40 protein-coding genes and 1 tRNA gene are annotated in these 51331 nt (G+C 46.9%); 22 read left to right on the top strand and 19 right to left on the bottom strand.

Features of this window, described 5'->3' with window-relative positions; all coding sequences use genetic code 11:
• Window positions 1-188: 188 nt before the first annotated feature.
• On the top strand, window positions 189-1031 hold the full coding sequence (locus tag PJF56_RS03090) for a lysophospholipid acyltransferase family protein (protein ID WP_283761177.1): 843 nt from the start codon (window positions 189-191) through the stop codon (window positions 1029-1031).
• A 143-nt stretch (window positions 1032-1174) separates the two neighbouring features.
• On the top strand, window positions 1175-2191 hold the full coding sequence (locus PJF56_RS03085; RefSeq protein ID WP_283761176.1) for a ribose-phosphate pyrophosphokinase: 1017 nt from the start codon (window positions 1175-1177) through the stop codon (window positions 2189-2191).
• 47 nt (window positions 2192-2238) lie between these two features.
• Here the strand turns inward: PJF56_RS03085 and PJF56_RS03080 are convergent, their stop codons facing one another.
• Window positions 2239-2439 carry an NUDIX hydrolase gene (locus PJF56_RS03080; protein WP_283761175.1) on the bottom strand — a complete coding sequence of 67 codons (201 nt, stop codon included), beginning with the start codon at window positions 2437-2439 and terminating at the stop codon, window positions 2239-2241.
• Between the two features lie 71 nt (window positions 2440-2510).
• Between PJF56_RS03080 and PJF56_RS03075 the strand changes: the two genes are divergently transcribed.
• A complete protein-coding gene (locus PJF56_RS03075) occupies window positions 2511-3161 on the top strand; it encodes a Uma2 family endonuclease (RefSeq protein WP_283761174.1) in 651 nt (216 codons plus the stop codon).
• Window positions 3162-3170: 9 nt separating this feature from the next.
• On the opposite strand, the gene PJF56_RS03070 is transcribed toward PJF56_RS03075, so the two are convergent.
• The 4 genes from PJF56_RS03070 to PJF56_RS03055 all read right to left on the bottom strand — a co-directional run bounded on the left by PJF56_RS03070 (window position 3171) and on the right by PJF56_RS03055 (window position 7070).
• Window positions 3171-3602, bottom strand: a complete 432-nt coding sequence (locus PJF56_RS03070; protein ID WP_283761173.1) for an NUDIX hydrolase — start codon at window positions 3600-3602, stop codon at window positions 3171-3173.
• Between the two features lie 5 nt (window positions 3603-3607).
• Window positions 3608-4051 carry a DUF3531 family protein gene (locus PJF56_RS03065; protein ID WP_283761172.1) on the bottom strand — a complete coding sequence of 148 codons (444 nt, stop codon included), beginning with the start codon at window positions 4049-4051 and terminating at the stop codon, window positions 3608-3610.
• A 36-nt stretch (window positions 4052-4087) separates the two neighbouring features.
• Window positions 4088-5644 carry a signal recognition particle-docking protein FtsY gene (gene ftsY, locus PJF56_RS03060; RefSeq protein ID WP_283761171.1) on the bottom strand — a complete coding sequence of 519 codons (1557 nt, stop codon included), beginning with the start codon at window positions 5642-5644 and terminating at the stop codon, window positions 4088-4090.
• A 139-nt stretch (window positions 5645-5783) separates the two neighbouring features.
• Complete coding sequence (locus PJF56_RS03055) at window positions 5784-7070, bottom strand: ABC transporter substrate-binding protein (RefSeq protein WP_347179428.1); 1287 nt, start codon at window positions 7068-7070, stop codon at window positions 5784-5786.
• 174 nt (window positions 7071-7244) lie between these two features.
• Here PJF56_RS03055 and pilM point away from each other — a divergent pair, with 174 nt between their 5' ends.
• The 5 genes from pilM (at window position 7245) to treY (ending at window position 14718) form a co-directional block, all read left to right on the top strand.
• Window positions 7245-8354 carry a type IV pilus assembly protein PilM gene (pilM, locus tag PJF56_RS03050; protein WP_430540868.1) on the top strand — a complete coding sequence of 370 codons (1110 nt, stop codon included), beginning with the start codon at window positions 7245-7247 and terminating at the stop codon, window positions 8352-8354.
• 12 nt (window positions 8355-8366) lie between these two features.
• Entirely contained in the window at window positions 8367-9167 is an 801-nt protein-coding gene (locus tag PJF56_RS03045) for a PilN domain-containing protein (protein ID WP_283761168.1), read from the top strand.
• Window positions 9167-9877, top strand: a complete 711-nt coding sequence (locus PJF56_RS03040; RefSeq protein WP_283761167.1) for a hypothetical protein — start codon at window positions 9167-9169, stop codon at window positions 9875-9877. The genes PJF56_RS03045 and PJF56_RS03040 overlap by 1 nt, the downstream gene beginning before the upstream one ends.
• Window positions 9878-9969: 92 nt before the next feature.
• Complete coding sequence (treZ, locus tag PJF56_RS03035) at window positions 9970-11793, top strand: malto-oligosyltrehalose trehalohydrolase (RefSeq protein WP_283761166.1); 1824 nt, start codon at window positions 9970-9972, stop codon at window positions 11791-11793.
• Window positions 11794-11874: 81 nt separating this feature from the next.
• The gene (treY, locus tag PJF56_RS03030; RefSeq protein ID WP_283761165.1) at window positions 11875-14718 is read left to right on the top strand and encodes a malto-oligosyltrehalose synthase; all 2844 of its coding nucleotides are present in this window, start codon (window positions 11875-11877) and stop codon (window positions 14716-14718) included.
• Between the two features lie 35 nt (window positions 14719-14753).
• On the opposite strand, the gene PJF56_RS03025 is transcribed toward treY, so the two are convergent.
• Window positions 14754-15047 carry a hypothetical protein gene (locus tag PJF56_RS03025; RefSeq protein WP_283761164.1) on the bottom strand — a complete coding sequence of 98 codons (294 nt, stop codon included), beginning with the start codon at window positions 15045-15047 and terminating at the stop codon, window positions 14754-14756.
• Window positions 15048-15329: 282 nt separating this feature from the next.
• On the opposite strand from PJF56_RS03025, the gene PJF56_RS03020 reads away from it, so the two are divergent.
• Window positions 15330-17402: a sensor histidine kinase gene (locus PJF56_RS03020; protein WP_283761163.1), complete on the top strand. Its 2073-nt coding sequence runs from the start codon at window positions 15330-15332 to the stop codon at window positions 17400-17402.
• A 645-nt stretch (window positions 17403-18047) separates the two neighbouring features.
• Complete coding sequence (gene phnD / locus PJF56_RS03015; protein WP_283761162.1) at window positions 18048-19085, top strand: phosphate/phosphite/phosphonate ABC transporter substrate-binding protein; 1038 nt, start codon at window positions 18048-18050, stop codon at window positions 19083-19085.
• A gap of 172 nt (window positions 19086-19257) precedes the next feature.
• Here phnD and PJF56_RS03010 read toward each other — a convergent pair whose 3' ends face one another.
• The 3 genes from PJF56_RS03010 to PJF56_RS03000 all read right to left on the bottom strand — a co-directional run bounded on the left by PJF56_RS03010 (window position 19258) and on the right by PJF56_RS03000 (window position 24601).
• Window positions 19258-19566 (bottom strand): DUF433 domain-containing protein, encoded by a 309-nt coding sequence (locus PJF56_RS03010; RefSeq protein WP_283761161.1) that lies wholly within the window; start codon window positions 19564-19566, stop codon window positions 19258-19260.
• Between the two features lie 76 nt (window positions 19567-19642).
• Entirely contained in the window at window positions 19643-23296 is a 3654-nt protein-coding gene (locus PJF56_RS03005; RefSeq protein WP_283761160.1) for a Calx-beta domain-containing protein, read from the bottom strand.
• A 189-nt stretch (window positions 23297-23485) separates the two neighbouring features.
• The gene (locus PJF56_RS03000; RefSeq protein WP_283761159.1) at window positions 23486-24601 is read right to left on the bottom strand and encodes a TIGR03032 family protein; all 1116 of its coding nucleotides are present in this window, start codon (window positions 24599-24601) and stop codon (window positions 23486-23488) included.
• 108 nt (window positions 24602-24709) lie between these two features.
• On the opposite strand from PJF56_RS03000, the gene PJF56_RS02995 reads away from it, so the two are divergent.
• The 4 genes from PJF56_RS02995 (at window position 24710) to PJF56_RS02980 (ending at window position 30637) form a co-directional block, all read left to right on the top strand.
• Window positions 24710-26293, top strand: coding sequence for a B12-binding domain-containing radical SAM protein (locus PJF56_RS02995; protein ID WP_283761158.1), 1584 nt, complete (start codon window positions 24710-24712; stop codon window positions 26291-26293).
• 130 nt (window positions 26294-26423) lie between these two features.
• A complete protein-coding gene (locus tag PJF56_RS02990; RefSeq protein WP_283761157.1) occupies window positions 26424-27380 on the top strand; it encodes a phosphoribulokinase in 957 nt (318 codons plus the stop codon).
• A 132-nt stretch (window positions 27381-27512) separates the two neighbouring features.
• Entirely contained in the window at window positions 27513-28241 is a 729-nt protein-coding gene (radC, locus tag PJF56_RS02985) for a RadC family protein (RefSeq protein WP_283761156.1), read from the top strand.
• Window positions 28242-28486: 245 nt separating this feature from the next.
• Window positions 28487-30637: a Tex family protein gene (locus PJF56_RS02980; RefSeq protein ID WP_283761155.1), complete on the top strand. Its 2151-nt coding sequence runs from the start codon at window positions 28487-28489 to the stop codon at window positions 30635-30637.
• 89 nt (window positions 30638-30726) lie between these two features.
• Here PJF56_RS02980 and PJF56_RS02975 read toward each other — a convergent pair whose 3' ends face one another.
• The 3 genes from PJF56_RS02975 to PJF56_RS02965 all read right to left on the bottom strand — a co-directional run bounded on the left by PJF56_RS02975 (window position 30727) and on the right by PJF56_RS02965 (window position 35276).
• On the bottom strand, window positions 30727-32445 hold the full coding sequence (locus tag PJF56_RS02975; RefSeq protein ID WP_283761154.1) for an alpha/beta hydrolase: 1719 nt from the start codon (window positions 32443-32445) through the stop codon (window positions 30727-30729).
• 385 nt (window positions 32446-32830) lie between these two features.
• A complete protein-coding gene (gene dxr / locus PJF56_RS02970) occupies window positions 32831-34021 on the bottom strand; it encodes a 1-deoxy-D-xylulose-5-phosphate reductoisomerase (protein ID WP_283761153.1) in 1191 nt (396 codons plus the stop codon).
• A 103-nt stretch (window positions 34022-34124) separates the two neighbouring features.
• Complete coding sequence (locus PJF56_RS02965) at window positions 34125-35276, bottom strand: pyridoxal-phosphate-dependent aminotransferase family protein (protein WP_283761152.1); 1152 nt, start codon at window positions 35274-35276, stop codon at window positions 34125-34127.
• 205 nt (window positions 35277-35481) lie between these two features.
• Between PJF56_RS02965 and PJF56_RS02960 the strand changes: the two genes are divergently transcribed.
• Both PJF56_RS02960 and PJF56_RS02955 read left to right on the top strand, forming a co-directional pair.
• Complete coding sequence (locus PJF56_RS02960; protein WP_347179427.1) at window positions 35482-36642, top strand: histidine kinase; 1161 nt, start codon at window positions 35482-35484, stop codon at window positions 36640-36642.
• 84 nt (window positions 36643-36726) lie between these two features.
• Window positions 36727-36798: transfer RNA gene (locus PJF56_RS02955), tRNA-Lys, on the top strand.
• Between the two features lie 78 nt (window positions 36799-36876).
• On the opposite strand, the gene PJF56_RS02950 is transcribed toward PJF56_RS02955, so the two are convergent.
• Window positions 36877-37839 carry an aldo/keto reductase gene (locus tag PJF56_RS02950; protein WP_283761150.1) on the bottom strand — a complete coding sequence of 321 codons (963 nt, stop codon included), beginning with the start codon at window positions 37837-37839 and terminating at the stop codon, window positions 36877-36879.
• A gap of 143 nt (window positions 37840-37982) precedes the next feature.
• On the opposite strand from PJF56_RS02950, the gene PJF56_RS02945 reads away from it, so the two are divergent.
• Complete coding sequence (locus PJF56_RS02945; RefSeq protein ID WP_283761149.1) at window positions 37983-38456, top strand: single-stranded DNA-binding protein; 474 nt, start codon at window positions 37983-37985, stop codon at window positions 38454-38456.
• A 158-nt stretch (window positions 38457-38614) separates the two neighbouring features.
• Here the strand turns inward: PJF56_RS02945 and lipB are convergent, their stop codons facing one another.
• Window positions 38615-39271, bottom strand: a complete 657-nt coding sequence (gene lipB / locus PJF56_RS02940) for a lipoyl(octanoyl) transferase LipB (RefSeq protein WP_347179426.1) — start codon at window positions 39269-39271, stop codon at window positions 38615-38617.
• Between the two features lie 557 nt (window positions 39272-39828).
• Between lipB and hpf the strand changes: the two genes are divergently transcribed.
• On the top strand, window positions 39829-40485 hold the full coding sequence (gene hpf, locus PJF56_RS02935; RefSeq protein WP_283761147.1) for a ribosome hibernation-promoting factor, HPF/YfiA family: 657 nt from the start codon (window positions 39829-39831) through the stop codon (window positions 40483-40485).
• Between the two features lie 216 nt (window positions 40486-40701).
• On the opposite strand, the gene PJF56_RS02930 is transcribed toward hpf, so the two are convergent.
• From PJF56_RS02930 to PJF56_RS02915, 4 genes are all read right to left on the bottom strand, one after another.
• Window positions 40702-42891 (bottom strand): WD40 repeat domain-containing protein, encoded by a 2190-nt coding sequence (locus PJF56_RS02930; RefSeq protein WP_283761146.1) that lies wholly within the window; start codon window positions 42889-42891, stop codon window positions 40702-40704.
• A 179-nt stretch (window positions 42892-43070) separates the two neighbouring features.
• Window positions 43071-44159: an RNA-guided endonuclease InsQ/TnpB family protein gene (locus PJF56_RS02925; protein WP_283761145.1), complete on the bottom strand. Its 1089-nt coding sequence runs from the start codon at window positions 44157-44159 to the stop codon at window positions 43071-43073.
• A complete protein-coding gene (locus PJF56_RS02920; RefSeq protein WP_283761144.1) occupies window positions 44159-44800 on the bottom strand; it encodes an IS607 family transposase in 642 nt (213 codons plus the stop codon). Before PJF56_RS02920 ends, PJF56_RS02925 begins: the two co-directional genes overlap by 1 nt.
• A 287-nt stretch (window positions 44801-45087) precedes the next feature.
• The gene (locus PJF56_RS02915; protein WP_283761143.1) at window positions 45088-46212 is read right to left on the bottom strand and encodes a DUF2325 domain-containing protein; all 1125 of its coding nucleotides are present in this window, start codon (window positions 46210-46212) and stop codon (window positions 45088-45090) included.
• A gap of 189 nt (window positions 46213-46401) precedes the next feature.
• On the opposite strand from PJF56_RS02915, the gene PJF56_RS02910 reads away from it, so the two are divergent.
• The 4 genes from PJF56_RS02910 to PJF56_RS02895 all read left to right on the top strand — a co-directional run bounded on the left by PJF56_RS02910 (window position 46402) and on the right by PJF56_RS02895 (window position 51182).
• Window positions 46402-47583 (top strand): aldo/keto reductase, encoded by a 1182-nt coding sequence (locus PJF56_RS02910; protein ID WP_283761142.1) that lies wholly within the window; start codon window positions 46402-46404, stop codon window positions 47581-47583.
• 127 nt (window positions 47584-47710) lie between these two features.
• Window positions 47711-48832 (top strand): recombinase RecA, encoded by a 1122-nt coding sequence (gene recA / locus PJF56_RS02905; RefSeq protein WP_283761141.1) that lies wholly within the window; start codon window positions 47711-47713, stop codon window positions 48830-48832.
• Between the two features lie 80 nt (window positions 48833-48912).
• Entirely contained in the window at window positions 48913-49947 is a 1035-nt protein-coding gene (proX, locus tag PJF56_RS02900; RefSeq protein WP_283761140.1) for a glycine betaine/L-proline ABC transporter substrate-binding protein ProX, read from the top strand.
• Window positions 49948-50354: 407 nt separating this feature from the next.
• Window positions 50355-51182 (top strand): 3D domain-containing protein, encoded by an 828-nt coding sequence (locus PJF56_RS02895; protein ID WP_283761139.1) that lies wholly within the window; start codon window positions 50355-50357, stop codon window positions 51180-51182.
• Here the strand turns inward: PJF56_RS02895 and PJF56_RS02890 are convergent.
• The coding region (locus tag PJF56_RS02890) for a hypothetical protein (RefSeq protein WP_283761138.1) at window positions 51146-51331 on the bottom strand (186 nt) is incomplete at its 5' end. The two genes, PJF56_RS02895 and PJF56_RS02890, sit on opposite strands and share 37 nt — an antisense overlap.

Raw genomic sequence — 51331 nt, 5'->3', positions numbered from 1 at the left:
AAATCGGTAGTTAAATGCTCTTTCCATGTGGGATTCAAAGGAGTTCTCACATTGTAGCACCTAAGATGTAATTGTGGTAGCCTATGGTTAGTAAAGCCGCCCTGGAAGGGCGGGGTTTCAGACCCAATTTTTCTGATGAAGATTTGACCCGCACCCACTAGGATGCGATCGCCGATCCGAAGCCACCCATGACCAACAATCTGCATCAAAAACCAGGAGATGGATGGTCTCTAGACGAACGGAACCCCGAAGTGATTCAATCCTGGATGTCAATTTGGGGCTGGTTTTATCAATACTATTTTCGGGTACAAACCGACGGTTGGTATCATATTCCCAAGGATGAACCAGTCCTGATTGTGGGTTCCCATAACGGCGGTTTAGCCTCTCCAGACATGGTAATGATGATTTATGACTGGTTTCGTCATTTTGGCACGCAGCGCCTGGTTTATGGCCTAACCCACCCCCATATTTGGACGATCAACCCCCGTGTAGCCCAGGAAGTGGTGGCAATTGGAGCCATTCGAGCGAATCCCAAAATGGCGATCGCCGCCTTCCAAAAAGGAGCCAGCGTCCTCGTCTATCCCGGAGGAGCGCAAGACGTTTTCCGGCCCCATTCCCAACGCCATAAAATCGAATTGGCCGGCCGTAAAGGCTTCATTAAACTCGCCCTGCGGCAAAACGTGCCCATCGTCCCCGCCATTTCCTACGGGGCCCACGATACCCTCATGGTTCTCGGCGATATCTATCCCCTGATGAAACAGCTCCATGAATGGGGACTCCCTTGGGTTTATAACCTCGATCCCGAAGTCTTCCCCATCTATCTGGGACTGCCCTGGGGCATTGCCTTTGGCCCCTTACCCCACATTCCCCTACCCACTCAGATTCATACTCGCATGTGTGCCCCCATTCGGTTTGAACGGTACGGACGCAAAGCAGCCAGCGATCGCCATTATGTCGAGCAATGTTATCAGGTTGTACGAACGACGATGCAAGCCGAACTCGATCGACTGATCGCCAGCATCAATCCTTAACCGAGCAACAACCCCAAATATTCCCTTTTTTAACCCCATAATCGGGTTTTTGGGCTATTTCTATCTCCTCCTTAATCCCTCAATCATAAACTTTTCATAAAAAATACATAATAATAACCCAATTTCTAGTGATAAGATCGCCAATGAGTGCGCTTCGAGGGTTTGTCGTGATCCGTTCTGCGACTTTGGCGATTCAGCCAACGCTACCATCCGTCAATGAAAATAACCGCCTTCGGTTATTTGCTGGCTCTGCTAACTTACTCTTGGCTCAAGAAGTCGCCCGCTATCTGGGGGTGGATTTAGGGCCAATGGTTCGTAAACGGTTCGCTGATGGCGAACTTTATGTTCAAATTCAAGAGTCTATTCGCGGTTGCGATGTTTATTTAATTCAACCGTCTAGCTCCCCGGTCAACGACCATTTAATGGAACTGTTGATCATGATAGACGCTTGTCGTCGAGCATCTGCCCGCCAGATTACAGCCGTTATTCCCTACTATGGTTACGCTAGGGCCGACCGTAAAACTGCTGGTCGTGAATCGATTACCGCTAAATTAGTGGCGAATTTGATTACCGAAGCTGGAGCCAGTCGCGTCCTAGCCATGGATTTACATTCTGCCCAGATCCAAGGCTATTTTGATATCCCCTGTGACCATGTTTATGGTTCTCCCGTTTTAATTGATTATCTTTTAAACAAGCAATTACCCGATCTGGTCGTAGTTTCTCCGGATGTCGGTGGAGTCGCTAGAGCTAGAGCATTTGCCAAAAAACTCAATGATGCGCCCTTAGCCATTATTGATAAACGCCGTCAAGCTCATAATGTGGCTGAAGTTCTCAATCTGATTGGAGATGTGGAAGGCAAAACCGCCGTATTGGTCGATGATATGATTGATACCGCCGGAACCATTTCTGAAGGGGCGAGAATGCTGCGTCAAAAAGGCGCAAGACAGGTTTATGCTTGTGCTACCCATGCCGTTTTTTCCCATCCAGCCGTTGAGCGACTCTCTAGTGGTGTATTTGAAGAGGTGATTGTGACGAATACGATTCAATTACCTGAAGATAAATATTTCCCCCAATTGCGAGTGCTTTCTGTGGCTAATTTGGTTGGGGAAACCATTTGGCGTATCCATGAAGATAGTTCGGTTAGTAGTATGTTCCGATAAGTCTCGTAGGGGCGAAAAGTTTTTTGCCTCTACCAGTTTTGACAACACTAGAAATAGACTAAAAATTCTAGGGGAACGACTAGAAGTTTTCCCGATTTCCAGTCCTCAATATTGACCCAGAGGGCAGTTTTCTTGTGAGTGTTTTCGTGGAAAGTAAAGCAAGTTTGTTGATAAAAAGTAGGGTCTACAAATTGGGCGCGATAGAAAGTTTGGTCTCGATCTTGATCATAGCCTTCTGAGGGGAACAAGCGATCGCGGGCGTTTCCCCAATACTATTAAAATAAGAAGGTTATGCTCAATCCATTTGAGGAACTCCACCATGTATGCGGTTATTTCTAGTGACGAAATTCAACTGCCACCAGGTAGTGTGGTGCGGCTACCGGGAACCTGGCAAGAGTATCAAACCTTATGCGATCGCCGGGGGGACGGTTCCATTCCCCGCATTAAATATCATTCTGGAGAAGTCTTCCTCATGTCTCCCTTGGCAAAACATGGACGAGATGCCAGTCTTATCGCAGACCTGATCAAAGTGTTGCTGGATTGGACAGGGCGCGAATATGATGCCTTTACCCCAGTGACGATGCAACTGCCAGAAGAAAGTGGCATTGAGCCGGACTATTGTTTTTATATTGACCATTGGCAAGCTGTTTCAGGTAAGGAACGGATTGATTGGCTCCATGATCCCCCGCCAGATTTGGTATTGGAAATTGATGTCACCAGTTATTCAGATGCCCAGGATTATCTGCCCTATCGAGTGCCAGAAGTTTGGTTATTTCGTAACCAAAAACTCTTGATTTACCAACTTCAAGGGGATGAGTATAGTGTTCAATCCCAAAGCCAATATTTCCCAGAGGTAAACCTTGCGGATGTCGTTGCCCAATGTTTGACCCTTGCTTATCAGCGAAACACCAGCGCAGCAATTCGTAACCTGAAGCAGCAGTTGGTTGACACAGATCAAAAGAGCAGTTAAAGATCGAGACTAGAGATAGGCTAAAAATTCTGGGGGGACGACTCGCACTTCCCCCGATTTACACGCCTCAATATTCACCCAGAGGGCGGTTTTGCTGCGCTTGTTTTCGTGGAAGGTAAAGCGGTTTTGCTGATAGAATATGGGGTCTACAAATTGGGCGCGATAGAGTTGAATGATTTCGTGGCCGGGTTTACTTTGATGAGTAAAAATGCTTTCTATGCAGCCTAAATACTCGATTTCGGTGAGTTCGGCGTTTAATTCTTCCTGAAATTCCCGTTGCAGTGCTTCGCGGGAGGTTTCCCCAAAGTCAACGCCTCCCCCTAATGCGCGATAGAAGGTTTGGTCTTTATCTTTATCATAGCCTTCGGAGAGGAAGAGGCGATCGCCGTCTCGAATCAGCCCCAGAGCAATAACGCGGATTTTTGGCTTCTTCTTAGACATGAGGATTAATACTGCACAAACGTATCTTGGGTTTCCGGAATTGGCCAATCTGCATTAACCCCGCCAACAATCAGGGTTTCAAGGGCAACATACTCCTGGCTCAGTTGCCGCAAAGCATTAATCAGGATATCCAGAGCCAGAGCGTCACTGGTTCCCAGGTCAAACCAACAGCGTCCCCAATTTCCCTGATATTCCAAGTCTCCCATATTATGCATCAAGGCCATTAAGGAGCGATCGGCCTGCTCCCCATCATAGGTCATATAACTGAGATCCAAGCCTTCGTCTTGCACTTGCAGATTTTCCGCATTAAATGCGCCCAACTTGCCCAAATAATACCAAGCATCCAAGGCTTCTTGTAGATACAGCTTTTCCGCATCACTGGGAATGGTGCTAAATTCCATCCAAATCCAAACATCAAAGGGGTTAAATTCGCGAAAGATAACATTCATGGCAATTTACAATTAATAATTAACAATTAAACCAAATTATCCGCTAATTAATGCTTCGACGAATTCATAGCTAGAGAATGGCCGTAAATCTTCAATCCCTTCTCCTGCACCAATAAAGCGGATGGGTAACCCCAGTTGTTGGGAGACGGCTAGGGCAACGCCGCCTTTAGCTGTACCATCTAATTTGGTTAAAACGACTCCACTGAGTTGGGCAACTTCGGCAAACACTTGGGCTTGACGTAAGCCATTTTGTCCTAGGGTAGCGTCTAAAACCAACAGAGATTCTACCTTTGCATCGGGCGCTTTTTTGTCAATAATACGGCGAATTTTACTCAGTTCTTCCATTAAGTTTTTCTTGTTTTGCAGTCGCCCAGCCGTATCCACGAGTAAGAGGTCTACTTTTCTTGATTGTGCGGCGGTAATGGCATCATAAACGACCGCAGCAGGGTCTGTGTTTTTACTGGGATTGGCAATGACTTCTGTGCCGGTGCGTTCTCCCCAAACCTTGACTTGTTCTACGGCAGCCGCTCGGAAGGTGTCGGCTGCACCAATGAGACATTGATAGTCAGATGTTTTTGCTAAGTGAGCTAATTTACCAATGGTTGTGGTTTTGCCTACGCCATTGACTCCGGTTAACATCCAAATGTTGAGGACATCTGGTTGTGGGGCAAAGGTGGTATCGTAAGCTTTGCCACCGGGATAGTCAAGAATATCGCGCAGGAGTTGTTTTAAGTAGGCGATCGCCTGTTCTGGGGGTAAACTTTCCTGGCGCAGTTTGCTTTGTAATTGTTCGATAATGCGATCGGTGGCTTCAACACCTACATCTGCCTGCAATAGCAAGGATTCGACTTCTAGGATCGCTTCCTCATTAAGGGGCCCTTGACCCACAACCGCCTTTAATTGATTAATCAATCCGCGCCGGGTTTTCCCTAATCCTTGGCGCAACTGTTGTAACCAATTAATCTCTTCTACGGACACTTCATCCGGTCGCCTGCCTTGCTTGGCGAGTACCTCAGCAGACCAGAGGAAGTCTTCATCTAACTCTTGCGGCGCTGGAGAACGGCGGGGTTTTTCTTCCGGTTCGGGTTCTTCAACTGCCTTTTCTTTCAGTTCTTCTAACCTAGCGCTCCGCTCTGCTTTGGCTCGCTCTAGGAAGGAGAGAGGTGCTGGAGTGGGTTCGGGTTTCGGTTCACTTTCAGGTTCTGGCGCTGTTTCTGTTGTACTCTCAACAACCGCTTCCGGTTCACGTTCCGGTTCTGACTCCGGTTCCGGTTCAGTTGTACTCTCAACAACTGCTTCCGGTTCTGAAGGTTCAACCGCAGGTTCCCTTTCTTCCGGTTCTTCCGGGGTAACCTCTGCTTCCGGTTCTTCTACTTTCTCCTCGACTTCAGAAGATTTTTCGACTTCTTGTTGTTGAATATTTTGATAAGCCGCCTTAGCCCAAGCCAGGTAATCTACAGCCTCTTGAGTTTTCTCCGGTTCAGCCTGCTCCGATTGCTCCGATTGCTCCGGTTGCGGTTCAGGAGCAGGTGCAGGGGATGGTGAAGGGGACTCAGAGCGATTAAACTGGCGGCGAAACCAATTAAAGACCATAGGATTATGTGCAGATGGTAGGAGGAACAGTGGGAGTGTAATCTATAGTGTATCATTGGGCGGTGAACTACCCACACTGACCGGACGGTACAGTATGGGCTTCCAACTTCACAGAAGATTGCCTCATCTTGGATTTGCCTTAAAAACTGATGCTATCCCAAGTTTCGGCTGCGTCTGATATGGCTCGATCGACTGTTTTTTCGCCTAACATGGCGGCTTGCAAGTTATCGTAAATGGCTCCTTTTAATTCGGTTAATCCTTTCATGGCAGGAATGAGGACTTCTGCGGAGTCTAATTGTTGGGAGCTGATTAAACGGGCGGTTTCTAGGGGAGTGGACTGGGGAGTAGATTTGAGTTGGGTTTGATAGGCTTGTACGGATTCTACTGTGGAGGGCAAGACATTGGCGGCTTGGGCAAAGGCGAGTTGGTTTTCGGGGTTGGTGACGAAGAGGGCGAATTTGAGGGCGTTGTCGGGTGTATCGGTTTGACGGGGGATGACTAAGTTCATGACAGCGACGTTTATTTTACCGGTAGTTCCGGTAATTTGGGGGGAACTTTGGGTGACTTCGGCTATGGTGGGGGCGTTGGTGGCGATCGCATTCATAAATTCTGGCCCGGAGAATAATAGGGCTACTTCTCCGGCTTGGTAGAGTTCAATGGCTCGCCGATGTCCCTGGGTTAGCACTTCCCTGGGCAACCAGCCTTTTTGGTATAAATCCACCCAATATTGAAACGCTGCTTTGCCTTCAGGAGTATTAAACGCAGCTTTGCCTTGCTCGTCTACTAACCTCACGCCCATTTGTACCATCGATTCTAGGACTTCCGAGGAATCTTCGGGGACAAAGGTGACAAAAAAGGCGAATTTCCCGGTTTTTTCTTTCACCTGTTGAGCAACTTGGGCGAGTTCGGCATAGGTTTTGGGGGGTTCGGTAATACCCGCTTCTTGTAAAAGGCTCTGGTTATGGAGGGTGATGCGGGTGGTGAGATACCAGGGTAGACCAAAGGTCATCTCGTTGAGGGTGTTGGCTTTCCAAATACCGGGCAAATAGAGATGGCGATCGCCTTCACTCAGGCTCTCCTCTAGGGGTAACCAGGCTTGACGAGCCGCTAAGGTCGAGGCAAAATTAGGGTTCAGATTCACCACATCCGGAGCCGTGCGTGCCGCCACCGCCGTTAAAATTTTACTCTCCATCGCCGCCCAAGGCACATCCACCCAACGAATGGTAACTCCTGGATTGTCAGCCTCAAACTGGGCAATTAGATCGTTGAAATAATCCGTAAACTTAGGTTGTAATTGCATCGTCCAAAACTCCACTTCCCCGGAAGCAGAACGGTTGGTTTGGGGAGCGCCACAACTGATGAGCCAAGTCAGACAAAAGGCGATCGCCATCCACACCCAAAACGACTTACGACGAAGAGAGAACATCATAAACCAACCTAAAGAGCAAAGCTATAATTATCAACCATCCAGGCTCAATAATCAATTGACCCATTCCCCATTACCAGGGCGAACCGCTATAAGCTATAACAGGATTATTACCGCCTCTTGTCGAAGAAAGAGGCGATCGCCCGACTCCAACTTAGAGAAGCTACTGCTGTGATTGTTCTTGATAAACTTAAAAGTCTAGTCTCGAAACGGCCAAAAGGGATAGGAGTCGAACTGACTCCCGAACAGATTAATATTGTTCAAGTCCTGAAAAAAGGTCAAGCCTACAAACTCCAGTCCTTCCACTCCTTAGAAGTGCCAGAAGGCATCTATGAAGACGGACAAATTTTAGATGCTCCTGCCATGGCAGAACTGATTCAAACCTGTTTAGCGGAAAATAAAATCACCGTCAAAAATGCAGCTTCTGCGGTTTCTGGACGGGAAGCAGTCACTCGTCTGATTCCAGTTCCGGCTGAGTTAGATGATAATGAACTGCGGGAAATGGTACTGAATCAGGAAGCCGGGTTATACCTGCCTTTCCCACGAGAAGAAGCAGATGTGGATTACCAGAAACTCGATCTGATGGTCGATGATGATGGCATTGAAAAGGTACGGGTTTTGCTCGTGGCAACTCGGAAAGAAGTGACCGATAATTATATTAATACCTTTGAGCAGGCGGGGTTACGTCTGGATGTGTTAGAAATTGGTAGCTTTTCCCTCATTCGCACCATTCGCGAGGAGTTGCGGCAATTTGCCCTAGGGGAAGCGGTGGCGATCGCTAATATCGAATTTGAAGGCACAGAAATTGCGATCGTTGTCGATGGAGTACCCCAATTTTCCCGCACCGTTCCCATCGGAACCCAGCAGATCCAAAACGCCCTCTGTCAAGCCATGAACCTGCCCCCATCCCGCAACCCGGAGATTCTCCAAGGCATGACCATTCCCCTAACGCCCGTGGATAGCGTCCAAACCGGCATGACTGGCTCCAACCCTGGCGCGGCTGCTATGGTAAGAGTATTGGGAGAATTGGCCGATGAACTGCGCCGATCCATTGACTTTTATGTAAACCAAGGGGAAAACCAAGAAGTCGCCCAACTTCTCCTAGCCGGTAGTGGGGCAGGAATCGGTCAATTAGATGAATTTTTAACTCAAAGGCTCAGTGTTCCCACGTCCCAAGTCGATCCCATTGAAGCTCTATCTTTAGAAGCAGAAATGGAAATCCCTCCCGCCCAGCGGCCTGGATTGGGTATCGCTTTGGGTCTAGGCTTACGATATGTGATGTAGAGGCAAACACCCATGTATGGACTTGATATTAATTTTCTTAAAGATAGACCCGGATATTTAGAAACTCCCTCAACCACCCAAAAAAGTGGCGGCGGTGGTGGTAGTAGTGCCAGTACCACGGATGTACTTCCCATTATCGCAGGTTTAGTGGTGGGGTCAGCCGCCGTGGGCGCAATCTTGGGCTGGAAACTATTTGTTGTTGACCCCAAAAACGCAGAGCTGCAAGCGCAGCTAGATGGCATTAACGCCAATATTGAACAACAAGCGTCTAAAACCCAGGAAATTGAAGCAGTACAAGCCCAAACCGAAGCCATTCGGGGCCAAACCCTAGCCCTGGCAACGGTGTTTAACCAGATTAAACCTTGGTCAGCCCTGCTGCAAGAAATCCGCGATCGCGCCCCAGCAACCATTCAGATTAGTAGCGTTGAACAAATAGATATCGAACTGCCCGATCCGAATCCTCCCGAAGAAAACCCGAACGCAACCATAGATGTCAACGGATTACGAATTGCCGGAACCGCCCGCAGCTTTGATGATGTCAATGATTTTATGCTGCTGCTGAAAAACTCCGATTTTCTCGGTGGCGACAATACGGAACTCCTACGGGCAAGGCTGGAAGCGAACAACACTCGCGTCGAAGTGCCAGAAGGCAGTGACTTACAAGTAACCCTCCCGGATGTGGTGGCTTTCAACATTGAAACCCCCCTATCCGACAAGGGGGCATCAGAATTAATGGCCCAACTCGAAAGTAAAGGAGCCATTGGCTTAGTCAGTCGGATTGAAACATTAAGACAAAAGGGGATTTTAGAATAATGACACTAGCAGGAGATTTAGGAACCGTCGGGGCCGAAGAAGAGGGCAAAGGCGGTAGTCCAATTAATCTAATTATTGGCATTGGTATTGGTGTGGTTGGCTTAGGCATCGCTGGATATTTGTTCATCAGCCAGTTGCAGCCAGCCATGGAAAGAACCAACGAACTGCAAACGGAAGTCAATGATAAACAAATTCAGGTTAAACAAGAGCAGGAACTGCAAAACCAACTTCTGGCAGCTCAAGAAGACCAACAGTTAGCCGAACAGCAAAGCCAAGAAGTTACCACTTTATTCGCCAATGATGCCGCTCTAGAGACTCTACTACTGGATATTAACCGCATTCTCAAGGAACGGGGAGTCGAGTTAATTCAGTTTGAGCCAGATTCTCAGGGTATTCAATTAGTCGATGATGGCTCTTTGGGTACAGAAGTCGATGGTAAACTCAGACGCAGGGGTTACCGTCTCCAATTTTCCGGAACCTTCGATCAGACTCGGTTGGTGTTACTCAATCTTGAGCGTCTGCAACCCTTGTTGGTCGTTGAGTCGATGAGAGTAACGGTCGATCCGAACTCGCAAGAGGTACTGTACCAAGGGGGGAGTTTAGTGGCTCAGAATACGCCCAAGTTAACGACAGAAATGGAAATTAACGCCTTATTGCCGGCTGAATTACCACCCCCTCCACCCCCAGAAGCGGAAGAAGAGACTGAGTAGGTTAGCGCTGGCGGATTCCCCCATTCCCCCATCTGGGGTTAAGGCCCATCCTGTATTAATATCTTAATGATGCACTCAAGGGTCTTGAACAGATGAAAATTGGATCTCAATACTTGGGAAACAACCAGTGCGAATTTAGAGTTTGGGCCCCTCAACGCCAAGAAGTTGCGGTTCACTTAGTTTCTCCCCAAGAGAAGTTAATACCCCTCTCACGAGATGAACAGGGGTATTGGTCGGCAACTGTCAGTGAGGTTCAACCAGGAACCCGCTACTTTTATCAACTAGATAATAGCCTCGACCGTCCTGACCCCGCGTCCTCTTTGCAACCGAAAGGAGTTCACGATGCATCCCAAGTGGTCGATCGTCAGGCTTTTGTCTGGGAAGATCCCGATTGGAAAGGCTTGCCCCTAGACCAATATGTGATTTACGAGCTGCATGTGGGCACATTTACCCCCGAAGGAACCTTTACAGCCATTATTGACCGACTCCCCGATTTACTCGATTTAGGCATTAACGCCATTGAAATTATGCCCGTTGCTCCCTTTCCCGGTACTCGTAACTGGGGCTATGATGGGGTTTATCTCTATGGGGTGCAAGCGTCCTATGGAGGGCCAGATGGTCTGAAAACTTTGGTGAGTGCTTGCCACAAAGCCGGAATTGCCGTCATTCTTGATGTGGTTTATAACCATTTTGGCCCAGAGGGTAACTATCTTTGGGATTATGGCCCCTATTTTACGAGCAAATATCGGACTCCATGGGGTGATGCCGTCAATTATGATGATGCCCAGAGCGACCAAGTTCGCAATTTCTTTATTGAAAATGCCCTCTATTGGCTAGAGGAGTATCATATCGATGCCCTGCGTTTAGATGCGGTTCATGCCATTTATGATTTTAGTGCCCAACCTTTTCTGCAACAGTTAGGGGCAGCCGTGGAAGAGCTGGATCGACGGTGGGGATATACCCATTATTTGATTGCTGAAAGTGATTTAAATGATGTGCGAGTTCTTCAGTCTAGGGAGACGGGAGGATGGGGTCATCAGAGTCAATGGTGCGATGATTTTCACCATGCGCTCCATAGTTTGTTAACGGGGGAAACTTCGGGATATTATCAGGATTTTGGTCAGGTGAGCCACTTGGCGAAGGCTTATCGGGAGGGTTATGTGTATTCGGGTGAGTATTCGGTTCATCGTCAGCGCTCCCATGGAAATTCGTCTAAAGCCTTCTCTGGGGAGTGTTTTGTGGTCTGTATCCAAAATCATGACCAAGTGGGAAATCGATTAGCGGGCGATCGCCTTACCGCCCTAGTCGGCTTCGATCGGTTAAAATTAGCGGCAGCAGCCGTTTTGCTATCCCCCTTTGTCCCCATGCTCTTTATGGGCGAAGAATACGGTGAAACTGCGCCATTTCAGTATTTTGTCAGCCATGGCGACCCCAATTTAGTCGAAGGGGTGCGTAAGGGAAGAGCCGAAGAATTCAAGTCCTTTGGTTGGCAAAAAGAAGTCCCCGATCCCCAAAGTATTGAAGTTTTTCAGGAATCTACCTTAAACTGGGAATTAGGGCAACAGGGACAACATCAAGTTTTGCGATCGCTCTATAAAACCCTCATTCAACTCCGCAAAACTCACCCCGCTTTAGCCTCCCTGAAAAAAGAGCATACCCAAGTTATCCAACCCCCAGATACCTCCGTCATTATCCTCCATCGTCAAGCCAACTCATCCCATCTCTATGCTTGTCTAAACTTCAACTCCGAACCCATTACTTTCACCCCCTCCCTTCCCCCTGGAGTTTGGACAAAAATGCTCGATGCTGCCGATCCACAATGGAATGGTTCCGGACAAACCAACCCCCAAGAACTGAGCGCTGGTAAAGACATCACTCTCTCCCGTTGGGGATTTGTCTTGTATACTCAATCCTAGCGTTAAACTCCATCAATAGTGTGCCTAACCCCCGGATTGACGCTATAATCAATCCTGAATGTTTTTCCGATCTACGACTCTATGAAAATTCCCACCGCAACCTATCGACTCCAATTCACGCCCCAATTTACCTTTGAAATGGCTCAGTCCATTCTTCCCTACTTATCAGAATTAGGAATTTCTGATATTTACGCTTCCCCTATCTTAAAATCCCAAAGTGGCAGCACTCACGGTTATGATGTTGTCGATCCCAATCAAATTAATCCAGAACTCGGTGGCAATGAAGAGTTTGAAAAATTAATTGAACTCGTGCAAAAACGCGAACTGGGTTGGATACAAGATATTGTTCCCAACCACATGGCCTTTAGCAGCCAAAATCCTCTGTTGGTAGATGTGCTAGAAAACGGGCCAAACTCCCAGTACAAAGACTATTTTGATATTGATTGGGAACATCCCTACGAAGGCATTAGACATCGAGTTTTAGCCCCATTTTTAGGCAGATTTTATGGAGATTGTCTAGAAAGTGGAGAACTAAAAATTCACTACGATCAAAATGGATTTACAATTAACTATTGGGATTGGAAATTTCCGATCCAAATTGAATCTTATAGTAAAATATTAGACCATGACTCTGAGCGATTACGAAATAAACTGGGTAGAAAAAATCCAGATTTTGTTAAATTCCTCGGCGTATTATATGCGATTAATGCCATTCAATATATTCCCCCTGGTTCGGGTCATCCAGAACGGTACGAACAAATCAGCTTTATCAAAAGTATGATTTGGGAATTGTGGAATGACAATCCAGAAATCCAAGCCTTTATACAAAAAAATATTGAAGTATTTAATGGAGAAGTGGGTAAACCCGAAAGTTTTGATCTTCTCGATGACTTACTCGATGAGCAGTTCTTTCGGCTCTCTTTCTGGAAAGTGGGAAATGAAGAACTCAACTACCGTCGCTTTTTTACGGTTAATGATTTAATTTGTGTGCGGGTGGAAGACCAAGCGGTTTTCGATCAAAGTCATAAGCTGATTTTGGAGTTGATAGAAGACAATAAAATTACTGGATTAAGAATCGATCATATTGATGGCTTGTACGATCCCAAGCAATACCTCATCCGGCTGAGAAATCAGGCAGAAAATACCTATATTGTGGTGGAAAAAATTCTGGAACCCCATGAAAAATTGAGGGTGAATTGGCCCATTGAGGGAACGACCGGTTATGATTTTTTAAATTATCTAAATGGCATTTTTTGCTACCAAGAAGCCGAAGCCGAATTTGACCACTGCTATAGTCAATTTATCGGCGATGTTTTGAAGTGCGACAAGTTAGTTGACGAAAATAAGCGCAAGATTCTGGAAAAGCATCTAGCCGGAGATATTGATAACCTTGCCCATTTGCTCAAACGGATTGCTGACCAGTATCGCTATTCGAGTGATTTTACCATTTATGGTTTAAAAGCGGCTTTGGTGGAAGTGATGGCGGCTTTCTCGGTCTATCGAACCTATATTAGCGGTGAAGTCAGTGGTGAAGAAGTCAATTATGAAGTGAGCAAACTCGATCAGGATTGTATTGCCCAGGTTATTGCGAAGACCCAAGAAAATATTCCTAGCTTTTTGAATGAGCTAATTAATGAGATTAATTTTATTCAAAAATTCTTGTTGCTGCAATTTGATGACAATTTAACTCCAGAGGATAAAAAGCAGTGGCTGCATTTTGTCATGCGTCAGCAGCAGTTCACGGGGCCGCTGATGGCCAAGTCGGTAGAAGATACGGTTTTATATATCTATAACCGGTTGGTTTCCTTAAATGAAGTGGGTTCTACACCGGGTCACTTTGGGTTTTCTCTAGAGGAGTTTCATGGGTTTAATCAAGAGCGCAGTTCAGATTGGCCCCATGCGATGAATGGCACGTCTACCCACGATACGAAACGGGGGGAAGATATGCGCTCTAGAATTAATGTGCTGTCGGAAATTCCGGAGGAATGGAGTACCTATCTGCAAACCTGGAAGAAGATGAATGCGGGTTATAAGGATACGGTGCGCGGGTTGGATGTGCCCACTCCCAATGATGAATATTTTCTCTATCAGACTCTGTTGGGAATTTATCCCTTTGATGACCAAGATAAAGGGGAATTTGTGCAACGGATCAAGGATTATTTAATTAAGGCCATTCGGGAAGCGAAGGTGAATACGGCTTGGTTGCGTCCGGATACGGCCTATGAGGAAGGGTTCTTGAAGTTTGTGGATAGTTTGTTTAAGGAGACGAAGCAAAATAAGTTTTTACCGTCTTTCCGTAAGTTCCAGCAGAAGATTCAACATTATGGAATTTTTAATTCTCTCTCGCAAACGCTGATCAAAATTACGGTTCCGGGGGTTCCAGATTTTTATCAGGGAACGGAGTTATGGGATTTAACGTTGGTCGATCCGGATAATCGGCGGCCGGTAGACTTTAAGAAGCGGTTAAAGTTGTTGAACGAGATCCGATCGCAGTGGAAAAAGAATAAGTCTGCTTTATTTGCGGATCTGCTTAAGAATCCGGAAGATGGCAAGATTAAGCTTTTCACTATTGCCCAAATCCTCAAGGCCCGTCAAGACTATCAAGATTTGTTTCAACGGGGAGATTACCAGAAATTGCCGGTGAATGGGAGCCTGAAATATCATATTGTTACGTTTATGAGGACTTGGAATGAGCAAAGTGCGATCGCGATCGCTCCTCGGTTTTTAACGAAATTAATTAAGGAAGATGAATATCCCTTGGGGGAACAAGTTTGGCATGAAACCCGGATTTCTTTACCCACGGGGCCTTCTGCGGTGTGGAAAGATGCGATTACGGGGCAAGAAATCCAAGGTGAAAATACGCTGTGGATGCGGGAGATTCTCAACCAGTTTCCGGTAGCCTTGCTGATTAAACAAACTTCATAAACAAATTTGTCATGTTAGACATTAGGCCAGATGACTTAATGACTATGCCAAATTTGTTCTCGATAAAAAGCAAAGGCATCAAACATCGCCCCTACTAGGCTACAGGTTACGCCAAGAACCAGTAATCCTTCTAGGGGTTCTCCATTACCAAAAATAGCTAAGATATGCCAAATGAAGCTTTCCCCGGTTTGGGATAGGGTGGTTAATCCAGGAATTTGAGTTCCTAAATCTAGGCCGAGCATGACCCCTCCAATAATCATCCAAGGGGCAACAAAACTTAAGACAATAGCTAAACAGAGGGAACGAATAAAAATCAGTAAAATATTCATATGAGTTAAGTTCAGCAAACCTCATGTTAGGGAGGACAACTGGGTGTCATCCGTTTCTACGATAGGCTGAATTTTCCCATTTCGACCAAGAATACAGAAAACTTAAATTTTGCTTTTTAAATCTTTTTGAAGATATGTGGCAAAGGCGAGTAGAGAATGGATAAAGTCCCCTTTCTTAATCAAGATGGGGGGGTTGTCACAAGTTTTTCACATCTAAATCTTAAGATGGTAATACTTCAATCTCTCCAGGGTTTGAAGTGGGCGGTTTACGCGAGGTTCTCCATGGTTACTCTATCTCCTTTTTCTTCTGCTAGAAAGATAATTTCTAGCCGTGGTGCTTTTTCAGAGCGCCGGATTGGGATCGGACTGATGGGAAGTTTGCGATCGCGCATGACTCTCTTTATCCTGTTAGGGGTTGTGCCCATTGTCTTGGGCGCTCTGCAATTGCAAGCTTTCCACGCTGGACGAATTATCAATGAGGAAACGGAGCAAATTCTTGACCTTCAAGCCCAACGATTAGCCGATCGCGTCACCCAATGGGATCGGATGAATGGGTTACTGGTGCAAAACCTCAGCCGTCAACCGGGTGTCTCTCCACTCACTCCCCAACAGTTGCGCCCCCTGTTAGTCTCTACTCACCGTACTTATCAAGAGCAGGTTTGGAGCATTGGCGCTGCGAACCCAGAGGGAGATATTGTGGCTCTGAGCGAACAAGAAACGGTGAAAGGACTGAATTTTAGCGATCGCCGTTGGTTCCAAGAAGCCATCAAAGGGCAACCCATTACCCGCGAAACCATTATCACTCGACGGACGGGAGAACCGGCAGTGATTTTTTCCGCTCCCATTTATGCCCAAGGGGGCGATCGCCTTACGCCTCAAGGGGCGATCCGCGTGGGTATGGTGTTAACCGAAATCTCAAAGGTCATTGATATGACCGAAATCGGCGAAACGGGTTTTGCCTTCCTCGTCGATGAACAAGGTCAACTGTTAGCCCATCCCAATCACCGATTGGTGCAAAATAGCCTTAAGGATTTCAGCTACTATCCCCCGGTTCAACGTCTTTTAAGGGGTGAAGAAGGGTTCTTAGAATTTACAGATCGCGATCGCATCCGTTGGTTATCCACCAGTATCCAATTAGCCAACGGTTGGGGAATCGTCCTCATGCAGCAAAAATCAGAAGTCTTGGCTCCCCAGCAGTCTTATCATCGTTCAGCCATTCTCCTCAGTATCCTCTCGTTAATTGTTGTCGGTTCCATCACTTGGTATTTTAGTCGTTGGGTGACCCAACCCTTAACCAACCTGACTGAAGCGGTATGGAAGCTCTCGAAGGGACAGTGGACGCAACGAGTCTATCTCTCCCAAGAAGATGAGTTAGGAACCCTCGCTAAAGCCTTTAATCGGATGGCGGCTCAGTTACAACTGACGTTTAAGGCATTGCAAGCATCCAAAGATGATTTAGAACTCAAAGTGGCAGAGCGCACCCAGCAACTCAATCGTACATTGGAAGAACTACAACAAACCCAAGCTCAGATGATCCAAAGTGAAAAAATGTCGAGTTTGGGGCAAATGGTGGCTGGAGTTGCCCATGAAATCAATAATCCGGTTGGTTTTATTCACGGGAATTTAGCCCACGCCCAAACCTATGCCGAAGACCTGTTATCCTTGGTGCAGCTCTATCGCGAGTCTTATCCCCAGCCTCCAGAACCCATCCAAGAGGAAATTGAGGCGATCGAACTCGATTTCCTGCTTGAAGATTTTCCCAAAACCCTGCAATCGATGCAAGTCGGAACAGTGAGGATTCGGGAAATTGTCAAATCTTTGCGAAATTTTTCCCGCTTAGATGAAGCTGAAGTTAAGCAAGTTAATGTGCATGAAGGGATTGATAGCACTCTGATGATTTTACAAAATCGTCTCAAATGCTCTCAGAGTTGTGCAGCTATTGAAGTCAGTACCAATTATCAAGAACTTCCCTCAATCACGTGCTATCCAGGGCAACTTAATCAGGTCTTTATGAATTTGTTGAGTAATGCCATTGATGCCCTTGAAGAGCGCAATCATCAATTAGACCCACAAAGTTTGAAGGAAAATCCCAGCCAGATTACGATTACAACCGAAACCCTCAGAAACGATTGGATTTCCATTCGCATTCACGATAATGGCTCAGGCATTCCAGAATCTGCACAACCGCGTTTATTCGATCCCTTTTTCACCACTAAGCCCATTGGTAAAGGGACGGGTTTGGGGCTATCGATTAGCTATCAAATTATCACTCAAAGACATAATGGGCGTTTATGGTTTGAATCGAGTCCGGAACAGGGTACGGAATTTGTGGTTGAGATTCCGGTGATATCCTAACCGGGCTGAAGCTACGGTGATTCCAGATCTAAAAACACTTAGGAAAATTAAAAACCTAGGGAGCAAGATGCTCCCACTCCAGTAATATACAGCGTTTTTCGATGTTATGAGGTACAGTTACCCATTACCCATTACCCATTACCCATTACCGCGCGAAGCGCTGTATCGATTAATGACAATGTTAAAGAGAAATGGCTTAAAACGATGTTAGGTCTAACCGGAGGCGGCTAGACCTAAACTAAGTATTCTTGAGAAACTCTAGTTTTCAGGGTTTTACGAGTTAAAAAAGTGAACAAATACAATCAACTTACTAAGGTTTTCATACTTCGCAGTCATACCCTTTAGGCTTTCCCATAATCCTGTCTTTCCGGACTTCAGGTTTGGCTTAACCGCTGACTGTGCAGGGGGTGTGCCACTGGTTGGAGGACTACGTTCAACTGCGGCTGGACTCTAGAGGCTAGACACCGATTCTAGAACCCAAACTTAATAGTTTAATTACTTGCTTTGGTGTCTATATTGTTTACAATAACATAGTTTTTTCAGAGTGCCAGCATTGTTTACACAAATTTAGGACTCTTTACAGAGCGCAATATTTATGGATGAGAGATTAAGTATAATGACTGATTTTTCCAGGATGTTTTAATGATGAACTCAACTCAAAGAATGGGGATTAATCCAGTATCTGTGCTGCTTCTGAGCGGCGCACTCCTGCTGACTTTGGCAGGATGTAGCCCTTCTCAAGGGCCTACAGAGCAAAGCGAACAAACAACTCAGGGAGAATGCGATCGCCCGGACGCGATGGATGGACCCTACTGCGATCGCAATCAAGACCTGGTTGCCGATGCCCCAGAAAACCCAGAGCAATGGGTCAATCCAGACCCCCTAGTGTTTGCCTATCTACCCATTCCTGATGCCGCCAAATATGAATCCGTTTGGGCAGAATTTATGGCCCATTTATCCGAAACCACAGGCAAAACAGTGCAATTCCTCGCCCTAGACTCAAAAGCCGATCAAATCCAAGCCTTAAAAGACGGTCAACTTCACATTGCTGGATTTAGCACCAGCACCGTTCCCATCGCCGTGAATCAAGCCGGTTTTGTCCCCTTTGCCATGATGGCCGCTTCTAATGGCACATTTGGTTATGAAATGGAAATCATCACCCATATCTCCAGCCCTCTAGATAGGCTAGAAAACCTATCTGGCCGTCAGTTAGCCTTCACGGATGCTAACTCCTATTCAGGATATATTTTACCCCGCGCTCTCCTAGAAGCGGGCTACGATCTCAAGCCGGAGGAAGACTATACCGCCGTATTTTCCGGGTCTCAAGAACAGTCTATCCTCGGCATTCAAAACCAAACCTATGAAGCCGCAGCCATTGCCAACGATGTCCTGCAACTGATGTGCAATCGCCAGGAAGCCGACTGTAGTCAATTCCGCTCCCTGTACCAATCCCAAACCTTCCCCAATGCGGCCTATGGGTATGCCCACAATTTAGATCCAGAACTGGTGAAGGCGATCGAAAAGGCATTTTTAACCTTTAACTGGTCAGGAAGCGGCTTAGAGCGTGAATTTGCTGGCACAGGAGAAGATAAATTTATCCCCATTGACTATCAAATCGATTGGAGTCAGATCCGCACTATTCAGGAAGCCCAAGGAGTTGATTACCAATTGCCTCAAGATTAAATACTCTATGGGATAACCGAAATCGAGTTATCCCTTGATATCCAACTGGGTTACAATAGTGTTTACAAATACTGGCAAATGGCATCTTGCCCGCTTGTTCGATATCAAAGCTATAGCAAGGCGCGATCCCATTCTGCAACCTGACTATCAATTACCCATTACCTATTACCTATTACCGCGCGAAGCGCTGTTTTTTAACCAAAGCGGATTCACCAGCTTCTTGGCGCAACTTTTCAACCCTCTCAAATCGTTCTTGAATATCAGCATCTAGTTTTTCTTTGTTATCCCAATAGTAAGCTAATGCTGAATAAATTTGGCTCATGCTTAAATAGGGATGTTGAAATTTAATTTCTTCAGGACTCCAGCCAAAAGCAAGATGACCGGCAATTAATTCAATAACTTTCATCGTTGTTCCCGCAATGTAGGGAACGTTACTTTCATTCAATTCTATATATTTGTATTCAGTAGCAGTTAAATTCATTAAGGTCTCCTTACTCAGTTGAATAGTGATTCTGTAGGGGTGCAAAAAGGTTTAAGCCCTACAGAATCTATGGGGATTAAACTACGCCAATATTAACCGCAACAAAGCTATTCACAGAGAGAGCCGCCGGTGGGGTATTGGCTATAATTCCCAGAATTTGACCCGATGGATTCACCCGAATCACCGTATTTCCAGCCACATTTTGCAGGAGTAAATTCTGAGCTGTTAAGCCACCGGTTAAGCCAATGCGATCGACCCCAACTTGGAAATCGGCAATAAAATCAGCTTGTTCAATTTGATTAACTGCCGTACTGGTACGCAGTACAAAGGTATCTGCACCCAAACCTCCAAAAAGGATATCTGCACCAAAATCGCCGCTTAGGGTATCATTGCCATCGCCGCCATTGAGGGTATCATTATTCTGACCACCATAGAGCAGGTCGTTGCCTAAGTCTCCAAAGAGTTGATCGGCTCCCTGGTTACCATAAAGGGTATCTTCATTCTGGCCGCCCCGGACGACATCATTGCCTTGCCCCCCATAGAGGAGGTCATTCCCTTGATTACCATTAATGCCATCATTACCCTCATTTCCATTAATACCATCATTTCCTAAGCCACCAGAGATTAAATCATTGCCTTGCAAACCAGAAACTTGGTCATTTCCAGCTCCGGCATTAATGACATCATTCCCGGCAGTTCCAAAGATGTTGTTATTTCCTGCATTACCAGGGGCAGGTGTAGGACTGGGACTTGGGGTGGGAGGAGTAGGATTAGAGGGGGGGGCAACCGGATCGGAAGGGGTGGGACTGGGGGTGGGGGTTGGGGTGGGTGTGGGAGTTGGTGTGGGAGTTGGGGTGGGGGTGGTATCGTTATCGGCGATCGCCGCAGTCACACTCGCCAGAGTAATATTATTAAAATTCGCATCTGCACTACTACTGGTATGGCGAATCACACTACTATGATTCCCTTCCACTGCCGTATCATCGACCGCAGTGAGAGTTGCCGTTTGTGGACTATTCCAGTTAGCGGCAGTAAAAGTAAACGTGGTCGGATTCACTGTAGATTGACTATCCGGTGTCGCCGTAATCGTCACATCAGCAGAAGGTTGTTGACTTAACACCAATGTATAAGTGTCTGTTGCTCCTCCTTCAGTTAAAGTGGTACTCCCACCCGATTCGACAATAGCGACGGAACCATTCCCCGGAGGAGGAGAACCATCATTATCCGTAATAGCAGCAGTTACCGTTGGCACAGGAGAGTTGTTATAACCGGGATCGCTCGGAGCATTAACCGCATGAGTAATGGCACTACTGTGGTTTCCCTCCTGCACATTATCATCAATAGCTTCAACACTAACCGTTTGAGCAATATTCCAACTGTTAGGAGTAAACACAACCGTTTGCGGTGCAACTGTTGATTGATTATCAGAGTTAACGGAAACAATCACATTACCAATCGGCTCACGACTCAGACGAAGGGTATAGGTATCGGTATTCCCTCCTTCTGTAAGGGCTGTATTCCCCCCAGACTCTTCTAGAATGACTCGTCCCACTTCCGCATTGACAACAGAGACATCGCTAGGATCGATGCCATTGTAGCTAGGATCTGTACTGGTAGCCGCCGCCAGCAGTACCTGATAAGAAATATCGCCATCCTCAATATTATCGGGAACTCCCGTCACTGTAACGGTTTGCGCTGTATCCCAGTTGCTGGGGGTAAACACCAGATTTTGGGGCGTAACGGTTCCTTCTGTGGTATCGCTGCTACTGACTGGAATGGTCACATCTGCCGTTGGCTGGGTATTCAGGACTACTGTAAATTGGTCAGTATCTCCCGCTTCTGTGGTTGTGAGTCCTGATGTGGGATTAACGGTAATGCCGACGGTATCGTTATCCGTGTTAGTGACAGTCACTTGGCCGGGGTCAAGGGTATTATAATTATTATCACTACTGCTGGCGCTGGCAGTAACTGTATACTCAACGTTGCCATCGGCAATTTGATCGTCAACCCCAGTCAGGGTAACCGCTTGCGTGACATTCCAGTTTTGGGACGTAAAGGTTAATGTGGCGGGAGAAACCGTCCCTTCAGTGGTGTCATTGCTGGTGAGATTTACTTGTACGTTAGCAGTAGGTTGGGTATTGAGAGAGACATTAAACGTTGCTGTTCCCCCGGCTTCTGTAGTGGTTAATCCGGTCTCAGGTTCGAGTTTCAGTCCGGGAATATCATCATCGAGGATTTCTAGAACCGTGGTACTCTGCTGACCGAGTTCCGCATTACTGAGGTTATCGAGGTTAAAATTAACCGTTTCTGTGGATTCCGTTTCTTGATCTTGGAGAATGGTAACGGGAACGGTTTTGGTGGTTTCGTTGGGATTAAAGGTGACGGTGAGGGGGAAGTTATTGTTTTCATAATCCCCATCGGTTCCCCCGGTGGCGCTTCCTCCGGTAATATTGACCTGAACTTGGGAGGTAACGTCTAAATTACCGTTGCGGTTGAGGGTGATTTCGCCATTGACGAGAGAGCCATCTTCATTGACTTGATAGGTGGCTTCTGAGAATTCAATCAAGGTGTTGGAGACATACCGTTGGGCGTAGATTCCGGTGGCATCGCCATCTTGGTTTTGGCTTTGCCAGGCGATCGCCAATTGCCCATTATCAGAAATGGCGATTACAGGATTGTCCTGATCGTTCGTAGTAAATGTATTAACCTTGAATTCCGCCCCTTGCGGTTGTCCCTGGGAATTATACTGCCGAGCGTAAACCCCGTCTCCATCACCATCTTGCCCAGCACTTTCCCAAGTAATATAAAAGCCCCCATTATTATCCATGGTGACTTCCGGCGATTTTTGCTGCCCTGTAGTAAAGGTATTTACCTGAAGCTCCGCGCCTACAGCCGCCCCGTTGCTATCGTAGCGTTGGGCATAAACCCCTTCTTGGCTCCCATCTTGACTGGCGCTCTCCCAGGTAATCACAAACTGCCCATTGTCATTCATCGACACCGAGGGATTACGCTGATCGTCAGCCGTAAAGGAGTTTACCTTAAATTCCCCTCCCACGGGGCTGCCATTACTGTCATAGCGTTGGGCATAAATTCCAGCACCACTACCATCTTGTCCGTTGCTCTGCCAAGCGATGATAAAGTTACCATTGGCATTCATCGCTACTGCGGGGAAGGACTGGAAATCAGTAGTAAAGCTGTTAACCGCGAACTCTCCACCGGCTGGTGTGCCATCACTGTTATAGCGTTGAGCATAGACCCCAAAACTACTACCATCTTGACCGATACTTGACCAAGCCACCACAAAACGCCCATCTGGACTCATTCCCACATGAGGGACAATCTGAGCGGCATTCGTAGTAGTATTAACTCTAAATTCACTACCCTGAGGTGAACCGGTATTATTGTAGCGTTGGGCATAAATACCATTTCCACTGCCATCTTGACCGTAGCTTGTCCAAGTAATAACAAAATCTCCATCAGCATCTATTCCTACTGATGAACCAAATTGGGCATTGTTAGTTTCAGTATTAACTCGGAATTCTCCACCTTGAGATACTCCAGCACTGTTATAGCGTTGACCATAAATTCCTGTTTGACTTCCATCTTGGTAATAACTTGTCCAGGTAACGACAAAATCACCATCACTGTCTACGGCGATCGCCGGAAGATGTTGAACGCTTGCCGTTGTACTATTAACTTTAAATTCTGAACCAACCGGGTTGATAGCCATCAGTTTTCTCTCCTAGGGGAATATAGGGTAAATGCAAGGGATAAGAGTGCGTCAGGGGTAATCTGTTTTCGAGTTAATGTTATCAAGAGATTTCTCTTTTGGAGAACATCACCATAGAGTTCAATAATTACGGGTGAGAGGATTTTAAGATTTTTTGATATCTTCCCTCCTAGAGTACCCAAACTTACCCTATCCTGGATCGCTAGAATCTCGTATTTCTGAGGAAGGACGCAACCAATAGGCAAAGTCAGGAGCGGTAAAAGCTTGGCGAGTCGCCGGTTTTTCCAAATTTAATAGGGTGGGACGCTTAACTCCAGGGAGAACTTGGATATCATACAACTCTTGAGCTACGCTGGAAAAGGTCAAGCGGCCGATCGCCTCCCCAGTTTCCACATTAATAAGCGCTACACCACAAACTAAACTCGGAAATCGAGTTTGCAGGGGCAAACCGCCAAAAATAGAGGTTTCTCGAATTTGGGAGAGGGCGACTAGGGCCGTATTTCCCACAAAAGCTAAACCGCGACCAAAGCCAGGTAAAGCACAAACCACATCATAAGTATAGGTTTTCGGATCGATGCGCCACAGTTCCCCCGTACCAGAGTTGAGCATCCATAAATAGCCCTGATACCATCGTGGAGAATGGGGCATGGAAAGCCTATCTAGGATGATTTCGTTAGTCTCTACGTCCAGAATAATGCCGCCAGTGGCTTTGTTCGATCGCCATCCCCCAACGGTATTACTTTTGCCTAGAGCAGTGACATACTTGGGTTTTCCGTTCACCATCGCCAAGCCATTTAAGTGACATCGGTCTTCCGGTGCAAGTTCAGTGATAAACGGGGGTTGCCATCGGGGAATGAAGCTAAAATCATGACTGAGGGTGGCTAAACAGGAAAATCGGGTATTGACAATCCAGATATCCTCTTGTTGGCCAAAACTGAGGTCATGGATATTGAGATCTCCCGTCCAGTAGCTGACGCGAGGTAAATAGAGGCTATCATAGCGCCCCGGTTGATTTTCTAGGTAATCAGTGGCAAGGGTGGGAGCGTTTGCACAGACGATCGCTTGATGACGGGTGGCGATCGCCAAACGATCGCCGGATACAGCCAAACCCATGGGTTTATCAAACTGACGCAAGAGTAGATTAATCTGCTGTCCATTCCATCCGATGACGGCCACACTACCGGCTTGATAGGTGCTTAAAATAAGACTATGATTAGCCACAGAGAGCCATTCAATAAATCCGGGATCGGCATCACAGGCGATCGCCGTCTTTGCAGGAGAAGCCAGTTGGGGGTCAAAAGTCATAACTGTCTTTCATAGCGGTTTTCCAGAAGTGATTTCGGATGAAATCCTATTTTATTGTTATAACTAAGCTGTAAGTCATTAATTTTTGGTATGAGGGGGTTGCACAGCGTGAAGGTCTTATTAATTTATCCCGTATTTCCACAAACCTTTTGGTCTTATGATACCCTCTTGGACTTAGTAGACCTCAAAGTACTGTTTCCCCCATTAGGACTGATCACCGTCGCGGGCATTTTACCCCAAGAGTGGGACTTTAAATTATGCGATCGCAACATCCGCCCCGTCACCGAAGCCGAATGGGAATGGGCCGATCTCGTCATCCTCTCCGCCATGATCGTGCAAAAACAAGACCTCATTGACCAAATCCAAGAAGCCAAAAAACGAGGCAAATTAGTCGCTGTCGGCGGCCCTTATCCAACCTCCGTCCCCAACGAAGCACAAGCCGCAGGAGCCGATTTCCTCGTCTTAGACGAAGGAGAAATCACCCTACCTTTACTGGTTGAAGCCTTAGAAAAAGGCGAAACTAGCGGCATCTTGAGAGCCACCGAAAAACCCGACGTAACCATCACCCCCATTCCCCGCTACGACCTGCTAGAATTCGATGCCTACGACTCCATGTCCGTGCAATTTTCCCGTGGCTGTCCCTTTCAATGCGAATTCTGCGATATTATCACCCTCTATGGTCGTAAACCGCGCACCAAAGACCCCCAGCAACTCTTAAAAGAACTCGACTACCTCTATGAACTCGGTTGGCGCAGAGGCGTATTCATGGTCGATGACAACTTTATCGGCAACAAACGCAACGTCAAACGGCTCCTCAAAGAACTCAAAGTTTGGCAAGCCGAACATCACTATCCATTCCGATTTAACACAGAAGCATCCGTAGATTTAGCGCAAGATCCAGAACTGATGGATCTCATGGTCGAATGCTATTTTGATGCCGTCTTCTTAGGGATCGAAACCCCCGATGAAGAGAGCTTAACCTTAACCAAAAAATTCCAAAATACCAGAGGCTCTCTATTAGAAGCCGTCGATACCATCACTCGCCATGGCTTACGCCCCATGGCAGGATTTATCATTGGTTTTGATGGAGAAAAAAAAGGAGCAGCCGATCGCATCATTCGCTTTGTCGAACAAGCCGCCATTCCCACCGCCATGTTTGGCATGTTACAAGCCCTACCCACAACCGCCCTATGGGATCGCTTAGAAAAAGAAGGACGACTCTTTTATGATGGCAGACAAGATATCAATCAACGGACGTTAATGAACTTTATTCCCACTCGTCCCATTGAAGAAATTGCCCAAGAATTTGTTGATGCCTTCTGGACACTATACGATCCCGAAGTCTTCTTAGAGCGCACCTATCGCTGTTTCCTCAAACTAGGAGCGCCAAAAGCCACTCCTCCAGCCAAATTTCCCAATTGGAAAGATCTCCGCGCCCTAAGCATCATTATTTGGCGACAAGGCGTTAAACGGAAAACACGCTGGAAATTCTGGCGTTATCTCATTTCAATTCTGCGCCAAAACCCCGCCGTTTGGGAGCATTACCTCATCGTTTGTGCCCACATAGAACACTTTATGGTCTATCGAACCATTGTCCGAGATGATATTCACGGACAACTTCAAGAGTTTAAGCAGAAACAAAAACAACTACAAACCACTCCATCTCTTCTCGATTCAGTCGCTCACTCTTAACTTCAGCCCTGAGATCCCCACACCCAAACAGTCTCTGGTCAACCTCTGGTAAACCAGAGACTCCTGTTCTCTGTCCCCTTTCATGGTATCATAAGTCAGCTTAACCCCTAGACTTAATCACTTCTAAATCATGCCTACTCGTAACCTTTCTAACCGCCCAATTCTCCTGGGTATTGTCGGTGATAGCGCTGCTGGTAAAACCACCTTAACTAAAGGAATCGCTCAAGTGCTTGGAGAAGATAGCGTTACCGTGATTTGTACCGATGACTACCACCGATATGACCGTAAACAACGGGCAGAAATGGGCATCTCTGCACTGCATCCCGATTGTAATTATCTGGATATTATCCAACAACATCTAGGGCTACTGCGAACCGGTCAACCCATCCTCAAACCCATTTATAATCACGATACGGGGATGTTTGACCCCCCCGAATATATCGAACCCAAACGGTTTGTGATTGTTGAAGGACTCTTGAGTTACTCCACCCGTGTTGCCAGAGACAGCTTTGACGTTAAAGTTTATCTAGCTCCCCCAGAAGATCTCCGCAGTCAGTGGAAAGTTAAGCGCGATACTCGCAAGCGCGGATATACTGAAGAACAGGTAATCGCACAACTGCGGAAACGGGAATCTGACTCGGAGCAGTTTATCCGTCCCCAACGGCAATGGTCAGATATCGTCGTCAGCTTCTATCCCCCACAAGATCGCACCGAAGAAAATGACCTCTTATTAGATGTTCGTTTAGTGCTGCGCCCCACCATTCCTCACCCTGATTTTACCGGTATTTTGGAACCGAGCCGATCGCACCTCAGTTCCGCCATTCGCCTCGAATTAGACCGGGATATGAATAAGCCGGTAGATGTCTTAGAAGTCGATGGCCATGCCACAGATGAACAAGTGAAAGAACTGGAAAAAATCCTCTGTCATGATGTACCTTATTTAGGTAAATTCTGTAGCTTAGAAGGCAACGACGAAATTGGTAAACTCGTAGGCACAACTGGCGAAATTCTCCAAAGCTATCCATTGGCACTCACTCAACTGTTGATTACTTATCATATGCTGAAAGCCGCCAATGTTTACGAGTAAATCCTGTGGGATCATAAGTCCCTCTCGGAGTGGGAGAGGGATATAAGGAGAGGGCACGATCCCTCTAAATTTTTTTTAATTTTTAATTTTTTCGGCTGTCGCCGACATGAAAAATTTTAATTTTTAATTGAAATGACCTACAGTATTCGGATGCTGGATCTCCCCACTAGCGAACGCCCCCGCGAGCGACTCATTGAGCTGGGAGCCAGTCATTTGACCGCAGCCGAGTTAATTGCCATTTTATTAGCAACCGGGCAAGGAAAGGGCAAATTATCCGCCGTGGGGTTGGGGCAACATCTGTTAAAAGAACTCAGCGATGGGCAGCGCAACGCCCTAGAAGTGCTGCGCGATATTAGTCCCCAAGAATTAACCAAAATTCATGGCATCGGCCCAGCTAAAGCTACTACTATTTTAGCGGCGATTGAATTAGGAAAACGGGTGTTTGAATTGCGTCCAGTGAAGCCAGAAATTAATAGTCCCGATGAAGCCGCAGCCGCTTTAAGTCATCAGTTAATGTGGCAAAATCAAGAAAAGTTTGCTGTCCTATCTTTGGATGTGAAAAACCAACTTTTAGCCACTAAAGTGATTACCATCGGTACAGCTACCGAAACTTTAGCTCATCCTAGGGAAATCTTTCGGGAAGTGATTCGCCAAGGGGCTAGTCGTTTGATTATTGCCCATAATCATCCCACGGGAAGCACGGAACCGAGTGAGGAAGATATTGAGCTAACGAAACAGTTATTGCAGGCGGCTCAATTGTTGGGTATTCCGTTGTTAGATCACCTGATTTTGGGTCAGGGTTCCCATCAGAGTTTGCGCCAAACTACGGATTTGTGGGATAATTATCAAGAGTTTGGTTAAGTATTATTTACTGAACGGGTTATTGTTTTTATTTTATATGGCGTTTTGAAGCAATCAGCATTTTGCCCTCATCCCCTAACCCCTTCTCCCGCAGGCGCTGCCCTGCTTGCCCTGAGCGAAGTCGAAGGGAGCGAAGTCGAAGGGAGAAGGGGTACAAGTCCCTCTCGGAGTGGGAGAGGGATACAGGGAGAGGGCAAAATCTGGTCTATTCAAAAATTGATTAAAAATAGTATTGTGAATGAATCATGCTACAAATTCCGCGACAAATTGCCCAAGAATTAAACCTCAATCTCTCTCAAGTGGAGAATGTGCTGCAACTGCTGCAAGAAGGGGCGACGATTCCGTTTATTGCTCGCTATCGGAAGGAAAGAACGGGATCGCTCGATGAAGTGCAGTTGCGGGAAATTGCCGATCGCTCGGTTTATCTCTCGGAACTGGAAGGGCGGAAAAAGAGCATTCTAGAGTCGATTGAGAGCCAAGGAAAACTGACGGATGAGCTGAAGGCGCAAATTGAAAATTGTCAGCAAAAAACGGAACTCGAAGATCTTTATCTGCCCTATAAACCAAAGCGCAGAACTCGCGCTACGATTGCGAAAGAAAAGGGACTGGAACCTTTGGCGCAACTGCTGCAAGATTTGAATCGTTCTCAAGGCTCGGTTTCGTCTTGGGAGGAATTGGCTAAAGCCTATTTAAATCCAGAAAAAGGGGTGGAGACGGTGGAAGAGGCGCTCAAAGGTGCGGGTGATATTATTGCGGAACAAATTGCGGAAACGGCGGCTTTGCGTTCTCAAGTGCGGGAGCAGATGATGAAAACGGGGGCGTTTGTTTCCCAAATTAAGAAGGATTATCCGGAGGGAACGACGAAATATGAGATGTATCGCAATTATAGTGCCCCGGTGAGTAAGATTGCGGCCCATAATTTGTTGGCTCTGTTTCGGGGAGAGGAGGAGAAGGTTTTAAGGCTGGATTTGGATTGCGATCGCGATAAAATCCTAGAAAACTTAGAAGCGCAGATTCTCCGTACCCGTAACCGGGTGTTGCGTCCCTGGTTTCAGGGGGTGATTGAGGATAGCTTTAGTCGGTTGATGAAGCCGTCTTTAACGTCGGATATTCGCAATGAGTGTAAGTTGGCGGCGGATATTGAGTCTATCCAAACCTTTGAAACGAATCTGCGGGAGCTGTTGCTTTCTCCTCCGGCGGGAATGAAGCCGACGCTGGCGATTGATCCCGGATTTTGCACCGGGTGTAAGGTGGCGGTGTTGGATGAGACGGCGAAGTTTCTGGAGTATCAGGCGATTTTTCCCCACCAGGGAGAGCGGCAAAGGCAAGAAGCAGCAAGGGTTCTGGTGAAGCTGATTGGGAAGTATGGCATTGAGTTGATTGCGATCGGCAATGGTACGGCTTCCCGCGAAACGGATCAATTTGTAACCGAAGTGTTGCAGAATTTGGAGCGCAAACCGATTAAGGTGATGGTGAATGAATCGGGTGCTTCGATTTATTCGGCTAGTGATTTGGCGCGGGAGGAATTCCCCGATTTAGATGTGACGGTGCGCGGTGCAATTAGTATTGGTCGGCGGTTGCAAGATCCGTTGGCGGAGTTGGTGAAAATTGACCCGAAATCAATTGGGGTGGGGCAATATCAGCATGATGTAAATCAGAAGTTGCTGAAAAAACAGTTGGATGAAACGGTGGAAAGTTGCGTTAATTATGTGGGGGTGGATTTAAATACGGCTTCGATGCAACTGTTGTCGTTTGTGTCGGGAATTACGCCCACAATTGCTAAGAATGTGGTCAAGTTCCGGGATGAACATGGGGCGTTTAAGAATCGTCGTCAGTTGCTGAAAGTGCCGAAGTTAGGGCCAAAGGCGTTTGAACAAGCGGCGGGGTTTCTGCGAATTCGTGAGGGGGAGAATCCGTTGGATAATACGGCGGTGCATCCGGAGAGTTATGGGATTGTGGAACAGATGGTGAAGGATCTAAATTTGCCGTTAGCGAGGGTTGGTGAAATTGCGGATCGGGTGGGTAAAGTGAATTTACAGAAGTATCGGACGGAGGCGATCGGATTGCCGACGCTCAAAGACATTGTAAATGAGCTTCAGAAGCCGGGACGCGACCCTAGAGCCAAATTTGAATACGCGACGTTTAGAGAGGGCATCAATGAGATTACAGACCTGAAAGAGGGAATGATTTTGGAGGGGGTGGTATCTAATGTGGTGAATTTTGGCGCGTTTGTGGATATTGGGGTACATCAGGATGGGTTAATTCATATTTCTGAAATGGCGGATTATTTTGTGAGCGATCCGAAGGATATTGTTAAGGTAGGACAGGTGGTGAAGGTGAGGGTTTTGGAGGTGAATGAGAAGTTGAAACGGATTGGTTTGTCGTTGAGGGTTTAACCCTATGGCAATTTACAGCGCTCCTAAGTCCTCTCCCCTCTTGCCTTTTGCCTTAATCGAAACACTCGGGCGATCGCCCTTCAGCGTCTCTAGTGGGGTTGGCTGATGATTAATTCCAAATCTTCTGGAGTAAATGAGTGAATCAGGTTGAGGGTGTAGGGAAAGACGGTAATGGAATGGGAATAGGCAGCCGTTAAATAGGGTTGATAACTGTCCTTGTTGAGCAAATGAACATTGAAAAAGGCCACAGCCAGAGCGCGAATGTAAGTCCCGACAATTTGCGGATCGGGTTCTACCAGTTCTCCGACTTGAGGGACTAAGGACATGGTGAGCTTGGTCAGTTGTTCGGTGTGGGAGCTACCATAAAGAAGACAGAGATATTTATGGGGTGTGGTTAGCCAGGTAAAAGGTTGTACTTGTTCGGAAATCAGGGGAGTGACTGGATCGCTATCTCCACCAGAAATTAAGACCGGAATATCAATTTTTTCCATGCCCGATCGCCCAAATAAGCGGCTAACTGGGTTAAGAACATAGATAGCTTTTACACGAAGATCGTGTAAGGTATGCTGTTGATATTCTTCCGGGTTTAAGCTGAGAGCGCGACATTGCAAACGCAGGGCAATATCTGCCGATCCTAAGATCTGTTGGCACTGCTGTTCTAGGATAGTAAAGTCAATGGTTGCTCCAGCTAAAGCCAGGGCAGTATAACCGCCAAAGGAATGCCCCCCAACCCCAATGGCTTCCAAGTTGAGGCGATCGCCAAATTCTGAGGCGTTGCGTCGCTCTAGCTCGTCGATCAGAAATTGAATATCTAGGGGGCGATTAATAAATTCCAACCGCTCAAACACTTCAAATTCCCGACCCGTGAGCAAGGCTTGCAAGTGTTGCAAGTCACTGCCGGGATGTTGGGGAATGGCGACGAAAAACCCATGGGAAGCCAAAATCGAGCCGCCGCGTGTAAAGTGTTCGGGGTGGCTGGCTAAACCATGGGAAATAATCAAAATCGGCAATTTTTCGTTTTTCTGATGTTCGGGAATATACAAATCCACGTAAAAGCGGCGATCGCGCTCTCGATCCACTAATTCAATTTGCTTCGTGGTAAACCCCCTCTCTCCCGGTTCCCGAATATCCGGCAGTTGCTCATAATCAATATCCGGTTCACTCTGGATTTCTGCCTCGGCTTTGCGTTCAATTTCAGCCACCACTTTATCAGTCGTTTTAATTAAATCCTCTAGGAAATTTCGCAGGGAAAAAATTTGATTAGAATTCACTCGTAATTGACGAGTCGGAAATCTTTTCAGAAAGTTCAATAAGGTCATCCCTTCTGGATCGGCCGCCGATAAAACCAAGGCTGAACGAATCGACAAGCCGCCATTAAATCGCGAGTCCGTTTGTATGATTTTGCCTAAATCTGTAATGATTCCCCGACCCATGGGAGACGAGAAAAACTTAGAAATAGCAACCGGCCCAACTTCAACGTCTCCAGGTAATCCCTCTTCTAACGCTGCTTGCGCTTCTAAGGGAGCGGTTAGAACTTTACGAAAATTTTCCTGCCCTTGTGGTGTCAGAAACTTAAGGTAAAAACCGAGTTGGTCGCTCACTGTTCCCTCTTCAGCAAACGCTTCTAGATCCCCAACAGATAAATAAAATTCTAAGAGTCCATAATTTAAAACAATTTGTTCCGCGCTATAACTGGGCAGTGCGGTAAAAATTGCTGTTGATGCACCTAAAATGAAGGCAGTTATGCTCTGGGTAATTCCTAAACTTTGAAGGCTTCTCCAGATTCGCGGCCCACTTCTAATTTTCATAGAAAGGAAACTCCTGAAATTTTAGAATATGACTTTTTCTAATATACTGAGTTGGGGACTCTAATCCAGAACAGTCAATCCTATAGCAGAGCAGGTTGGGTTGAAGCGGGCAAGACTCCCGCACTCCTCGAATTCTTTAGATACAGCGCTTTGCGCTGTTAAGTAATGAGTAATTAGCAAGAAAGTCCCTCTGAGTGTTGTGTAATATCAAATCTATTTATTTACGCTACAGATCTCTGTAGGGGCGGGTTATACCCAAATCTTGTAGACTGACGACTATTTTTGTATTCATGTCCGCTTGCGGAAACCCGCACGAACCCACTGGAGTGGGAGCATCTTGCTCCCTGGATGTTTAATTAGGGTATTTAATCCGACTTGATATGAGTTAGCGCATCACTAAGAAATCACGTTTGACTCCCTCTGCGACTTCTAAAACCATTCGTCTCGCCCATTGGTCAGCCTCTAGGATATCCTCTAGGGAGGGATGGGAAGTATTCTGAACTTGATGGCGATCGCACACTTGTTCAATCACCTGGGGAATTTCTAAAAAGCCAATTTTCTCATCTAAAAATAAAGCAACCGCTTGCTCATTAGCCGCATTTAATACCGCCGGCATCGATCCCCCGGCTCTCCCGGCAGCATAGGCTAATTGCATACAAGGATACTTATCATGATCCGGGTGTCTAAAGGTTAAATTGCCCGCTTTGACTAAATCTAAGGTTTCCCATTCTGTATAAATTCGCTCTGGCCAAGAGAGAGCATAGAGCAGAGGTAAGCGCATATCCGGCCATCCCAACTGCGCCAAAACCGAGGTATCTTGAACCTCAATCAAGGAATGAATAATACTTTGGGGATGAATCACAATCTCGATCTTATCGTAATCCATACCAAACAAGAAATGGGCTTCAATCACCTCTAGACCCTTGTTCATCAGGGTGGCTGAATCAATGGTAATCTTGCGTCCCATCGACCAATTGGGATGTTTCAGGGCATCACTGACCTTGGCTTGGGCTAACTTTTCTACCGGCCAATCTCGGAATGCCCCGCCAGATGCGGTTAAAATAATCTTACGCAACCCTCCTTGGGGCACACCTTGCAAACATTGGAAAATTGCGGAATGTTCTGAATCTGCGGGTAATAATTTTACACCATATTCTTCGACCAAGGGTAAGACCACTGGCCCGCCAGCGATCAGGGTTTCCTTATTGGCTAAGGCGATATCCTTACCTGCTTTAATGGCTGCTAGGGTCGGCAGAAGTCCGGCACAGCCGACGATTCCAGTAACCACACTTTCGGCATCACCATAACCAGCGACTTCGACGACCCCAGCTTCTCCAGCGACTAAAATGGGTTGGGGATCGACTGAGGCGATCGCCGCCTTCAATTCAGGCAATTTATCGGGATTACAAATAGCTACAATTTCCGGTCGAAATTGCTCAATCTGTTGTGCCAGAAGGGTAACATTATTACCGGCTGCCAATCCCACAATGCGAAATTGATCGGGATGCTCGGAGACAATATCAAGGGTTTGAGTACCTATCGAACCGGTGGAACCAAGGAGAGTAATTGCTTTCACGGATTTTTTTTCAGAATCGGGGATCACAAAACCCACTATACCAGTTGAGAGTTAACCCTTGATAGCTTCTGGCCATCTCAGAGAGATAGAAATGGGCTAACTTTTAACGACTCGGTAACAACTCACCCAAAGCACTCAACAACCGTTCAATACTCTCCGGACGGCTATTATGGCCCATCAAACCAATACGCCACACCTTACCGGCCAAATCACCCAAACCGCCACTAATCTCAATATTATACCGATCCAGCAATTGGCGACGGATATCGGCTTCTTGCACCCCATCTGGAACCCGAACCGTTGTCAGCGTCGGTAAGCGGAACTCCTTGGGCACATGACAAATTAATCCTAATTCAGCCAACCCATCCCAGAGCATTTGGGCATTCTTCTGATGTCTTTCCCAGCGAGACTCTAAACCCTCTTCCGCCACCAGACATAAAGCCTCATACAAGGCATAATTCATATTAATCGGAGCAGTATGGTGATAGGTGCGTTCCTGACCCCAATACTTACTCACCAGGGACACATCCAAATACCAATTAGCCACCTTAGTTTGTCGCTTATGGATCTTATCTAAAGCCCGTTGATTGATAGTTAGGGGAGATGCTCCCGGAGGGCAGCTCAGGCCTTTTTGGCTACAGCTATAAGCCAAATCAATGTTCCAATCATCGATAAATAAGGGGAAACATCCCAAACTGGTTACCGTATCTACCACCAGCAAACAGTCAAATTCTCGACACAATTCCCCCAGTCCTTCTAACGGTTGACGAACGCCCGTTGAAGTTTCCGCATGGACAATACCCAAAATAGCTGGACGATGGGTAGAGAGAGCCTTTTTCAATTCCTCCAGCGAAAAGGCTTCTCCCCATGGTTTGTCAATTTGCCGCACATCCGCCCCATACCGACCCGCCATATCCACCATACGGCGACCAAAATACCCTTTAACGGCCACCAACACCACATCATTGGGTTCTATCGTATTGGCAAAAGTGGTTTCCATCGCTGCGCTACCGGTTCCACTCACGGGAATCGTTAAGCTATTATCCGTCTGAAAGGTATAGCGCAGTAGCTCTTGAATCTCTTCCATCAATTTCAGGAAACAGGGATCGAGGTGGCCCACTTGGGGACGACTCATGGCCTCAATCACCCTTGGGTCAGCATTGGATGGCCCCGCACCCAATAGCAGACGGGGAGGCATTTCTAAGCGCGGAGAAGAGAGCTTATGGGCGTTGTTAATCGCAAGGACAGCGGTCATGGATAGTAATGTGTACTAACTTTATAATTGCATTGATGCTAAGACATCCATCATACCGAACCTCCGTCTTTTATGATATTTCGTCTTGTTAAGTTTCCTCATCTAGCACGTCTCTTCTAAAAATGCTCTAAAATTCGCACATTTAGTAAATCTATCCATTAGAATCTTAAGTGAATCTAAAGATTGGTCATCTTTATCCCTCATGATGCAGGCCACTCCCGAACAGCCCCTCAAACCCGATCCCCCTCTTCAACTCCTCTTATTTGTTGATAAGCGTCCCTATGCAGGAGAACAAATTCGGCAAATCCGTTGTTATCTTCGTAATCTTGCCCAAGATCTCGATTTTGAGCTAATGGTCGTGGATGTGAGCGAACAACCCCAACTCGCGGAAAACTTTAAGGTGGTGGCTACTCCGGCGTTAATTAAAATTCATCCCCAACCGAAGCAAACTTTAGCCGGGAGTAATTTAACGAATTTAATTGAGAATTGGTGGCCGCGCTGGGTGCAGTCGGTTGAAGAGTATTTGGAGCAGGAAGAATTAGTTGGGTCTGAATCGTCACCATTGACTACCTCGATTGCCTATTCTGCTGAATTGCTGCGCTTATCGGATGAAATTTTTCTGCTGCGCCAAGAAAACACAGAGCTAAAAGAGCAATTACAGTTTAAAGACCGGATTATTGCTATGTTAGCTCACGATCTGCGAAATCCTTTGACGGCGGCGGCTCTAGCTGTGGAAACTCTAGAAATTGGCTATAGTGCAGAAGATAGCCGAGCTTCCCGGTTTACTGCAACTCTCACGACTCAATTGCTGAAACATGCGCGTACTCAGATTAAGGCGATTGACCGAATGATTACGGATATTCTCCAAGTGGCTAAAGGTAGTAATACGCAAATCCAGGTTCACCCGGAGAAAATTGACCTCAAAGGATTATGTCAGGCGGTATTTAAGAATTTTGATGAACAATTACAGCAAAAGTCCCTCCATCTGGAAACTGATCTGCCTCACGATTTACCCCTGGTCTATGCCGATCCCCAGCGAATTGACCAAGTGATGACCAATCTGTTGGACAATGCGATTAAATATACCCCTCCAGAAGGTTCGATTAAGGTTTCTATTATGCACCGCACTACCCAGAAGATTCAGGTGAGTTTTTGTGATACGGGGCCGGGGATTCCTCTTGAGAAACAGGAAAAGATTTTTGAAGACCGCTTTCGCTTAGAGCGCGATCGCACTACAGATGGTTATGGTATTGGCCTATCCCTCTGTCAGCGCATTGTTCGCGCCCATTATGGGCAAATTTGGGTCGAATCCCTCGATAATCAGGGCAGTTGCTTCCACTTCACTCTACCGGCCTACCGTCCTTAACCCCTGTCTAGAAAAAAATGCTCCGGTTCTTGACTGTTTCTATAATTTTGTGCTACCTTAGTTAAGGTTCAGTTTTATGAACGTGGGTCGCTAACTCAACGGTAGAGTACTCGGCTTTTAACCGATTAGTTCCGGGTTCGAATCCCGGGCGACCCATAAATTCCTGAAAGATAACAAGATTCGATGGTAGGGGCAAAAGAGTTTTAGGTTTGTCCCTACACCGGTCTTGGGAGGTTAAAAGGCCCAGAGAACGGGGTCATATTCTAGGCGATCGGTAACGGTGGAGCCGATCGCCGAAATTTCCTCTCGTTCTTCGTCTGAAAGCTGAATTTCTGCGGCTTGAGCGTTATCTTGCACTTGCTGAAGATTGCGGAAACCGGCGATCGCATGGGTGTGCGGTTGGGCAATTAACCACGCTAGAGCCAATTGTGCTAACGTACACTCTTTTCGGGCCGCGATGGGGCGTAATTGTTCCAGGGCATTTTGTACCCGTTGATAATGATCGCGATTGACAAAAAGCTTGTTTTTCCCCCGATGATCGCCAGGGGGAAATTGATGATCCGGGCCAAATTTCCCCGTCAGCAGTCCTTGACAGAGGGAAGAATAGGCGAGAATTGACCAATTCTGTTCCATGCAATAGGGCTGAATTTCTGCTTCAATGGCTCTCCAAAAGAGAGAATAGGGCGGTTGTAAACTTTCAATCGGGCCATATTGCCGCGCCTCTTCCATTTGCGCCACAGAAAAATTAGACACCCCGATCGCCCGAATTTTGCCCTGCTTCTTTAAATCCACCATCGCCTGCATGGTTTCGGCGATCGGTACAATGTCGCTCCCCCAACTGCCAGAGGGCCAATGCAATTGATACAAATCAATATAATCCGTTTGTAAGTTCTGCAAGGACTGCTCGCAAGCGGCGATCGCCGCCTCATAGCGAAAATCACTCACCCACAACTTAGTCGCAAAAACCATCCGATCGCGCACATCTCCTAGCGCTTTACCCACCAGACGCTCAGATTCTCCATTCCCATACTCTGATGCTGTATCAACCGTCGTGATACCGGCCTCGAAACCCGCTCTGAGTCCCTGAAGCAGTTCCTCCTCATCCGTACCAGCCCACATACTTTTATCCGCTTGCCAACTCCCCATAATAATGGGGGTAATCTGAATATCCGTATTGCCTAAAGGGTAAGTTTGCATCGGCTTTAATCTTGTCTTTCACCACTGACTATAGCATTACAGCAGTTTTTGCTCTCAACAAGTATTTTAAGGCCAAGATTTTGAATGGATCGGGCTGCAATTCGCTAGAATTGTGTTGATGATGAATTTTTCTTCAAGTTGGCATGAACAGTTGCATTTTAATGGCCCAAATTATTCAAGACCCTCAACTGCGCTATACACCAGATGAGACTCCGGTCACGGAGATGTTAGTCGAGTTCTCGGCAGTGCGGGCAGAAGATCCACCCCATAAATTAAAAGTGGTGGGATGGGGAAATTTAGCAACAGAACTTGCCCAAGGGTATCATCAAGGGGATCAGGTGATTCTTCAGGGTAGCCTAAGAATGAATACATTCGATCGCCCAGAAGGATTTAAGGAAAAACGGGCGGAGTTAGTGGTTTCCCGAATTTATAGTTTGCATGGGGAACCGGTCGCCACGAAACCCTTGGCGGCAGTGGGGGCAACGGCTAGAGTGCAAGATAACGTCACTCCTATTTCTACTCCGGCTCCGGCTCCTCGTCCCCTGCCAACGCCAGCTCCCGTTACTTCCTCCCCTGCGGATATTCAACCTTTGGAGGAAGATGAAATTCCGTTTTAGGTAATGGGTAATGGGTAAACCCCCCTGTATCCCCCCAAGGGGGGAAGGCAAGAGGCAAGAGGCAAGAGGCAAGAAGTAATTTCTCCGCGTCCCCGTGTCCCCGCGTCTCCGCGTCCCCGTGTCTCCGTATCCCCGTGTCCCCCCATTCCCCCATCCCCTTATCTCACAATCAAAGAAACCTGAAAGACTTGGGCAAAGATCTCTGGGAGGGTTTGGCGGATGTCGGCGAGGGAAATGTGGGGGGCGAATTGGGTTAGAGTACCGACGGGGCGATCGCCAATTCCGCAAGGAACGATCGCCTTAAATCCTTCTAGATCGGAGTTGACATTGAGGGAGAAGCCATGCATGGTAATCCAACGACTGACTTTAATGCCGATCGCCCCTACTTTATAACCATTGAGCCAAACGCCAGTTAAACCGGGAAGGCGATCGGCCTTTAAACCATAAACCTCAAGGGTCTCAATTAAAACGGTTTCTAATTGTCGCAAATACCAATGCAGATCTCGTTGATAATAGGTTAAATTCAAAATTGGATAGCCCACCAATTGGCCGGGACAGTGATAGGTGACTTCGCCTCCCCGTTCCACGCGATGGAGTTCTGCCGGAGGATGCTGCGGATCGAACTTGAGAAAATCTAAGGTAGCGCCTCGTCCCAGAGTATAGACAGGAGGATGTTCGAGCAACAGTAGCACATCGTCTAAATCCGGATTCTCTCGCCGTTCGGCAACCCATTCTTGCTGCCATTCCCAAGCCGTTTGATAGGACACAACTCCCCGTTGCCAAACCTGACAACAGCGAGTACCTCTCAAAAGCATGTTTTCCATAATTCAGTATAGATCTCTGATAACCCCTCTTTAGCGTCTCCATGTCCCCGTGTCTCCGCGTCTCCGCGTCCCCGTGTCTCCATGTCCCCGTGTCCCCGCGTCTCCGCGTCTCCGCGTCCCCGTGTCTCCATGTCCCCGTGTCTCCGCGTCCCCGCGTCTCCGCGTCCCCGTGTCTCCATGTCCCCGTGTCTCCGCGTCCCCGTGTCTCCGCGTCCCCATGTCCCCGTGTCCCCATGTCCCCGTGTCCCCGTGTCTCCGCGTCCCCGTGTCTCCGCGTCCCCGTGTCTCCGCGTCCCCCCATCTCCCCATTCCCCCATTCCCCCACTCCCCATCCCTCTCAAAAATTGGTTAATTTTAACATAAGTTTAGAAAAACATCCGGTTAAAATATCAAGAATTGTCAAGGGATGCAACAGATTTTTAATGGTTGTGTTCAGCAGAATACAAAATGTTAGGGTAAACGTATAACCCCGATGGGAAGTCACTCTTGGCAGTACACTAAGGGTTAAGACCACCCTAGGGAAATTCGTTTAATGGGAGGAAGCTTATATGAAGCTTGTTATCCAGGGAAAAAACATTGATATAACAGATGCAATTCGTGACTATGTTCATCAAAAAGTTGAAAAGGCTGTCAGTCACTTTGAGAGTCTGACAACAGAGGTTGATGTCAATCTTTCGGTAGCTCGTAATCCCCGGATAAACCCCAAGCAGACGGCTGAGGTGACCATTTATGCTAATGGAACGGTCATTCGGTCGGAGGAGAGCAGTGAAGATCTCTACGCCAGTATTGATTTAGTAGCAGATAAGATTGCTCGACGGCTGCGTAAGTATAAGGAGAAGCGCCAAAAAAATAATAAACACAAAGTCAAGGCGGCAGTTGAACCTTCTGAACTGGTGGAAGACCTGGTGGAAGACACGGAGGGTATCAGCGATTTAATTGCTAATGGTACTCCAGAACTACCGCCAGATGTGGTGAGAACCAAGTATTTTGCCATGCCTCCCATGACCGTGGAAGCAGCTCTTGAACAGTTGCAACTGGTCGGCCATGATTTCTTTATGTTCAGAAATGCTGATACCGGAGAAATTAATGTGATCTATGAGCGCAACCATGGTGGATATGGAGTTCTTATGCCCCGCAATGGTAATAGCCATAGCCATGGTCGCAATGGTTCAACGGCTCAAGCGAATGCACCTGTGAGCTTCTAATGCTTGACTTGGATTACAGCGCTTCGCGGGGTAATGGGTAATAGGTAATGGGTAATGGGTAAAACATTTTTCGCCCAATAATGTCGATTTTTGAGACTTTTCAGGAGTAATCCTATCTTTTTATCCCTATTTCCTATTCCCTATTCCCTTACTTCTGCAAGAAGTCTAGCCGATGGCAGACGAGACGGCACGCCTCAAATGCCATCCTGGTTGCCGTTATTGCGGTTGTTGCGTTGGTTCCACGGGCATTTTTTTCCAGATTTTAACACTCATGTCTTGGGAACCACTGATTAAGGTCTTCCCATCGGGACTAAAAGCAACGGCGGTTACTGGGCCTTGGTGTCCTATTAAGGTGTCGATTTCTTCGCCGGTTTCGAGTTGCCAGAGTTTGATCGTTTGGTCGTGACTGCCACTAACTAGCATTTGTCCATCGGGGTTGAGACCAACGGTGTACACAATGCCTTGATGGCCGGAAAAGGTGCGCACTAATCCCCTTGTACTACAATTCCAGAGTTTAATGGTGCGATCGCCACATCCGCCTGCTAGCATTTGGGCATCCGGTGTTAAAGCGACACTATACAAAGCCATGGTAACTTCGAGGGTCATTTGGGGGGTATCGGCTCCCACTTGCCAAACTTGGATTAAACCGCGATGATCGTTCCGGCCGGCGATCGCCAAAACATCCCCCTCTCTGCTAAACCCTAACGAATCAATCTCATAATCCACATAATAATTAGTGCGGATCAACTCTCCATGGGCAAAATCCCAAAATCTTAGGGAACTCTTCTCTTCCAGGGTTTCTGAACCCGCGCTCACCAGGGTTTGACCATCCGCACTAATGGCAACCACCGTTGTCCAATCTTCACATTCCAATTGTTGCAGCAGTTTCCCCGTCGTTAAGTTCCAAATTTCAATTTCTCCGGTCGCTGCTGCTAGGGTTTTCCCATCCCGACTGAGGGCAACGGAACTCACGGATAAATCCTCGGTATCTAAGGATAACCGGGTGATTTCATACGTGCTTAAATCTACTGCATTCATCTCCTGATAGCCCCCACTCGCCAGCCGACTACCATCGGCACTGAGGGCTAAACAAGTGACAGCGCTCGATTGCGTGAGGGTTTTTACGCATTGCCAACCTGTTTTACTTTTAACGGGTTGTGGTTGCGATCTCTGTGGAGATGGGGATTGAGGAGTCACGGGTTGGCTCGGTGCAGGTGTGTCCCACTCCTCCTCATCCCCCCATTCATCATCCCGACTCAGATCCGGTTCAAAGTCCATCTGCGATTGAAAGTCATCAAATCCCTGTTTAATCCGATTCACCCATTTTTCCGCTCGCTCGGTAAAGCTCTTGACATCAGAAGCGGTGGTTTCTGCATCAGGTGTAGGGGGTTGGGGGGCTGGTTCTAACCGGTTTTGCAACTGGATCAGTAACTCCGTTTGTTGGTTAAGTTGGCGTTGCAGTTGGGAAAGGGTAGTTTCTCTATCGGTTTCTGGGGCTGGGGTTGGGTTGGGTAAGCGCCCGATTTCTGCTGAGAGTTTATCGAGTTGGGTTTGCAGTTGGCTTAATTTAGGGATAACATCGCCCGGAGTTTGGGGAACGGGTAAAGATTGTAACTGTTCGTTAACTTGGATAATGGAGTTGAGTAGCTCAGTTGATTGGGAACCGAGGCGCTCTAGGGTGGTTTCCAGGCTTTCCAGTTGGGTGGATGCGGTGTTTACTGCGCTCAGATCCAGGCGATCGATTTGGGCTTGTAAGGCTTCTTTCCAGGTGCTGAGACTCTGCTCAAATGCGTTAAAACTTTGATCGAGATGCTCTTGCAGTCTGCTATATTGACCGCGCAGTTCGGCTAAATCGCTGTCTACGTCTTGCTTGAGGGATTTGACTTCCCCAGAGACTTGGGTTAAGTGGGACTCTAAAGATTGTAGTCGTTCTTCGGTGGGGAGGCGATCGAGGCGTTGTAGAATCTGGGCTAAGGATTCGAGAACATAATTGGATTGATTGCGAAGTTGGGCTAACTCTTCTTCCATAATCTTAAAATCTAGGGTTTCTAAAACCGATAAACGGTCAATTAAGTTAGTTTCAACTCTACTCAGCCCTTGTTCCCACTGTCGAGGGTTGATTTCACTCCCTAGAGAAAGGACGACTGCACGTAAGGATTCAATCTCCTCAGAAACAGTAGCTTGCAGTTGCGGCAAATCCGTTTGTCTGTCTTGCTGATACTGGGCAGCCAGACGTTGACGGTTAATCAGATTCAGAAACAGAGACAAAGACATGGGAGTAGCGACAAAAACCACCTTTTCCAGAAGCACGGCAAACCCAGCCCCCACCACTGAGGCGACAATAGACACAGATTCAGCAATTTCTGTCCAATGGCGGTTGTCCACCGTTGGCTGGTTGTTCGACATGGCAAGATCTCCATTCCTGGATCTAGTGTAGTCTCTTTGATCCGTTACATAAGACCTATGCAAATCTCCTCAGAACTAGGCTTTTCTATGCTAGATAGCTAGTAAGAGAGCAGATTGCTGCTTACTTCCTGCTTCATTCTGGAGAAGTCAGCTTCAACCAGTCCACAGGCTAACACCACCTAACTGGCGGCTATCTCCAAATTAATTGAGGCATTCAAATCTCGATCGCACTTCTTACCACAATGATCGCAGTGAAACACTCTTTCTGAGAGGGAGAGTGTTTCTTTTTTAGTCCCGCAATTAGAACAAGTTTTAGAGCTGGGAAACCATCTATCAACTACAACCAATTCAGAACCATACAGTTGACACTTGTACTCAAGCTGTCTACGGAACTCATAAAATCCCATGTCAGCCATAGCTTTGGCTAATTTATGATTGGCTAACATCCCAGAAACATTTAAGTCCTCAATCCCTATTCTGCTTTGGTTTTTGGCTAAATAGGTTGTGAGTTTATGTAATGTGTCTTTACGGATATTAGCAATTTTTCGATGTAGCCGTGCTATTTGAATTTGAGCTTTTTTCCAATTGGCCGAACCATACTCTTTATGGCGATGTAGCCATTGCAATCTTGAGAGTTTTTTCTCATACTTGCGATAACTCTTAGCGCCAACAAAAACCTCACCAGTTGATAATGTTGCTAAGGCTTTGATGCCCAAATCTACGCCTACAACGGACTGGGTTTTGGGCGGCGTGATTGGTTCAACTTCAATTTTCCAGCTAATAAACCATCTGTCGGCTTGACGACTGATGGTGAAGGATTTAGGTTGATATTCTGTCGGCAGACGCTCATAAGTTTTGAGCCAACCAATTACAGGGACTTTAACTCGAAAGTGGTCAACATATAGCCAACCATCAACAGTAAAACTGTCACCACGTCCTTTTTTCTTAAATCTGGGTGGTTTTTTGGCCTTTTTAAATGCTTGTTTCCAAGCTGATGAAAGCTGCCTGAGAGCATACTGGGGGGCGCATTTACTGACCTCGTAGTACCAAGGACATTCAGGTTTGACCAGGGCTACAAGCCATTTGTGTAGGTCGATCGCACTGGGAAACTTTATTTTTTCTTGACTGTTCTCTTGATTATGGTCAAGAATTTGTTTAGTTAATCGTAGTCCCCAATTCCAGGCATGACGCGCTACACCACAATGCTTGGCTAATGCTGTTCGTTGTTGATTGTTAACCTTTAATTCTGTTTTAAATCCTAGTAACATCAGGAGACATCCTTAATCCCTTGTGTCATATTGTCAATTAACTTCTTATTTTTCTTAGAGCGAGAACCATATAGACGAGCGCTGAACACAGTAATTAGTTCAATCATGTCCTGTACCAACTCTTGCTCAAACGTAATTTCCTCCGGTGACTTATTGATTATCACTACTTCGGTTTCAAACTCCTCACACATTGCAAAAACCAATTCAGCGCCAAAACGCAACAGTCGGTCTTTATGAGTCAATACCAAACGACCAACATCGCCTCGCATTATGCGTTTGAGTAGCTTTTGGAGTCCTTTTTTGTTGTAATCAAGTCCACTTCCAAGGTCTGGGATTGTTTCAAATTGCCATCCGTTAGTGGCACTAAACGCTTCTAGGACTTGAACTTGTCTGATCAGGTCTTGTTTTTGGTCGTGACTACTAACACGAGCGTAATTGATAGTAATGCGCTGATCTGACTGCTTAATTTCTCTTGGTGTCAGTCTTTTGATATCTGTTAGATAAAATCTTCTGTGTCCACTAGGAGCGCGGATACTCTTTATCTTTTTAGCATCCGCCCACCTCCGGATTGTGTCAACAGAGACTCCTAGCTCCTTAGCTGCCTCCCCTATGCTTAAAGTCACGTCCTGAAAGTTCTCCATATAATCCTTACCTTAATATCTTCCCTGGATTATATCGGTAATCAGTGAGATTTGCCAAGATTTGCATACAAATTATCTTTCAGTTACTCACCCCCCCAACCCCCCTTAAAAAAGCGGGGGGCAGTCAAAATCCCCCGCGATCGCATCGGCGAGTATCCCTTTGGGATATCATAAAATCCAGAAGACTCAGTAACTGTCGGTTCCATGCCTGCTAAGGATCTCTATCTAGCGGTTCCCAAACGAACCTATGAAACAATTTTGACGGAAAAGTTAGGTCAGCTTACGATTTAGGATTTAGTTGAATTATTTAACCGACGAGCTAAAAGTCTTGATTTTAAGGCGATCTCAATTCTTTCCAAAACCTTGGTCATTCCTGTGGTATTAATCATCTCTGGAGTGAGATCCGAATTTTGAGCCGCTTGCATGGCTTTTTCCGTGAGAGCATGGCTGGCATAACCGGTAATAATTAAGACTAAATCGGCCGTGGCAATATGACTTTCCATTTGTTGAGCCATTTGTAGCCCATCTTGAGCCGTACACCAATTTAAATCCACTTTAGAAGCTCGCAGACGATTTTTGACTGCCGTGGCTAATTTATCATGGCCTCCAAATACGACAACTTTGCCTTCCAAAAGCATGTAGGGATTGGGTTGTTTTTCCGATACCCGATGGCGAGTTTTGGGTTGAACATTACGCGGTAATTCGACCCTGGCTCGGTTTTCCATGGCTTTGTCGTAGATAAAATTGAGGGTTTGTTCGTGGCTGCCGCGCAAGCGAGCCACGGGGCCTTCTTTGCTATATAAGTTAATTTGATGAATGAGCGCTTCAATCACCTCTTCTAACCCTTGAATGGCTTTGAGGTCTTGAATATAGGGACGAATGGCAACGGCGGCATCGGTGGCACTATAGAAGTCTTCTTGTTCGGCAATCATATCGAGTAAATCAGCTTTCAATTCTTGCCGCCAGCGATAGGTTTGCTCGGCTAATTGTTCATCGAGTAACCGTTCTTCATTGAGAATCAGTTGGCGATCGGCAACTTGAGCGGCTAAAACCGGAGCTTCTTCGAGTTGTTTCTTTAAATCCGCCGCTTTGTCTTCTAACTTTTGTCGGGTAACACTATCTCCTAAACTTAAATGATCGAAGTCAGCGAGGGTCTTTTCCACATCAGCTAATAAAGGTTTAAGTCGTTTTTCAATTTCGGCAACGGCGGCTTGAACCTGTTCATCCCGTTGTTGCTCTAAACGACTGGCTTCGAGTTCAAGTTTGGCGGCTGACAATAAATCTTGAACGGAATTTTCTAAATGATCTAATTCTGAGATATCCATGTTCATGATTGACTGAAGATAAGTAAACGTCACTAGGGTCTGCCCTGGATATGCCCAACCTCCGCCGTAACCATCCAAAACAGACATTACGTTGATCTTATCGTTGATTGCCGTCAGACTTGTAAGTTGGCTCTAATTCTTTATGTCTTCTGGGGATCGGTGGTAGGATGACGAGGGAGTGGGTAAAATTTGGCGAAAGAGCGTGAACTAGGGTTCACAATCAGGGCGATCGCCCTATTTTCCCAGACCCCCTGAATCCGATCAACCCCATCAATCATGCAGTATCGACGATTTGGCAGAACCGATCTACCAATGCCTGTCTTCTCCTGTGGAGGGATGCGCTATCAATACAAGTGGCAAGATAAGCCCCTATCGGAGATTCCAGAAGAGAATCAGAACAATCTAGAAGCAACGATTCGTCGTGCTTTGGAGGTGGGAATTACCCATATCGAAACGGCGAGAGGCTATGGGACATCGGAGCTACAATTGGGTCAAGTTTTTCCCAAATTACCCCGCGATCGCCTGATTGTGCAAACCAAGGTTTCTCCCAAACCCGATCCCCAAGTCTTTCGCCAAAACTTGGAAACTTCCCTCGAGAACCTACAACTCGATACCATCGATCTCTTGGGCATTCACGGGATTAATACCCAAGAGCTAATCGAGCAAACCGTCCGTCCTGGGGGCTGTCTGGACGTGGCCCGTGAATACCAGAAACAGGGCAGAATTCGCTTTATTGGCTTCTCTACCCATGGCCCCACGGATGTGATTACCCAAGCGATTGAAACCGGTCAATTTGACTATGTAAATCTCCATTGGTACTACATTAATCAGACCAACTGGCCTGCCATTCAAGCCGCTCAAAAGCACGATGTGGGGGTGTTTATCATTAGTCCCTCGGATAAAGGGGGACAACTCTACAAACCGCCGCAAAAATTGGTGGATCTTTGCGCTCCCCTGAGTCCCATGGTCTTCAATGACTTGTTTTGTCTCAGCCACCCCCAAGTGCATACCCTGAGCCTAGGGGCAGCTTGTCCCAGTGATTTTGAGGAGCATCTGGAGGTTTTGCCCCTGTTAGATCGGGCCGATGAAATCTTACCGCCCATTCTGAGTCGGTTAGAGGAGGCGGCGATCGCCACTTTAGGCGAAACTTGGTACAAAACTTGGCATATTGGCCTGCCGACTCCCGAACAAACCCCCAAAAACATCAACATTCCCATTATTCTCTGGCTGAGGAATCTGGCCCTCACCTACGATTTAATCGATTATGCCAAAATGCGCTATAACCTCCTGGGCAACGCCAGCCACTGGTTTCCCGGCAATCAAGCCAAGGATCTAGACTCCGTTGACCTCACTGCCTGTTTAGCCCACAGTCCCCACGCTGATGTCATTCCCGAACTGCTCCGAGAAGCTGACCAGCTCCTCGGTGGAGCGGAGGTCAAACGCCTCTCTCAGTCATGAGCTATTAACACTTCGGCTCCGCTTAGTGACCAATTAAAAATTAAAAATTAAAAATGATCTCTGATGTGGGAGTGAGATTGTCTACAATAAGAATCAATGATGAATTTTAAGTCAACACATTACCCCTATGGCTGGAAAAACAAGCGAAAATTCCGATAAACAGAAAGCCCTGAAAGCCGTTCTCACCCAAATAGAGCGCAGTTTTGGCAAAGGTGCAATCATGCGCCTCGGTGATGTAGGGCGCATGAAAGTGGAAACCATTCCCAGTGGAGCGCTCACCCTAGATTTAGCCCTAGGGGGAGGCTTACCCAAGGGACGAGTTATAGAAATCTATGGCCCAGAAAGTTCCGGGAAAACCACCCTCGCCCTCCATGCCATTTCTGAAGTGCAGAAAGGAGGTGGAGTCGCCGCCTTTGTGGATGCCGAACATGCCCTAGATCCCACCTACGCCTCGGTTTTGGGGGTGGATATTGAAAATTTGCTCGTCTCCCAACCGGATACCGGAGAAATGGCCTTAGAGGTGGTCGATCAGTTGGTGCGATCGGCCGCCGTTGATATTGTGGTGGTAGACTCCGTAGCTGCTTTAGTGCCGCGATCGGAAATTGAAGGCGACATGGGCGATGCCCCCATGGGAGCCCAAGCTCGGCTGATGAGCCAAGCCATGCGGAAAATTACCGGAAATATCGGCAAATCTGGCTGTACGGTCATTTTCCTCAACCAACTGCGGCAAAAAATTGGGGTCGTCTATGGCAACCCCGAAACCACCACAGGTGGTAATGCCCTCAAGTTCTATGCCTCCGTGCGTCTGGATATCCGCCGCATCCAAACCTTGAAAAAAGGTTCCGAAGAATACGGCATTCGCGCCAAAGTCAAAGTAGCCAAAAACAAGGTCGCTCCCCCCTTCCGGATTGCCGAATTTGACATTATCTTCGGTAAAGGCATCTCCTCCATGGGCTGTCTTTTAGATATTGCCGAAGAGACCGGAGTCATTACCAAAAAAGGCGCTTGGTACAGTAAAGATGGTAATAATATTGGCCAAGGACGGGATAATACCATTCAGTATATGCAAGAAAATCCCCAGTTTACCCAAGAGGTAGAAAATCAGGTGCGCCAGAAACTAGATATGGGAGCTGTGGTTTCCGCTAACTCGGTGACTCCAGTCAGTGAAGAGGATGCTGAGGCACTCACAGATAGTGAGGATCTGCCCAATGGCGACGTGAAAATTGAAGAGGAGGAGTTGGAACTATAGGGTTTCCAGACTCAAGGGATTGGATTTGTAGGGGAGGGGTTTCCCCTACAAGTCCCTAACTCTTTAAGTGTCGCTAGATTATGGCAAAAAAATTATACCGTCGATTGTTTTCAATCCCTGTCGTGTTGGCGATCGCCTTTGGACTCATTTCCTGTGAGTCTAACCCGCGATCGGCTCAACCAGACACCCATCATTCCCCCGTGCGTTCTGCCCATGGGACTTGGGTAGAAGAAAGCTTTCAAACAGCAGTTGTCAATATAGGCTTAAAAGAACTCGGTTACACCATTGAGACTCCCAAGGAATTAGATTATGCCAGTATTTATCTCTCCATAGCGAATCAAGACATTGACTATAGTGTAGTTTATTACGATAGAGGTTATGAATCCTTCTTTGATGCTGCCAATCAGAATAATCAATTAGAGCGAATGGGCCAGATTATCCCCCCAGGGACTCAAGGGTATCAAATGGATAAAAAAACCGCTCACGAGTATGGAATTACCAGTCTTCAACAGTTGCAAGACCCCCAAATAGCCACCCTTTTTGATAGTAATGGAGATGGCAAAGCCGATTTAGCTGGGTGTAATCCCGGTTGGGCTTGTGGAACAATAATAGAGCATCACATCGAAACCTATGGACTCAAAAACACAGTAGAACAGACTCAGGGAAACTATACAGCCCTGTTGCAAAATACCATCACTCGTTATCAACAGAGACAACCAATTCTATATTATGCCTATAATCCCCATTGGATATTCGCAGTCTTGAAACCCAATGAAGATGTAGTTTTCTTAGAGGTTCCGTTTACCTCTCTACCCGAAGATGAAGAAATGGGAGATTTGACGGAAGACGATACCACATTTGAAGGCAAAAATTTGGGCTGGCCAAGTATAGGACAAAAATTTGTGGTCAACCGGGAGTTCGTAGACCATCATCCCATGGCTAAACGCTGGTTTGAATTAGTGACCATTCCTGTAGCTGATATGAATGAAGTCAGTTTAGCTATTAAAGACGGGAAAAACACCCCAGAAGCTATTAGCAGTTTGGCCCAAGAATGGGTCAGTGACAATCAAGCCCAATTTGACCAGTGGTTAGTTGAGGCAAAAGAGGCCAAATAGCCTGAAGAATAGATGATTAGGAGTGCGGGCATCTTGCCCGCTAGCAGGAGTGCGGGCATCTTGCCCGCTAGCAGGAGTGCGGGCATCTTGCCCGCCAGGAGTGCGGGCATCTTGCCCGCCAGGAGTGCGGGCATCTTGCCCGCTAGGAGTGCGGGCATCTTGCCCGCTAGGAGTGCGGGCATCTTGCCCGCTAGGAGTGCGGGCATCTTGCCCGCTAGTTATAGCCCTTTCTGCTTCGCAGACATGAAACGCGCGGTAATAGGTAATAGGTAATGGGTAATTGGTAGTCAGTTTGATATAAATTTCAAGTTATCGTAGGGTGGGCAGGATATCCTTTTGCCCGGAAAAGAATCTTTTCCCCAAGTAAGATCGTCTCCACAGCCGTCCTAGCGCATCGCCATTGAATTATGACTCGTAAACTTACCCATCTGGCTTTAGCTCTCACCTTAGCTTGTACTTCTAGTGCCATTGCTGCTAGTGCTATTCCTCCAGCTTGGAGTAATTCCCAATGGTCTGTTTCATCTCGGCAATATAGAACAGCCCAATCTTCCCCATCTAGCACAAACTGGGTAACCCTGACCCCTTCTGTTCATCCCACTTCTGGCCGCGCCCTGTCTTTGTGGTCTACCTATTACCATATTTATCAAGCTCAAGAAATCACTTACGGTTATCCATTACTCGATCGCTCTGGTCGAGCCTTAGCTTATCTTTCCCATCGAGATTGGTGTTATGCTGCCTTACAAGGCACGGTGCAAGTCCAAGACCGCTCTGGGAACTTAACAACCTATAATTTTGCCGGTCGAGGGTCGAGATTACAACTCGATTGTTCGGCCTATTTTAAGAGTCTTTCCCCTGCAACTCTACAAAAAACCGGGCGAGTCCGTTTTGGTTTGGCTCGCGGCCCCCATGGAGATGGGGCCGGTGGATATCGTTTAGTCCCTTATCGGACGATAGCAGTCGATCGCCAACGGATTCCTTTAGGGTCTGTCATTTATATTCCTGCGGCTAGAGGACAACACATCTCACTCCCCAATGGAGAGACCATTATTCATGATGGTTATTTCTTTGCCGCAGATGTGGGCAGTGCCATTAAAGGTAATCAGATTGATGTGTTTGTCGGTTCAGATAAACGTAGTCCTTTTCCATTTATTACCAGTAATTCTAGGGGGACATTTCCTGCGTTTGTGGTACAAGATCCTCAGATTAACCAGGTCTTAAGTCGTCTCCATCGATAGGGAATATCGCAGAAGTGTTGAACGGCATCCGTAGCATGTCTAAAATTAGACACACTACACCGGCGATCGGGCGATTTCGTCAAAAAAAGATCAACTTGGGTAGCCAATGGACATAACTTATTTGACCACACATACATGCCTGTAAATAT

Source organism: Roseofilum halophilum BLCC-M91 (assembly GCF_030068445.1).
Taxonomy (GTDB): domain Bacteria; phylum Cyanobacteriota; class Cyanobacteriia; order Cyanobacteriales; family Desertifilaceae; genus Roseofilum; species Roseofilum halophilum.
This window is presented reverse-complemented; position numbering and strand designations above follow the sequence as displayed.

Coding starts and splice junctions, on each gene's coding strand:
- treZ (WP_283761166.1), top strand. CDS start 9,970: ATGAAAATTGGATCTCAATACTTGGGAAACAACCAGTGCGAATTTAGA.
- PJF56_RS02960 (WP_347179427.1), top strand. CDS start 35,482: ATGCAGGCCACTCCCGAACAGCCCCTCAAACCCGATCCCCCTCTTCAA.
- PJF56_RS03090 (WP_283761177.1), top strand. CDS start 189: ATGACCAACAATCTGCATCAAAAACCAGGAGATGGATGGTCTCTAGAC.
- PJF56_RS02975 (WP_283761154.1), bottom strand. CDS start 32,445: ATGAAAATTAGAAGTGGGCCGCGAATCTGGAGAAGCCTTCAAAGTTTA.
- PJF56_RS02910 (WP_283761142.1), top strand. CDS start 46,402: ATGCAGTATCGACGATTTGGCAGAACCGATCTACCAATGCCTGTCTTC.
- PJF56_RS03025 (WP_283761164.1), bottom strand. CDS start 15,047: ATGAATATTTTACTGATTTTTATTCGTTCCCTCTGTTTAGCTATTGTC.
- PJF56_RS03075 (WP_283761174.1), top strand. CDS start 2,511: ATGTATGCGGTTATTTCTAGTGACGAAATTCAACTGCCACCAGGTAGT.
- PJF56_RS03010 (WP_283761161.1), bottom strand. CDS start 19,566: ATGAATTTAACTGCTACTGAATACAAATATATAGAATTGAATGAAAGT.
- PJF56_RS03040 (WP_283761167.1), top strand. CDS start 9,167: ATGACACTAGCAGGAGATTTAGGAACCGTCGGGGCCGAAGAAGAGGGC.
- PJF56_RS02915 (WP_283761143.1), bottom strand. CDS start 46,212: ATGTCTGTTTTGGATGGTTACGGCGGAGGTTGGGCATATCCAGGGCAG.
- PJF56_RS02965 (WP_283761152.1), bottom strand. CDS start 35,276: ATGACCGCTGTCCTTGCGATTAACAACGCCCATAAGCTCTCTTCTCCG.
- PJF56_RS02980 (WP_283761155.1), top strand. CDS start 28,487: ATGCTACAAATTCCGCGACAAATTGCCCAAGAATTAAACCTCAATCTC.
- phnD (WP_283761162.1), top strand. CDS start 18,048: ATGAACTCAACTCAAAGAATGGGGATTAATCCAGTATCTGTGCTGCTT.
- PJF56_RS02895 (WP_283761139.1), top strand. CDS start 50,355: ATGACTCGTAAACTTACCCATCTGGCTTTAGCTCTCACCTTAGCTTGT.
- PJF56_RS02925 (WP_283761145.1), bottom strand. CDS start 44,159: ATGTTACTAGGATTTAAAACAGAATTAAAGGTTAACAATCAACAACGA.
- radC (WP_283761156.1), top strand. CDS start 27,513: ATGACCTACAGTATTCGGATGCTGGATCTCCCCACTAGCGAACGCCCC.
- lipB (WP_347179426.1), bottom strand. CDS start 39,271: ATGCTTTTGAGAGGTACTCGCTGTTGTCAGGTTTGGCAACGGGGAGTT.
- PJF56_RS03020 (WP_283761163.1), top strand. CDS start 15,330: ATGGTTACTCTATCTCCTTTTTCTTCTGCTAGAAAGATAATTTCTAGC.
- PJF56_RS02930 (WP_283761146.1), bottom strand. CDS start 42,891: ATGTCGAACAACCAGCCAACGGTGGACAACCGCCATTGGACAGAAATT.
- PJF56_RS03005 (WP_283761160.1), bottom strand. CDS start 23,296: ATGGCTATCAACCCGGTTGGTTCAGAATTTAAAGTTAATAGTACAACG.
- ftsY (WP_283761171.1), bottom strand. CDS start 5,644: ATGGTCTTTAATTGGTTTCGCCGCCAGTTTAATCGCTCTGAGTCCCCT.
- PJF56_RS03045 (WP_283761168.1), top strand. CDS start 8,367: ATGTATGGACTTGATATTAATTTTCTTAAAGATAGACCCGGATATTTA.
- recA (WP_283761141.1), top strand. CDS start 47,711: ATGGCTGGAAAAACAAGCGAAAATTCCGATAAACAGAAAGCCCTGAAA.
- hpf (WP_283761147.1), top strand. CDS start 39,829: ATGAAGCTTGTTATCCAGGGAAAAAACATTGATATAACAGATGCAATT.
- PJF56_RS03065 (WP_283761172.1), bottom strand. CDS start 4,051: ATGAATGTTATCTTTCGCGAATTTAACCCCTTTGATGTTTGGATTTGG.
- treY (WP_283761165.1), top strand. CDS start 11,875: ATGAAAATTCCCACCGCAACCTATCGACTCCAATTCACGCCCCAATTT.
- PJF56_RS02920 (WP_283761144.1), bottom strand. CDS start 44,800: ATGGAGAACTTTCAGGACGTGACTTTAAGCATAGGGGAGGCAGCTAAG.
- PJF56_RS03070 (WP_283761173.1), bottom strand. CDS start 3,602: ATGTCTAAGAAGAAGCCAAAAATCCGCGTTATTGCTCTGGGGCTGATT.
- PJF56_RS02945 (WP_283761149.1), top strand. CDS start 37,983: ATGAACAGTTGCATTTTAATGGCCCAAATTATTCAAGACCCTCAACTG.
- PJF56_RS03000 (WP_283761159.1), bottom strand. CDS start 24,601: ATGACTTTTGACCCCCAACTGGCTTCTCCTGCAAAGACGGCGATCGCC.
- PJF56_RS02950 (WP_283761150.1), bottom strand. CDS start 37,839: ATGCAAACTTACCCTTTAGGCAATACGGATATTCAGATTACCCCCATT.
- PJF56_RS02990 (WP_283761157.1), top strand. CDS start 26,424: ATGCCTACTCGTAACCTTTCTAACCGCCCAATTCTCCTGGGTATTGTC.
- PJF56_RS03055 (WP_347179428.1), bottom strand. CDS start 7,070: ATGTTCTCTCTTCGTCGTAAGTCGTTTTGGGTGTGGATGGCGATCGCC.
- PJF56_RS03085 (WP_283761176.1), top strand. CDS start 1,175: ATGAGTGCGCTTCGAGGGTTTGTCGTGATCCGTTCTGCGACTTTGGCG.
- proX (WP_283761140.1), top strand. CDS start 48,913: ATGGCAAAAAAATTATACCGTCGATTGTTTTCAATCCCTGTCGTGTTG.